The organism is Brevundimonas sp. GW456-12-10-14-LB3, from assembly GCF_059424365.1.
The window spans coordinates 113,648-168,614 of the sequence record NZ_JBWKZJ010000003.1 but is presented as its reverse complement, the minus strand read 5'-3'; the positions used below and the strand labels follow the sequence as shown (position 1 = coordinate 168,614).

Annotated in this window: 54 protein-coding genes and 2 tRNA genes (2 of these 56 cut by a window edge); 25 read left to right on the top strand and 31 right to left on the bottom strand. The window is 66.1% G+C overall.

Features of this window, described 5'->3' with window-relative positions; genetic code table 11:
- Positions 1-2,470, top strand: the 3' portion of a protein-coding gene (gene clpB, locus AC07XS_RS02655) for an ATP-dependent chaperone ClpB (protein WP_182714808.1). It extends 119 nt beyond the left edge of the window; only the last 2,470 of its 2,589 coding nucleotides appear in the window; its start codon lies beyond the left edge, outside the window; it ends in the stop codon at positions 2,468-2,470.
- A gap of 13 nt (positions 2,471-2,483) precedes the next feature.
- On the opposite strand, the gene AC07XS_RS02650 is transcribed toward clpB, so the two are convergent.
- Together AC07XS_RS02650 and AC07XS_RS02645 are read right to left on the bottom strand one after the other, a co-directional pair.
- Entirely contained in the window at positions 2,484-3,944 is a 1,461-nt protein-coding gene (locus tag AC07XS_RS02650; RefSeq protein ID WP_182714807.1) for an SEFIR domain-containing protein, read from the bottom strand.
- Between the two features lie 412 nt (positions 3,945-4,356).
- Complete coding sequence (locus tag AC07XS_RS02645) at positions 4,357-4,968, bottom strand: TIGR02466 family protein (RefSeq protein ID WP_182714806.1); 612 nt, start codon at positions 4,966-4,968, stop codon at positions 4,357-4,359.
- A gap of 99 nt (positions 4,969-5,067) precedes the next feature.
- Here AC07XS_RS02645 and AC07XS_RS02640 point away from each other — a divergent pair, with 99 nt between their 5' ends.
- Positions 5,068-6,948, top strand: coding sequence for an ATP-binding protein (locus AC07XS_RS02640; protein ID WP_182714805.1), 1,881 nt, complete (start codon positions 5,068-5,070; stop codon positions 6,946-6,948).
- 7 nt (positions 6,949-6,955) lie between these two features.
- On the opposite strand, the gene AC07XS_RS02635 is transcribed toward AC07XS_RS02640, so the two are convergent.
- On the bottom strand, positions 6,956-7,246 hold the full coding sequence (locus tag AC07XS_RS02635; RefSeq protein WP_182714804.1) for an antibiotic biosynthesis monooxygenase family protein: 291 nt from the start codon (positions 7,244-7,246) through the stop codon (positions 6,956-6,958).
- Positions 7,247-7,349: 103 nt separating this feature from the next.
- Between AC07XS_RS02635 and AC07XS_RS02630 the strand changes: the two genes are divergently transcribed.
- The 3 genes from AC07XS_RS02630 to metG all read left to right on the top strand — a co-directional run bounded on the left by AC07XS_RS02630 (position 7,350) and on the right by metG (position 10,915).
- Positions 7,350-7,748, top strand: a complete 399-nt coding sequence (locus AC07XS_RS02630; protein WP_182714803.1) for a DUF1489 domain-containing protein — start codon at positions 7,350-7,352, stop codon at positions 7,746-7,748.
- A gap of 62 nt (positions 7,749-7,810) precedes the next feature.
- Entirely contained in the window at positions 7,811-9,157 is a 1,347-nt protein-coding gene (locus AC07XS_RS02625) for an MATE family efflux transporter (RefSeq protein WP_182714802.1), read from the top strand.
- Positions 9,158-9,211: 54 nt separating this feature from the next.
- A complete protein-coding gene (gene metG / locus AC07XS_RS02620) occupies positions 9,212-10,915 on the top strand; it encodes a methionine--tRNA ligase (protein ID WP_182714801.1) in 1,704 nt (567 codons plus the stop codon).
- A 7-nt stretch (positions 10,916-10,922) separates the two neighbouring features.
- Here the strand turns inward: metG and AC07XS_RS02615 are convergent, their stop codons facing one another.
- Both AC07XS_RS02615 and AC07XS_RS02610 read right to left on the bottom strand, forming a co-directional pair.
- On the bottom strand, positions 10,923-11,456 hold the full coding sequence (locus AC07XS_RS02615; RefSeq protein WP_182714800.1) for a rhodanese-like domain-containing protein: 534 nt from the start codon (positions 11,454-11,456) through the stop codon (positions 10,923-10,925).
- A gap of 2 nt (positions 11,457-11,458) precedes the next feature.
- Positions 11,459-11,785: a metalloregulator ArsR/SmtB family transcription factor gene (locus tag AC07XS_RS02610; RefSeq protein WP_182714799.1), complete on the bottom strand. Its 327-nt coding sequence runs from the start codon at positions 11,783-11,785 to the stop codon at positions 11,459-11,461.
- A gap of 44 nt (positions 11,786-11,829) precedes the next feature.
- On the opposite strand from AC07XS_RS02610, the gene AC07XS_RS02605 reads away from it, so the two are divergent.
- Positions 11,830-12,177, top strand: coding sequence for a carboxymuconolactone decarboxylase family protein (locus AC07XS_RS02605; RefSeq protein WP_054766191.1), 348 nt, complete (start codon positions 11,830-11,832; stop codon positions 12,175-12,177).
- Here the strand turns inward: AC07XS_RS02605 and AC07XS_RS02600 are convergent.
- Genes AC07XS_RS02600 through rlmB form a run of 3 tightly spaced genes read right to left on the bottom strand, consistent with a single transcriptional unit; the run spans position 12,174 to position 14,225 of the window.
- On the bottom strand, positions 12,174-12,503 hold the full coding sequence (locus AC07XS_RS02600; RefSeq protein WP_182714798.1) for a rhodanese-like domain-containing protein: 330 nt from the start codon (positions 12,501-12,503) through the stop codon (positions 12,174-12,176). The two genes, AC07XS_RS02605 and AC07XS_RS02600, sit on opposite strands and share 4 nt — an antisense overlap.
- Positions 12,500-13,309: a TerC family protein gene (locus AC07XS_RS02595; RefSeq protein WP_182714797.1), complete on the bottom strand. Its 810-nt coding sequence runs from the start codon at positions 13,307-13,309 to the stop codon at positions 12,500-12,502. The genes AC07XS_RS02600 and AC07XS_RS02595 overlap by 4 nt, the downstream gene beginning before the upstream one ends.
- A 31-nt stretch (positions 13,310-13,340) precedes the next feature.
- Positions 13,341-14,225, bottom strand: a complete 885-nt coding sequence (gene rlmB / locus AC07XS_RS02590; protein ID WP_321208129.1) for a 23S rRNA (guanosine(2251)-2'-O)-methyltransferase RlmB — start codon at positions 14,223-14,225, stop codon at positions 13,341-13,343.
- Between the two features lie 148 nt (positions 14,226-14,373).
- On the opposite strand from rlmB, the gene AC07XS_RS02585 reads away from it, so the two are divergent.
- From AC07XS_RS02585 to tuf, 3 genes are all read left to right on the top strand, one after another.
- Positions 14,374-14,457: transfer RNA gene (locus AC07XS_RS02585), tRNA-Tyr, on the top strand.
- A gap of 78 nt (positions 14,458-14,535) precedes the next feature.
- Positions 14,536-14,609 (top strand) — tRNA-Gly (locus AC07XS_RS02580).
- A gap of 52 nt (positions 14,610-14,661) precedes the next feature.
- Positions 14,662-15,852 carry an elongation factor Tu gene (gene tuf, locus AC07XS_RS02575; protein ID WP_054765980.1) on the top strand — a complete coding sequence of 397 codons (1,191 nt, stop codon included), beginning with the start codon at positions 14,662-14,664 and terminating at the stop codon, positions 15,850-15,852.
- A 78-nt stretch (positions 15,853-15,930) separates the two neighbouring features.
- On the opposite strand, the gene AC07XS_RS02570 is transcribed toward tuf, so the two are convergent.
- The 4 genes from AC07XS_RS02570 to AC07XS_RS02555 are packed head-to-tail and all read right to left on the bottom strand — an operon-like array spanning position 15,931 to position 21,439.
- Positions 15,931-16,488 (bottom strand): CDP-alcohol phosphatidyltransferase family protein, encoded by a 558-nt coding sequence (locus tag AC07XS_RS02570; RefSeq protein WP_182713563.1) that lies wholly within the window; start codon positions 16,486-16,488, stop codon positions 15,931-15,933.
- Between the two features lie 11 nt (positions 16,489-16,499).
- Positions 16,500-17,285: a thioredoxin domain-containing protein gene (locus AC07XS_RS02565; protein WP_182713562.1), complete on the bottom strand. Its 786-nt coding sequence runs from the start codon at positions 17,283-17,285 to the stop codon at positions 16,500-16,502.
- Positions 17,286-17,313: 28 nt separating this feature from the next.
- Positions 17,314-18,714, bottom strand: a complete 1,401-nt coding sequence (locus AC07XS_RS02560) for a M48 family metalloprotease (protein ID WP_182713561.1) — start codon at positions 18,712-18,714, stop codon at positions 17,314-17,316.
- Between the two features lie 58 nt (positions 18,715-18,772).
- Positions 18,773-21,439, bottom strand: coding sequence for an Rne/Rng family ribonuclease (locus AC07XS_RS02555; protein WP_182713560.1), 2,667 nt, complete (start codon positions 21,437-21,439; stop codon positions 18,773-18,775).
- A gap of 510 nt (positions 21,440-21,949) precedes the next feature.
- Between AC07XS_RS02555 and AC07XS_RS02550 the strand changes: the two genes are divergently transcribed.
- Positions 21,950-23,122 carry an N-acetylmuramoyl-L-alanine amidase family protein gene (locus AC07XS_RS02550; RefSeq protein WP_182713559.1) on the top strand — a complete coding sequence of 391 codons (1,173 nt, stop codon included), beginning with the start codon at positions 21,950-21,952 and terminating at the stop codon, positions 23,120-23,122.
- Positions 23,123-23,162: 40 nt separating this feature from the next.
- A complete protein-coding gene (locus AC07XS_RS02545) occupies positions 23,163-23,840 on the top strand; it encodes an SDR family oxidoreductase (RefSeq protein WP_182713558.1) in 678 nt (225 codons plus the stop codon).
- Between the two features lie 12 nt (positions 23,841-23,852).
- Here the strand turns inward: AC07XS_RS02545 and AC07XS_RS02540 are convergent, their stop codons facing one another.
- Positions 23,853-24,521, bottom strand: a complete 669-nt coding sequence (locus tag AC07XS_RS02540; protein WP_054766181.1) for a J domain-containing protein — start codon at positions 24,519-24,521, stop codon at positions 23,853-23,855.
- 45 nt (positions 24,522-24,566) lie between these two features.
- Here AC07XS_RS02540 and AC07XS_RS02535 point away from each other — a divergent pair, with 45 nt between their 5' ends.
- The 3 genes from AC07XS_RS02535 (at position 24,567) to AC07XS_RS02525 (ending at position 28,567) form a co-directional block, all read left to right on the top strand.
- Positions 24,567-24,872, top strand: a complete 306-nt coding sequence (locus AC07XS_RS02535) for a BolA family protein (RefSeq protein WP_054766996.1) — start codon at positions 24,567-24,569, stop codon at positions 24,870-24,872.
- A gap of 83 nt (positions 24,873-24,955) precedes the next feature.
- On the top strand, positions 24,956-26,773 hold the full coding sequence (locus tag AC07XS_RS02530; RefSeq protein WP_182713557.1) for an ATP-binding protein: 1,818 nt from the start codon (positions 24,956-24,958) through the stop codon (positions 26,771-26,773).
- Positions 26,774-26,878: 105 nt separating this feature from the next.
- A complete protein-coding gene (locus AC07XS_RS02525; RefSeq protein WP_054766179.1) occupies positions 26,879-28,567 on the top strand; it encodes a cisplatin damage response ATP-dependent DNA ligase in 1,689 nt (562 codons plus the stop codon).
- Between the two features lie 21 nt (positions 28,568-28,588).
- Here the strand turns inward: AC07XS_RS02525 and AC07XS_RS02520 are convergent, their stop codons facing one another.
- Positions 28,589-30,019, bottom strand: coding sequence for a serine hydrolase (locus tag AC07XS_RS02520; protein WP_182713556.1), 1,431 nt, complete (start codon positions 30,017-30,019; stop codon positions 28,589-28,591).
- 244 nt (positions 30,020-30,263) lie between these two features.
- Between AC07XS_RS02520 and AC07XS_RS02515 the strand changes: the two genes are divergently transcribed.
- On the top strand, positions 30,264-30,743 hold the full coding sequence (locus tag AC07XS_RS02515) for a phasin family protein (RefSeq protein ID WP_182713555.1): 480 nt from the start codon (positions 30,264-30,266) through the stop codon (positions 30,741-30,743).
- 59 nt (positions 30,744-30,802) lie between these two features.
- Here the strand turns inward: AC07XS_RS02515 and AC07XS_RS02510 are convergent, their stop codons facing one another.
- The gene (locus AC07XS_RS02510; protein WP_054766177.1) at positions 30,803-31,291 is read right to left on the bottom strand and encodes a nuclear transport factor 2 family protein; all 489 of its coding nucleotides are present in this window, start codon (positions 31,289-31,291) and stop codon (positions 30,803-30,805) included.
- Positions 31,292-31,458: 167 nt separating this feature from the next.
- Between AC07XS_RS02510 and clpS the strand changes: the two genes are divergently transcribed.
- From clpS to AC07XS_RS02495, 3 genes are all read left to right on the top strand, one after another.
- A complete protein-coding gene (gene clpS, locus AC07XS_RS02505) occupies positions 31,459-31,788 on the top strand; it encodes an ATP-dependent Clp protease adapter ClpS (protein WP_054766176.1) in 330 nt (109 codons plus the stop codon).
- 13 nt (positions 31,789-31,801) lie between these two features.
- On the top strand, positions 31,802-34,105 hold the full coding sequence (gene clpA, locus AC07XS_RS02500; protein ID WP_152950651.1) for an ATP-dependent Clp protease ATP-binding subunit ClpA: 2,304 nt from the start codon (positions 31,802-31,804) through the stop codon (positions 34,103-34,105).
- A gap of 92 nt (positions 34,106-34,197) precedes the next feature.
- Entirely contained in the window at positions 34,198-35,874 is a 1,677-nt protein-coding gene (locus AC07XS_RS02495) for a class I SAM-dependent methyltransferase (RefSeq protein WP_182713554.1), read from the top strand.
- Positions 35,875-36,032: 158 nt separating this feature from the next.
- On the opposite strand, the gene AC07XS_RS02490 is transcribed toward AC07XS_RS02495, so the two are convergent.
- Together AC07XS_RS02490 and AC07XS_RS02485 are read right to left on the bottom strand one after the other, a co-directional pair.
- Positions 36,033-37,181 (bottom strand): GNAT family N-acetyltransferase, encoded by a 1,149-nt coding sequence (locus tag AC07XS_RS02490; RefSeq protein ID WP_182713553.1) that lies wholly within the window; start codon positions 37,179-37,181, stop codon positions 36,033-36,035.
- Positions 37,178-37,636 carry a RidA family protein gene (locus AC07XS_RS02485; protein WP_182713552.1) on the bottom strand — a complete coding sequence of 153 codons (459 nt, stop codon included), beginning with the start codon at positions 37,634-37,636 and terminating at the stop codon, positions 37,178-37,180. Before AC07XS_RS02485 ends, AC07XS_RS02490 begins: the two co-directional genes overlap by 4 nt.
- Before the next feature lie 103 nt (positions 37,637-37,739).
- Here AC07XS_RS02485 and AC07XS_RS02480 point away from each other — a divergent pair, with 103 nt between their 5' ends.
- Positions 37,740-38,645 carry a hypothetical protein gene (locus tag AC07XS_RS02480; RefSeq protein WP_054766994.1) on the top strand — a complete coding sequence of 302 codons (906 nt, stop codon included), beginning with the start codon at positions 37,740-37,742 and terminating at the stop codon, positions 38,643-38,645.
- Between the two features lie 129 nt (positions 38,646-38,774).
- Positions 38,775-39,002, top strand: coding sequence for a hypothetical protein (locus tag AC07XS_RS02475; RefSeq protein WP_494732648.1), 228 nt, complete (start codon positions 38,775-38,777; stop codon positions 39,000-39,002).
- A gap of 6 nt (positions 39,003-39,008) precedes the next feature.
- Here the strand turns inward: AC07XS_RS02475 and AC07XS_RS02470 are convergent, their stop codons facing one another.
- The 3 genes from AC07XS_RS02470 to AC07XS_RS02460 are packed head-to-tail and all read right to left on the bottom strand — an operon-like array spanning position 39,009 to position 42,358.
- The gene (locus tag AC07XS_RS02470; protein ID WP_054766171.1) at positions 39,009-39,749 is read right to left on the bottom strand and encodes a polysaccharide deacetylase family protein; all 741 of its coding nucleotides are present in this window, start codon (positions 39,747-39,749) and stop codon (positions 39,009-39,011) included.
- Between the two features lie 36 nt (positions 39,750-39,785).
- Positions 39,786-41,081, bottom strand: coding sequence for a nicotinate phosphoribosyltransferase (gene pncB, locus AC07XS_RS02465; RefSeq protein WP_054766170.1), 1,296 nt, complete (start codon positions 41,079-41,081; stop codon positions 39,786-39,788).
- 8 nt (positions 41,082-41,089) lie between these two features.
- Positions 41,090-42,358: a DNA polymerase IV gene (locus AC07XS_RS02460; RefSeq protein WP_082382718.1), complete on the bottom strand. Its 1,269-nt coding sequence runs from the start codon at positions 42,356-42,358 to the stop codon at positions 41,090-41,092.
- A gap of 106 nt (positions 42,359-42,464) precedes the next feature.
- On the opposite strand from AC07XS_RS02460, the gene AC07XS_RS02455 reads away from it, so the two are divergent.
- Both AC07XS_RS02455 and AC07XS_RS02450 read left to right on the top strand, forming a co-directional pair.
- A complete protein-coding gene (locus AC07XS_RS02455; protein ID WP_182713570.1) occupies positions 42,465-42,830 on the top strand; it encodes a response regulator in 366 nt (121 codons plus the stop codon).
- The gene (locus AC07XS_RS02450) at positions 42,827-44,188 is read left to right on the top strand and encodes a PleD family two-component system response regulator (RefSeq protein WP_182713551.1); all 1,362 of its coding nucleotides are present in this window, start codon (positions 42,827-42,829) and stop codon (positions 44,186-44,188) included. The genes AC07XS_RS02455 and AC07XS_RS02450 overlap by 4 nt, the downstream gene beginning before the upstream one ends.
- A gap of 79 nt (positions 44,189-44,267) precedes the next feature.
- On the opposite strand, the gene rpmG is transcribed toward AC07XS_RS02450, so the two are convergent.
- The 4 genes from rpmG to rnr all read right to left on the bottom strand — a co-directional run bounded on the left by rpmG (position 44,268) and on the right by rnr (position 47,957).
- Positions 44,268-44,435, bottom strand: coding sequence for a 50S ribosomal protein L33 (gene rpmG / locus AC07XS_RS02445; RefSeq protein WP_003164451.1), 168 nt, complete (start codon positions 44,433-44,435; stop codon positions 44,268-44,270).
- An 86-nt stretch (positions 44,436-44,521) separates the two neighbouring features.
- Positions 44,522-44,929, bottom strand: coding sequence for a DUF5990 family protein (locus AC07XS_RS02440; protein WP_182713550.1), 408 nt, complete (start codon positions 44,927-44,929; stop codon positions 44,522-44,524).
- 2 nt (positions 44,930-44,931) lie between these two features.
- Complete coding sequence (locus AC07XS_RS02435) at positions 44,932-45,645, bottom strand: NUDIX hydrolase (protein ID WP_182713549.1); 714 nt, start codon at positions 45,643-45,645, stop codon at positions 44,932-44,934.
- On the bottom strand, positions 45,642-47,957 hold the full coding sequence (gene rnr, locus AC07XS_RS02430) for a ribonuclease R (RefSeq protein ID WP_182713548.1): 2,316 nt from the start codon (positions 47,955-47,957) through the stop codon (positions 45,642-45,644). Before rnr ends, AC07XS_RS02435 begins: the two co-directional genes overlap by 4 nt.
- A 105-nt stretch (positions 47,958-48,062) precedes the next feature.
- Here rnr and AC07XS_RS02425 point away from each other — a divergent pair, with 105 nt between their 5' ends.
- Genes AC07XS_RS02425 through AC07XS_RS02415 form a run of 3 tightly spaced genes read left to right on the top strand, consistent with a single transcriptional unit; the run spans position 48,063 to position 50,919 of the window.
- Positions 48,063-49,463: a cystathionine beta-synthase gene (locus tag AC07XS_RS02425; RefSeq protein ID WP_182713547.1), complete on the top strand. Its 1,401-nt coding sequence runs from the start codon at positions 48,063-48,065 to the stop codon at positions 49,461-49,463.
- Complete coding sequence (locus AC07XS_RS02420) at positions 49,463-49,756, top strand: hypothetical protein (RefSeq protein WP_182713546.1); 294 nt, start codon at positions 49,463-49,465, stop codon at positions 49,754-49,756. The genes AC07XS_RS02425 and AC07XS_RS02420 overlap by 1 nt, the downstream gene beginning before the upstream one ends.
- Positions 49,753-50,919 (top strand): cystathionine gamma-synthase, encoded by a 1,167-nt coding sequence (locus AC07XS_RS02415; RefSeq protein ID WP_182713545.1) that lies wholly within the window; start codon positions 49,753-49,755, stop codon positions 50,917-50,919. Before AC07XS_RS02420 ends, AC07XS_RS02415 begins: the two co-directional genes overlap by 4 nt.
- Positions 50,920-50,921: 2 nt before the next feature.
- Here AC07XS_RS02415 and AC07XS_RS02410 read toward each other — a convergent pair whose 3' ends face one another.
- The 7 genes from AC07XS_RS02410 to AC07XS_RS02380 all read right to left on the bottom strand — a co-directional run.
- Positions 50,922-51,182 (bottom strand): hypothetical protein, encoded by a 261-nt coding sequence (locus AC07XS_RS02410; protein ID WP_182713544.1) that lies wholly within the window; start codon positions 51,180-51,182, stop codon positions 50,922-50,924.
- Positions 51,183-51,205: 23 nt separating this feature from the next.
- Positions 51,206-51,379 (bottom strand): hypothetical protein, encoded by a 174-nt coding sequence (locus AC07XS_RS02405; protein ID WP_152950636.1) that lies wholly within the window; start codon positions 51,377-51,379, stop codon positions 51,206-51,208.
- Between the two features lie 42 nt (positions 51,380-51,421).
- Positions 51,422-51,634 (bottom strand): cold-shock protein, encoded by a 213-nt coding sequence (locus tag AC07XS_RS02400; protein WP_182713543.1) that lies wholly within the window; start codon positions 51,632-51,634, stop codon positions 51,422-51,424.
- Between the two features lie 195 nt (positions 51,635-51,829).
- Positions 51,830-52,843, bottom strand: coding sequence for a cupin-like domain-containing protein (locus AC07XS_RS02395; protein WP_182713542.1), 1,014 nt, complete (start codon positions 52,841-52,843; stop codon positions 51,830-51,832).
- Between the two features lie 93 nt (positions 52,844-52,936).
- Complete coding sequence (locus AC07XS_RS02390; protein ID WP_182713541.1) at positions 52,937-53,419, bottom strand: hypothetical protein; 483 nt, start codon at positions 53,417-53,419, stop codon at positions 52,937-52,939.
- Between the two features lie 85 nt (positions 53,420-53,504).
- Positions 53,505-54,215 carry a TorF family putative porin gene (locus AC07XS_RS02385; protein ID WP_182713540.1) on the bottom strand — a complete coding sequence of 237 codons (711 nt, stop codon included), beginning with the start codon at positions 54,213-54,215 and terminating at the stop codon, positions 53,505-53,507.
- Positions 54,216-54,250: 35 nt separating this feature from the next.
- On the bottom strand, positions 54,251-54,967 hold the 3' portion of the coding sequence (locus AC07XS_RS02380; protein ID WP_182713539.1) for an NAD(P)H-dependent flavin oxidoreductase. Its footprint extends 216 nt past the window's final position; only the last 717 of its 933 coding nucleotides appear in the window; its start codon lies off the right edge, out of view — the gene reads right to left on this strand; the stop codon is at positions 54,251-54,253.

The following is a 54,967-nucleotide window of genomic DNA, read 5'->3' as shown; positions in this document are numbered from 1 at the left end:
GGAGCGCGACGGTCTGGCCAGAAACCTGATCACCGCCGCCGGCGGCGACGCCCGCCGCGCCGATGCCGATGTCGAAACCGCGCTGAAGAAGCGCGCCCAGGTCACCGGCGGCTCGGGCCAGCTCTATCTGGACGGCGACACCGCCCGCGTCTTCGCCGCCGCCGAAGAGTCCTCAAAATCCGCCGGCGACGCCTTCGTCACTACCGAACGCCTGCTGGCGGCCCTGGCCAAGGAGGGCGGAACCGCCGCCCAAGTGCTGAAATCTGCCGGCGTGACCGCCGACAAGCTGGACGCCGCCATCGCCGAGGTGCGCAAGGGCAAGACCGCCGACAGCGCCGCCGCCGAGGACGGCTACGACGCCCTGAAACGCTATGCCCGCGACCTGACCCTGGCCGCCCGCGACGGCAAGATCGACCCGGTCATCGGCCGCGACGAAGAGATCCGCCGCACCATCCAGGTCCTGGCCCGCCGCACCAAGAACAACCCCGTCCTGATCGGCGAGCCCGGCGTGGGCAAGACCGCCATCGTCGAGGGCCTGGCCCTGCGCATCGTCAACGGCGACGTGCCCGAATCCTTGCGCGACAAGACCGTGATGGCGCTGGACATGGGCTCCCTGATCGCCGGCGCCAAATACCGCGGCGAGTTCGAGGAGCGGCTGAAGGCCGTGCTTTCCGAGGTTTCGGCGGCCGAGGGCGGCATCGTCCTGTTCATCGACGAGATGCACACCCTGGTCGGCGCCGGCAAGGGCGACGGCGCCATGGACGCCTCCAACCTGCTGAAACCCGCCCTGGCGCGCGGCGAACTGCACTGCGTCGGCGCCACCACCCTGGATGAATACAGGAAGCACGTCGAAAAGGACGCCGCCCTGGCCCGCCGCTTCCAGCCGGTCTTCGTCTCCGAACCGACGGTGGAGGACACGGTGTCGATCCTCCGTGGGCTGAAGGAGAAGTACGAGGTCCACCACGGGGTCCGCATTTCCGACAGCGCCATCGTCGCCGCCGCCACCCTGTCGAACCGCTACATCACCGACCGCTTCCTGCCGGACAAGGCCATCGACCTGATCGACGAGGCCGCCAGCCGCGTGCGCATGGCCGTGGACTCCAAGCCCGAGGCCCTGGACGAGATCGACCGCCGCCTGGTCCAGCTGAAGATCGAGCGCGAGGCCCTGAAGAAGGAGACCGACCAGGCCTCTCAACACCGGCTGGAGAAGCTGGAGGACGAAATCGCCGATCTGGAAGGCCAGTCCGACGACCTGACCGCCCAGTGGAAGGCCGAGAAGGAAAAGGTCGGCCAGGGCGCCCAGCTGCGCGAAACCCTGGACCGTCTGCGTCTGGAACTGACCAACGCCCAGCGCGCCGGCGACCTGGGTCGCGCGTCCGAGATCGCCTATGGCCAGATCCCCCAGATCGAGAAACAGCTGGGCGAGGCCGAGGCGAACGAGGCCGACAAAAAGGGCCCCCTGACGCCCGAGGTGGTCGACGCCGAACAGATCGCCGCCGTCGTCAGCCGCTGGACCGGCGTGCCGGTCGACAAGATGCTGGAGGGCGAGCGCGAAAAACTGCTGAAGATGGAGGAGGCCCTGTCCGCCCGCGTGGTGGGCCAGGACGAGGCGCTCGCCGCCGTCTCCGACGCGGTGCGCCGCGCCCGCGCCGGCCTGAACGACCCCAACCGGCCCCTGGGCAGTTTCCTGTTCCTGGGCCCGACCGGCGTGGGCAAGACCGAACTGACCAAGGCCCTGGCCGACTTCCTGTTCGACGACGAGGCGGCCATTACCCGGCTGGACATGTCGGAATATATGGAGAAGCACAGCGTCAGCCGCCTGATCGGGGCCCCTCCCGGCTATGTCGGCTATGACGAGGGCGGCGCCCTGACCGAGGCCGTGCGTCGCCGCCCCTATCAGGTCGTCCTGTTCGACGAGGTCGAAAAGGCCCACCCCGACGTCTTCAACGTGCTGCTTCAGGTGCTGGACGACGGCCGCCTGACCGACGGGCAGGGGCGGACCATCGACTTCCGCAACACCCTGATCATCATGACCTCCAACCTGGGCAGCCAGTATCTGGCCGATCAGGGCGAGGGCGAGGATGTGGAGGCCGTCCGCCCCTTCGTCATGGACGCCGTCCGCGCCCACTTCCGGCCCGAGTTCCTGAACCGGATCGACGAGATCATCCTGTTCCACCGCCTGGGCCGCGACCAGATGGGCGGGATCGTGCGGATCCAGCTGTCACGGTTCGAAAAGCTGCTGGCCGACCGCCGCATGACGCTCGACCTGGACGACGCCGCCCTGGCCTGGCTGGCCGACCGCGGCTACGACCCGGCCTATGGGGCGCGGCCGCTGAAACGGGTGATCCAGAAGGAGCTGGTGGACCCGATTGCGCGCAAGCTGCTGGCCGGCGAGATCGAAGACGGCGGGGTGATTGCCGTCACCGCCGGCGAGGGCGGGTTGGAGATCGGGAAGGCGCGGGTGCATTGATGCAGCTAAAAGTTCAAGGTTGAGTTCCGATGGCCTCTGAATTTGCCAGTCTTTTTAAATCTAGGCGGCTATAATTATACCTTGGAACAAGGTACTTATTTTCTTCGACGGTTGATATTTTTTGTCGTAGATCATCAGGACTATTCACAGAAAGTATATCTTTTATTTTGTTGAAATATGCAAGCGATTCGGATCGCGCATAAATTTCAAATGGATGGTATTGTCTTGCGGCGTATACTAGACTTTGTGGCCACCAAATATCGTAACCGCCTTGGTCAAGAATGGCGGAGCGAATGTATAGTGTGAATTCTGATTGCATGAATACTGTAAAAGATGGTGAGTGAGATGCGTATCGTTCCCGCAAAATGTCGGCATGCAGGCTAGTGCGATTTAATTTTAGCCGCTTTTCTCTTTCCTCGAGTGAGGAAATTGAATGTCCATAGCCTGTATATGAATGAGCGACGGGCCCGCTGTCAGTATCTCCACGGTACAGGTATCGGTAAGTTAGCATTTCCTTGGCGAGATCAAACCGTTCTTCGTTAAGAAGAATTCCGAATGAGCCAACGAACGTCTCATGCGCCAAGAAACGAAAGTTGTCGAACTGATTTGATTGCCAGCTATTCACATCTTCTGGCCGAAAGCAAAACTGATTTACGTTCTCGAGAAGGCGTAGGTACCAAGTAAATGGTGCCGGCGCATGGCTGTATCGTGCAAACGCCGTGAGTGCCGCATAAAGTTGATCAACGACCAAGCGTAATTCTGTAATTGACGATGCAACAAGATCGTCGAAGGGCTCGTCAGCGACAGGGACCAGTCTGAAGGTCTCTAGATTGGCTGCGAACTGTTCAGAAAATTCTCTCAGCGACCCTATTGCTGAACCAGATCCCGTTCGAAGAGCTTCTTCAGCCCGTTTTAGAGCCGACGACCCAGGGAGAGCTGGCTTTGCCTGACCGGTCAGGTAGCCTGGCTTCTTTCCAACAGGCGGCTTCACGTAAAGGGGTTTGTCAAAAATCCATCTTAACAGCTCGTCGTAGCTTCGCTCGTAGATGGTGTCCGCTGAGAAGTCGAAGTAGATTCGTCCTTTGTAAAAAGTTGGTACGTAGGCTTTGTTTTCTGAGTCATTCTCTGTGGTTAGAGCAGCAAATTTGTTCTGAAAGCCTTTCCCGTAAATTTCCGGAGATATTATCTGGCTTTCAGTTCCAACCCCTCCTGATCTCCCATCAGCTTTCTCGCTATAGATGCGGTCGCAGATCAGCAAAACCTTTGTTACGGTTGGGTCGGTTACCATCTGCTCCATGAACTGATTGGAATCGTGCCCGGGTTTCAAATCCCACTTGTCGAGTATCGCATCGACCCCGTCCTCTCGTAGGCGCTGGGCTAGAGCCAAAACCCAAGTTTCATGACTTGGTGAGCTCCACGAATAGGAGATGAAAGCGCGGGGGTAAGGCTTATCTGCCAATTCTGTGTCTTGCATAGGCTGAGATTGAAGTTACTTCCCCTCACGCGCAAGCCCACCCCAATCCATCACCCTCCGTCACGCCGCTTCGCGTCGCGCTGCGTCCCCATTTCATGGGGAGGAGACAGGCAAGGGCCGTCGCACCGTCTCCTCCCCGCCTGCGGGGAGGGGGACCGCCGCGCCGCTTGCGCGGGGGTGGAGGGGCTCTGGACGCCGCACGATGCGGATCGCCCCCACGCTCGGCATAGGCGAAAGACCCTCTCACGCTTGCGGGGGAGACCATCCCCGGCGTCCGCGTAGCGGACCAGGGTCGGAGGGGGAAGTGTCGCCAAAAAGGAAGACTTCCCCCATCGTCAGCCGTCTCGCTGCGCTCGACGAGCTGACACTTCCCCCGCAGGCGGGGGAAGGTCCGTGTCGCCCACGGGGCGCCTCAGGCGTAGTTGAAGCTGATCGAAATCCGGTCGGACTTGGCCTGGTTGGTCGGCACCTCGTGGCGCAGCCAGCTTTCCCACATCAGCACCGTCCCGGCCTGGGGCCGCAGATAGACGAAGGGGCGTTCGGCCTCAGGGGCGTCGTCGGTGACGCCGGGGCGGGCCATCATGAAGGGCAGGCGGGGGTCTTCCAGCTTCAGCGCGGAGGCGCCGTCGGGCACGTCGATATAGACGGTGCCGGACAGATAGGCGTGGGGGTGGATATGGCTGGTGTGGCCGCCGCCGGGCTTCAATATATTGACCCACAGATTGTCCAGACGCGGCTTCCGGGCCAGATCGAAATTCAGCGCCTGGGCATAGGCCAGGGCGTGGCGGTCCAGGTGGCGCTTCAGCTCGGCGAACTCGGGGAAGCGCTGGGGCAGGTCGTTCAGAGAGGCGTAGGAGGTGTAGCCGCGATAGGCGTTGTCGCGGCACCAGCGGCGGCCGGCGGCGTCTTCTTCGGCCATCATCCGGACCACCTCGATCAGCTGGGCGTTGAAGGCGGGCCAGCCGCGTCCCTCGGCGAGGGAGGCTTCATAGACCTGGGTGACGAAGAGGGGGCGCAGGGACATGGGGCCGGGATAGCCGGTCTGGCGCGGGGCGCAAGGCCTCGCCGTCGCAGCCGGGGAGAACCGCTGGGCAGGGGCGCACGATCCGGCTAAGACCGGGGCATGTTCAAGTCCGTCCTTGTCGCCAATCGCGGCGAAATCGCCTGTCGCGTCTTCCGCACCGCCCAGCGGATGGGGATTCGCACCATCGCCGTCTATTCCGAGGCCGACGCCCAGGCCCTGCATGTGCGGGCGGCGGACGAGGCGGTGCTGATCGGGCCGGCGCCGGCGCGCGAGAGCTATCTGGACGGGGCCAAGGTGCTGGCGGCGGCCAAGGCGACGGGGGCCGAGGCCATCCACCCCGGCTATGGCTTCCTGAGCGAAAACGCCGACTTCGCCGAGGCGGTGGCGGCGGCGGGGCTGATCTGGATCGGGCCGGACCCGGCCTCGATCCGGGCCATGGGGCTGAAGGACGCGGCCAAGGAACTGATGATCCAGGCCGGGGTGCCGGTGACGCCCGGCTATCAGGGCGCGGACCAGTCGCAAGAGACCCTGACGGCCGAGGCGGCGCGGATCGGCTATCCGGTGCTGATCAAGGCGGTCGCGGGCGGCGGCGGCAAGGGGATGAAACGGGTCGATGATCCGGCCGATTTCGCCGCCGGCCTGGCCAGCGCCCGGCGCGAGGCGGCGGCCGCCTTCGGCGACGACCGGGTGCTGATCGAACGCTACATCACCCGCCCGCGCCATATCGAGGTGCAGGTGTTCGGAGACCGGCACGGCGAGGTCGTGCATCTGTACGAGCGGGACTGCTCCCTGCAACGCCGCCACCAGAAGGTGATCGAAGAGGCGCCGGCGCCGGGCATGAGCGAGGCCGTGCGCGCCGCTGTAACGGACGCGGCGATCAAGGCGGCCAAGGCGGTCAACTATGTCGGGGCCGGGACGATCGAATTCATCGCCGACGCCTCGGACGGGCTGAAGGCGGACGGCGTCTGGTTCATGGAGATGAACACCCGGCTTCAGGTCGAGCACCCGGTGACCGAGAGCGTGACCGGCGTCGACCTGGTCGAATGGCAGTTCCGGGTGGCGGCGGGCGAGCCCCTGCCGCTGAAGCAGGATCAGATCCGCCTGAACGGCTGGGCCATGGAGGCGCGCCTCTATGCCGAAGATCCGGCGACCGGCTTCCTGCCGTCGATTGGGCGGCTGGACCATTTCGTCATGCCGGACGGGATTCGGGTCGATACGGGCGTGGAGCAGGGCGGCGAAGTCAGCCAGTTCTACGACCCGATGATCGCCAAGCTGATCGTCCATGAGGACACCCGCGAGGCGGCTGCGGCGCGCCTGGCCGAGGCGGCGGGCGAGGTCGAGGTCTGGCCGGTCAAGACCAATGCGGGCTTCCTGAAACGCTGCCTGGACCATTCTCGCTTTGTGGCGGGGGATGTGGATACCGGGTTCATCGCGGCGGAGGAGGGGGCGTTGTCCCACCCGATGGTCTCCAAAGCTGTCATCAATGACGCCAGCGATTTGCTGTGGAGATCCAGATCTGTGAACCCGGCCGATACCTGGGACACTGAGTATGGCGCGGTCGGCTTTCGCCTCAATGCGTTGCCGGTGACGGAGCACGCTTTCTTCATCAACGGGACGGCGCATCAGGGAGGCTATCTGTGTGGCCAGCCTTTAGTCCGTTACGGCCCCGAAATTGATGGCGGCTTCGTCGTCTTCTATCAGGGTGACGCCTATGAGGTGTCGCGTCGCGCGCCGCGAACCGGGTCGGCAGGCGCCGTTTCCGACGGCTCCCTTCGCGCCCCCATGCCCGGCAAGGTCGTCGCCGCCCCGGTCAAGGCGGGCGACGCCGTGACCAAGGGCCAGCCGCTCGTGGTGCTGGAGGCGATGAAGATGGAGCACGCCCTGACCGCGCCGTTCGACGGGGTGGTCGAAAGCGTCGCCGCCGTCGGCGATCAGGTCGTCGAGGCGGCGGTGCTGGCGGTGGTCAAGGCGACGGACTGACTGCGGTTCAAAGCCCGATCCCGCCCAGGGGGCGGGTCAGGATGGGGTCTTCCATCTTGGCCATCAGGCCGTAGATGGCCCGCCAGGCCCCGCTTTCGCGCAGGTCCCGGCTCCAGGACTGGTGTGTGGGCTGATCGACCCAGACCTCCGTCACCCACAGGGTTTCCGCGTCGGCCAGGTCGTGGGCGACGACGTAGGAATGGCATCCGTGTTTCTTCACCGCCGGGTCCGTCAGCAGAAGCGCCAACTCGTCGCGGCGGCCGGGATACGCCGTCAGGCGTGTGATCAATCCGTACATGAGCGTTCCGTTGCGCCGTGAATAATCAGGCGCCAGACGAAGCCTAAAGCTTGAGCGTAAAGAGAAACTGGCCAAGACCTCTAGGGGAGATTACGTGGTCGCCATGCCGCTTCACATCATCAAGCTGGGCGTCGGGGTTTCCGACGTCGAATGGCTGGAACGCCGCGCCGCCAAGGGCGGTCCTCTGGTGGTCCACACCCGGATGACGCCCAAACGCGCTGCGGAGATCGAGGACGGCGGGTCGCTGTACTGGGTGGTGAAGGGCGTGGTCGTCTGTCGCCAGCCGGTTCTGGACATCGCGACCCTGGGCGAGGGCAAGCAGAGCCGGTGCGAGATCAAGCTGGAGCCTCGGGTGATCCGCACGGCGCCCCTGGCGCGGCGGCCCTTCCAGGGCTGGCGCTATTTCGAGCCCAAGGACGTCCCGCCTGATCTGGATACGTTGGACGCCGGCGAGGCGCCGGAGGAGTTGGTCCGTCAACTGCGTGAACTGGGCGCCTGGTAGCCAAGACCCCGGAGGTTTTGGGAGTTGACCCCGACGATCCCGCATGGCCTGTGCCGCCTCCGATGATCGCGCTCAGCCCCCAGACCCGCACCGCCTTCCACGACCTGCTGCACCTGGCCTGGCCGGTCATCCTGGCGCGGATCGGCATCATGACCATGGGGCTGACCGACGCCATTGTCGTGGGCAACTTCTCCAGCCGCGAACTGGCCTTCCACTCTCTGGCCTGGGCGCCCACCTCCATCGTCGTGACGACGGCGGTCGGTCTGATGCTGGGCGTTCAGGTGATGACCGCGCGGATGCTGGGCGAGGGACGGCGGCACGCGGTCGGCTCGGTGCTGCGCCGGGGCATGACCTATTCGTTGCAGATCGGCGTGGTCTCCATGATCGCCCTGATCGCGATCGGTCCGTGGGGGCTCGGCAAGATGGGCCTGGAAGACGGTCTGGCCGAGGGGGCGAGCCCCGCCCTGATCGTCTTCGCCCTGTCCATGCCCTTTTATCTGATCTCGGTGACGGGCCAATTCTTCCTGGAAGCCCTGGGGCGGCCCAAGCCCGGCATGGTCGCCATGTGGGTCGCCAATGGGGTCAATCTGACGCTGAACCTGCTGTTGGTGCCGGATCTTTTGGGGATCGGCTTCAACGGCGCCTTCGCCTCGGCCTGGGCGACCTTCGGGGCGCGGGCGGCCCTGGCGCTCTTTCTGGTGGTTTATATTCTGCGCCTGCCCGAGGCGCGCGCCCTGGGTGTATTCGACAAGCCCGAACGCGATCCCCAGGCCGCGCGGGAACAGGTCAAGGTCGGCCTGGGCGCCGGCGCCTCCTATTTTATCGAGGTCGGAGCCTTTTCCGGTTTCACCTTCTTCGCCGGCCAGATCGGCGCGGCCGAGACGGCGGCCTGGGCCGTGGTGCTGAACGTCTCGGCCATCGTCTTCATGCTGCCCATGGGGCTGTCCTCGGCGACGGCGGTGCTGGTGGGCCGCAGCTATGGCGCCGGCGATGGCCGAGGGGTGTTGCGGGCCGGTCTGGTCGGCCTGGGCGTCGTCACGGCCCTGACCTTCGTCGTCGCCCTGGCGGTCTGGCCCAGCGCCCATCTGATCGTCGGCGCCTATAACCGCGACCCGGCGCTCTTGGCCATCGCCGCCCCGGCACTGGCGCTGGCGACCCTGTTCTTCGTAGCGGACGGCATCCAGGTGGTGGCCGCCCAGGCGAACCGCGCCGCGGGCGACGTCTGGTGGCCGACCATCCTGCATTTCACCGCCTATGGGGCTGTCATGATGCCGCTGGGCTGGGTCCTGGCGCACCAAATGGGCGTGAACGGCTTGGTGTGGGCGGTGGTCATCGCCAGCCTTGCCTCCTCGACCCTGTTGACGGGGCGATTCATCCGTATCGCGCGCCGTCTGCCGCAAGGCGTTTGAGGAAACCGCGCCGCCGATCTATATCCCTGCGCTTCCCCGAACTCCTGGACGATCATGGCCCGCATCCTCATCACCTCGGCGCTGCCCTACATCAACGGCATCAAGCACCTGGGGAATCTGGCGGGCTCGATGTTGCCGGCCGACGTCTGGGCGCGGTTCAAGCGGGCCCAGGGCCATCAGGTCCTCTATATCTGCGCCACCGACGAGCACGGCACCCCGGCTGAACTCGCCGCCGCCGCCGCCGGTCAGGACGTGCGGACCTATTGCGACGAGCAGCACGAGATCCAGAAGGCCGCCGGCCAGGCCTTCGGCCTCAGCTACGACTGGTTCGGCCGGTCCTCGAACCCGCAGAACCATCGGTTGACCCAGCATTTCGCGGAGGCGCTGGAGAAGAACGGCCTGATCGAGGAGCGGGTGGATCGGATGATCTATTCGATCGACGACGCCCGTTTCCTGCCCGACCGCTATGTCGAGGGGACCTGCCCCCACTGCGGCCATGTCGGCGCGCGCGGCGATCAGTGCGACAACTGCGGTCGGCTGCTGGACCCGACCGACTTGATCGACCCCTATTCGTCAGTGTCGGGCTCCCGGAATCTGGAGGTACGTGACACCCGCCACCTGTATCTGCTTCAGACCCGGATCGAGCCCCAGATCCGCGCCTGGGTCGACGGCAAGACCGGCTGGCAGACCCTGGCCAAGTCCATCGCCTACAAGCATCTGGACGAGGGGCTGATCGATCGGGGCATCACCCGCGACCTGGCCTGGGGCGTGCCGGTGACCAAGGACGGCTTCCCCCGCCCGGGCATGGAGGACAAGGTCTTCTACGTCTGGTTCGACGCCCCCATCGAATATATAGCCGCGACCGAGGAGTGGGCCGAGGCTACGGGCCGGACCTGGCGCGACTGGTGGCGTCTGGACGAGGGGGCGGACGACGTCCGCTACGTCCAGTTCATGGGCAAGGACAATGTCGCCTTTCACACGGTCAGTTTCCCCGCGACCATCATCGGCTCGGGCGAGCCGTGGAAGACGGTGGATCAGCTGAAGGCCTTCAACTGGCTGAACTGGTACGGAGGCAAGTTCTCGACCAGCCAGAAGCGCGGCGTCTTCATGGACCAGGCGCTGGAGCTGCTGCCGGCCGACTACTGGCGCTGGCGCCTGACGGCCTATGGGCCGGAGCACGCGGATTCGGCCTTCACCTGGGAGGATTTCCAGGCCTCGACCAACAAGGATCTGGCCGACGTTCTGGGCAATTTCGTCAATCGGATCGTCAAATTCGCCGAGTCCAAGTTCGACGGCGTCGTGCCGGAGGGCGGGGAACCCGGTCCGGTCGAGATCCAGCTGGAGGCCGACATCCGGGCCGCCGTGGCCGAGGCGACCGAACAGTTCGAGGCGATGGAGTTCCGCAAGGCCGCCGTCGCCATCCGCGCCGCCTGGGTGCTGGGCAACGAATATCTGCAGGTCGCCGCCCCCTGGACCGCCCTCAAAACCGACCGCGACCGGGCGGCGGTGGGCGTGCGCACCGGCCTGAACCTGGTGGCCCTGTTCGCCCGTTTGGCGGCGCCGATTCTGCCCTTCTCGGCTGAGAAGATCGCCGCCTCGGTCGGCTCGACCGATCTCAGCTGGCCCGCAGCGGACGAGGACTTGCTGAACCGTCTGCCGGTCGGCGGCAAGGTCGAGGCTCAGGGCGTGCTGTTCGCCAAGATCGAAGACGCCCAGGTGGCGGAATGGTCCGAACGCTTCGGCGGGGCGGAGGCCTGAAATCGCCTCAAGTGCGATTCCACGGCGCCCGGTTCAGCAGCAGGGCCAGTCCGCACCAGCCGGTGACGCCTGCGGTCGCCAAGGCCGCGCCGAACAATCCGGCGACGACAAAGCCGGCGGGGTGGATCAGAAAGCCCGCCGTCACGCCTGCGGTCACCAACAGGCCGATGGCGATCTGCACTTGGCGGAAGATCGACAGCCGTGGCGCACCCGCGGTCGCGCCGACTACGGGCAGGCCCGCCGCCTCCCAGGCTTCGATGCCGCCTTCCAGATTGAAGACCGGCTGGCCGCCCGGCGCCACACGGCCTACCGCAACGCAGGCCTGTCCGCCGCGTCCGCCCTTCTGGCACTGGAAGATGATCTTGCGGTCAGACGGCAGGTCCATCGCGCCCAGCGCCGCCGCCGCCTGAGCCAGCGGCGCCGACATCGCATAGGGAATGTGGACGGTCGAAAACTCCGCCGGTTCGCGAACGTCGATCAGAACGGCTTGGCCAGAGGCCAGCCACTCCTGCGCCTGACGGGGAGAGAGTGTAGCGATCATGGTCAATCCTTGGCGCAGAAGTGGGTGTAGAGCACCGTCATGATCTCCACTGCGGCCGGGTGGACGATGAAGTAGGTCAGGGTGCGGTGGTCCCGGCGGTAATCGACCACCTCCTCGTCCTTCAGCTTGGACAGGTGCTGGGACATGGAGGTGGGGGCGATCCCCGTCTCGGCGATCAGGGTCGAGACGTTGCGCTCGCCTTGGGCTAGGGCGCAAAGGATCAGCAGCCTGTGCGGATTGGCCAAGCCTTTCAAAAAGGCGGCGGCTTCGTCAGCCCTTGGGGGGAGGGCCTCGGATAGATCGCCGGCGAGCGCGTCTTTACATTTCATATTTCGATCATATCATAAAAATCGAAATTGAAAAGGAGGCCGCCATGGCCAAGGACTATACGGCGCTGACGCGCGACATCTCGGCCTATATCGGCGAACTGCGCCGGGCGCAGCCGGGGCCGATGCAGGCCTTTTCGGAGTTGGCCAAGACGGCGACCGCCGACGGCGCCCTGGACAAGAAGACCAAGGAGCTGATCGCCCTGGCGATCGGCGTGTCCCAGCGGTGCGACGGCTGTATCGGCTTTCATGCCAAGGCGCTGAAGGATTTGGGCGCGACGCGCGACGAGATCGCCGAAGTCATGGCCATGACGGTCTATATGGGCGGCGGCCCGGCCCTGATGTACGCCGCCGACGCCCTGCGCGCCTACGACCAGTTCGCCGAGGCCGACTAACCCTCGATGATCGGCAGACCGGCGGCGTACCAGGCCTGGATCCCACCGGTCAGGTTGAACAGCGGCTGACCCTCCGGCCCGGTCGGGCCGATGAAGGCGCAGACCTGATGGCTGCGACCGCCCTTCAGGCACATGACCACGATCTTGCGGTAGGCCGGAAGGTCCAGCGCCTGCCAGGCTGCGGGCATGGCGCTGAGCGGGGCCAGGATCGCGCCCTCGACGTGGGCGGCGGCGAACTCGTCCGCCTCGCGCACGTCGATCAGCACGGCTTCGCCCGCTTGCAGCCAGGCGGCGGCGGTTTCGACATCGACCGTCGCGACCGTCATGCGGCGGACGCAGTCGGGGCGGCGGGCGCAGGGGCGGAACTGTCCTCGGTCCGCTTTTGGCCCATGTGTTTGGCCGCTTCCTCGGGACTTATCTCGATGAAGGCCGGCGCCGAGGCGTTGAACTCATCCATATGGCCGGTGCGGACCACCACCTGACGCGCGCCGTCCCAGATCATATGCAGGGCGACGTACAGAACCACGACCAGACCGAAATAGCCGATCCAGCGGAAGCGGTGCAGCAGGCGGGCGATATAGGTCGCCGCCACACCCATCAGGGCGATGGACAGGATCAGGCCGAAGACCATGATCCAAGGGTGTTCGTGGGCGGCGCCGGCGACGGCCAGCACATTGTCCAGCGACATGGTGATGTCGGCGATCATGATCTGGAGCAGGGCGGCGCCGAAGGACTTGCGCTTGACGCCCAGCTCTTCGGGCGAGGGGCCGGTGCCGTGCTCGATGCTCAGGGCGAGCTCCAGCTCCTTTTCCGCCTCGGCCTGATCGTGGGTGCGCTGCTCCTGCAGTTCGCGCCACATCTTCCAACAGACCCAAAGCAGCAGAAGACCGCCCGCCAGCAGCAGCCCGACCAGGGCCAGCAGCTGCACGGTGATCAACGCAAAGCCGATGCGCATGACCACGGCGGCGGCCAGGCCGATCAGAATGGCCTTCTTGCGCTGCTCCTGGGGCAGGGCGGCGGCGGCCAGGCCCACGGCGACGGCGTTGTCGCCGGCCAGGACCAGATCCATCAGCAGAACCTGGCCCAGCGCGGTCGCTTGGCTGGCGAGTTCGGGAGAAGAGAGGAATTCCATGGCCGCTCCTTAACCTCGCCCGCGCCGTCTGTCAGCCGCGTTGCGCGCGCGCAGCCTCATAAAGCGCCACGGCCGCCGCATTGGAGACGTTCAGGCTCTCGAATCCGCCCGGCATGGGGATCTTGGCCAGGACGTCGCAATGTTCGGCCACCAGCCGGCGGATGCCGTCGCCTTCGGAGCCCATGACCAGGACCGTCGGCTGGGCGTCCAGCGCCTCTTCCAGCGTCTGCTCGGCCGAACCGTCCAGGCCGACCGCGCGCCAGCCCAGATCCGCCAGTCTTTCCAGGGCGCGCGACAGATTGGTCACTCGCGCATGGGGCAGGCGTTCGGTGGCGCCGACCGCCGCCTTGGCCAGGGCGCCGGCCAGGGCGGGCGCATGGCGATCCTGAACGACGATCCCCCGAGCCCCAAAAGCCAAGGCGGAGCGGAAGATGGCGCCGACGTTCTGCGGATCGGTCAACTGGTCCAGCATCACGATGACCCCCTGGGCCGGATCGGCCAGATCGTCCAGCGACACTCCTTCCAGCGGCTGGACCTTGAAGGCCAGGCCCTGATGGACGGCGCCGGGCGGCAGCATGCGGGTCAGGATCTGGCCCTCGACCACTTCGATCTTGTGGCCGTGCGCCAATCGGCCCTCCTCGATTTCGGCGGCGCGCTCGGGCGTGGCCAGCAACCGGCCCATGCCGCGCCGCGCCGGATTCGCTAGGGCGGCGAGGACGGGGTGACGGCCCCACAGAAAATTATCGGCGTCCGCCTTGCCGCGATCGGGCGAACGCGGGGTTCGGCTCGCGTCGTCTCGGCCGGAAAAGCCTTGTGCGACAGGCTTTTGGACCTTTTCCCGCGGGCCGGAAGACCGGTTTGCGGGGATTGGTTTTTTACCGCTTCTACGGTCGTTGCGTTCTGATTTCGACGACACTATAAGACGCCCTCCGATTTGGAGCCCCAAGGGCTTTCGGGTCTGGGCGCCCCCTCTATCGCAGAGGAGGCGACATGCCGAAGGCTTTTGTTTCGTCCCGCTTGATTATGGGCGGAACGAGGGGTCCGGCGGTTCGACAAGGCGCGTTGGGGGAATGTCCCGAGCGGCAAAGGGGGGGGACTGTAAATCCCCTGCGTAAGCTTCGAAGGTTCGAGTCCTTCTTCCCCCACCACGCGCCTTCGAACACGACGGATCAGGACGACGGAGAGGAATCGGCTGCGGCGTTCCCCGGAACTTCCGCAGTCTCCGCGCGGGTATAGCACAATGGTAGTGCAGCAGCCTTCCAAGCTGAGGATGTCGGTTCGATCCCGTCTACCCGCTCCAGGTTTTTAGATCAGCATCGCGCCCCTCAACCCGGGCCATCAGGAGTTTGGCCATGGCCAAGGAAAAGTTCGAACGCACGAAGCCGCACTGCAACATCGGCACGATTGGTCACGTTGACCACGGCAAGACGACGCTGACGGCGGCGATCACGATGACGCTGGCGAAGGCCGGCGGCGCCAAGGCGATGAACTACGCCGACATCGACGCCGCGCCGGAAGAGAAGGCGCGCGGCATCACGATCAACACGGCGCACGTGGAATATGAGACGGCGAACCGTCACTATGCGCACGTCGACTGCCCCGGCCACGCCGACTATGTGAAGAACATGATCACCGGCGCGGCGCAGATGGACGGCGCGATCCTGGTGGTTTCGGCCGCGGACGGCCCGATGCCGCAGACGCGCGAGCACATCCTGCTGGCTCGTCAGGTGGGCGTGCCGGCCCTGGTGGTCTTCATGAACAAGGTCGACCTGGTCGACGACGAAGAGCTGCTGGAGCTGGTCGAGATGGAGGTGCGCGAGCTCTTGAGCTCGTACCAGTTCCCGGGCGACGAGATCCCGATCACCAAGGGTTCGGCCAAGGCCGCGACCGACGGCGTGAACCCGGAGATCGGCGAACAGCGCATCCTGGCGCTGATGGAAACCGTCGACAGCTACATCCCGCAGCCGGAACGTCCGGTGGACCTGCCGTTCCTGATGCCGGTGGAAGACGTCTTCTCGATCTCGGGCCGCGGCACCGTGGTGACCGGTCGCGTCGAGAAGGGCATCATCAAGGTCGGTGAAGAAGTCGAGATCGTCGGCATCCGTCCGGTCCAGAAGACGACCTGCACGGGCGTCGAAATGTTCCGCAAGCTGCTGGACCAGGGTCAAGCCGGTGACAACGTCGGCGTTCTGCTGCGCGGCACCAAGCGTGAAGACGTCGAGCGCGGTCAGGTTCTGTGCAAGCCGGGTTCGATCACCCCGCACACCAAGTTCCTGGCCGAGGCCTACATCCTGACCAAGGAAGAGGGCGGCCGTCACACCCCGTTCTTCACCAACTATCGTCCGCAGTTCTACTTCCGCACGACCGACGTGACCGGCATCGTGAAGCTGAAGGAAGGCGTCGAGATGATCATGCCCGGCGACAACGCCGAGCTGAACGTCGAACTGATCACCCCGATCGCCATGGACCAGGGCCTGCGCTTCGCCATCCGTGAAGGCGGCCGCACCGTCGGCGCCGGCGTCGTGGCCAAGATCGTCGAGTAATCGACGGTCCAAACGACCCGAAGACCTCAGCGGCCCCCGGAGAAATCCGGGGGCCGTTTTGCTGTGCGGGCTTGGGTCTTATCGCGAGCCCAGGCTGAAGACGGACGGCACGTCACAGCGCCAGGTCTTCAGTCGCAGGGTGATGGCGGCGGCCTCCAACTGCGAGACCACGCCCAAGCCCAAGGCGGCCCAGAGCAGCGCGGTGGGCTGGCCCGTTACGAACAGTTGGGCGAACAAGACCCAGAGCGCGAGGCAGAAGAACTTGGACAACCAGTGATGTGGCGCGGCTTCGCGCCGGAACTTCACGATGCTGAGGGCTTGGTTGGCCGCTTCGAGGGCTAAAAGCGTCAGCGCGGGCGGCATCAGCGTCGGTCCCAGAGACGGGTGCATCAAAATCAGGGCGATCGCAGCGCCAAGCCAGAAGACGACATCGGCGCGACTGTCCCAAAGTCTCAGGTTCGGCGTGACGCAATCGAGACGGCGCGCGATCACGCCGTCTAAGATGTCAGACAGGACGGCGAGCGAGAGCAGGATTGCGGCCGTAATGGCTGCCGACGGGCCGATAAGCGCCAGGCCAAGCAGGGCGGGAGCCGCCACCAGCCGAAAGATCACCAGAGCCCAGGGCAGCCGCCGCATTGTGCTTGGCCTTATCGCTTCGCCGCCTCGATCATGCGGGCGATTTCGGCCGGGTCGATGCTGGCGGCGGCCTTGCCGTTGACGAAGAAGGTCGGGGTGCCTTGAAGCTTCAGGGCGGCGGCCGTGGTGTGGATGTCGGCGATGTGGCGGGTGGTGTCAGGCGCCGCCAGGGCCGCCTTGGCGCGGGCCAGATCGACGCCGTGTTCGACCAGGATGCGATCAATGGCCTCTGGCGTCAGGGCCCGCTCGGTCATCAGGGCGTCATAGACCTCGAGATACTTGCCCTGCTGATGGGCGGCCAGGGCGGCGCGGGCGGCGTATTGCGAGGTTATGTCCTCTCCCCGGTCCAGGATCGGCCAATCCTTGAAGACGAACCGGACGTCCGGATGGGCGGCCATCAGGGCGCGGTACTGGGGCGCCACCGCCTTGCAGCCGGGGCAGCGGAAGTCGAAGAATTCGATCACCGTGACCTTGGCGTCGGCCGGACCGAAAGCGGGGTCGCGGCGGTCGGGGGCCAGAAGCGCGGCGTTGGCGGCGGCGGCCTGGTTGGTTTCATCGACCCGGGCCTGCCCCTCCTTGGCCTGCAAGGCGAGGCTGGCTTCCTGCAGGACTTCGGGATGTTCCAGGAGATAGGCGCGGACATCGCTGGACCCGCCGCCGAGATAGGGCGCGGCGGCCAGACCCAGGGCGACCACCGACACGCCCAGGGCGACATAGCCGGCGACGGCCCCGTTCAACCGGCGGGCCGGGGCGGGCGGAGCGGCGGGTGTCTCGGGCGCGGGGGCGTCGTGGGTCATGAAGTCTCGCAGCAGGCGGGGAAGGGGATCAGTTCAGGGTGGCGGGGCGACGGCCGGCTTCGCGGCGATCGAGGTCCAAAAGATCATCGGGCGTCGCGCCGGACGCCAGGACGATATCGACCGCCCGGCGCCATTCGATGGAGTTCGGGTCCAGCATGCTGCGGGCGCGCAGGGCGAACTGGGTGGCCTGCTGTTCCTGGCCGGCGGCGAAATAGTATTCCGCAGTCGCCAGCCGGGCCTCGCCCTCCTTGCCCTGGGCGGCGTAGGCCTGGGCCAGCAGGCGCCAGGCCATGGTGTTGTCGCCCTCGGCCACAGTGGCGTGCTTCAACTGATCGATCGCTTCATCCAGATTGGCGCGGTCTTCCGTGCCGATCAGGGCGTGGGCCAGGTTGATCCGCAGAAGAGGGGCGTCGGGCTTCAGCCGCACCGCCTCGCGGTGGGCGGCCACGGCCTCGGCCGGGCGGCCTTCCTCAAAATAGATCTGGCCCTTCAGTTCGGCGAAATAGGGGTTCTGAGGGTCTTCGGCGATCAGGGCGTCCACGGCCGTCAGCGCCTTGTCGGTCTGGCCGTCCCGATACCAGGCGATGGCGCGAGCGTAGCGGCCGGGCAGGCTGACATCGGAAGACGGATAGGCCCGCAGGGTGGTGTTCGGCGGGTCCATGAAGGCGTGGATCTTGGCCAGGATCAAGGCGTGCTGCGCCATCCGTTCGGGGCTGTCGCGATGCGCGTAATGGGGCTGGTCCTGGACGAAACGGCGCACCGATTCGATCCGCTGCGACGACAGGGGGTGGCTGCGGAAATAGGGATAGCGGCGGGCGTCGGAGAAGACCTCCTGGGCGCGGAAATTTTCGAAGAAGGACACCAGGCCGGCGCCGGATTCGCCGGCGCCTTCCAGGGCGCGCGCGCCGGTCAGATCGGCCTCGCCCTCCTGGCTCTGCATATACTGGAGTGCGCTGATCGTGCCGAAATACTGGCTGGAGCCCAGCAGGGCGACGCCGGCGTCCGGCGCGCCTGCGGCGATGGCCAGGGCGCCCAGGGCCATGGTCATAAACATCGGCTGTTTGGCCGCGTTTTGGGCCCCGTCGCGCTGGGTGTGGCGGTTCTTGATATGGCCCGCCTCGTGCGCCATCACGCCCAACAGCTCATTGGGGTTCTTGGTCCGCAGGATCAGGCCGGTGTTCACGCCCATGATCCGCCCGCGCGTGGCGAAGGCGTTCAGCTCATTGTCATTGACCAGAAGAACCTCGACGTCGGACGGGTTCAGACCCATGGAGACGAAGACCGGATCGACCCATTCGCGGATGATCCCCTCGATCTCGGTGTCGCGGATCAGGCTCTGGGCCGAGGCCTGACCGGCGGCGACGAGGGCTGCAAAGCCCACCGCCGCCGCGGTCAGAAGGCGGGATGCGGATCGGGGAAGCCACGTCATGGCGTACTCCAAAAACGACCGGCCCCCGCCTGCATCCTGACAGCTTAATCGTGACCGATCAGCGGCGCCACCACCCGCGCTTGGGCTTTTCAGGCGGGGCGACGATTTGATTGGGGTCTTCGGCGATGATGGCTTCGATATCGACCTCGGGCTTGGGCGCCTCGAAGGTTTCCAACTCCGCCGTCGCGGCCGTCAGCACCGGCTGGTCGGCCTCGACCGCCGTCGGCGTCGCTTCCGGCTGGACCGGTTCAGGCTCAGGCGTGACGGCGGCGGCTGGCGTTTCGCTTTCGACTTCGACCTCGACCTCCGCCTCGGCCGGCGTCGCGACGGCTGGGGCGGCGGCGGTCTTGCGGCGCACGCGACGGCGCTGCGGCTCGGGCTGTACGGCGGATTGCGGTTCGGCTTGCGCCTCCGGCTGAGCCTCGGCGGCGACGGTCTCGGTCAGGACCGCCGCCTCCGGGGTCTCGTCGGCGGTTTCGGCGACGGCGGCGTCCGCCTTGAGGTCCTGGGCGTCGCCGCCTCGGCCCCGACCGCGTCTGCGACGGCGCCGCGAACGTCCGCCCTCTTCGCCGCCGCTTGCCGCAGCGACGACGTTCAGACCTTCAACCTCGGCCTCGGCCGCCGCGGGGCGATCGCCGCGCTCAGCACGGTCGGAGCGGGGCTCTGGCCGTCCCGGATTCAGCGGATCGAACCAGACATAGGGATTGTCCAGCGACGGCGTGCGGCCGCGCACCCAGCTGTAGACGTCGCGCTCGCCGTCCTCGCGCACCCGGCGCCCGCCGCGGCGTCCCCGGCGGCGGCGGCGGCCGTTTTCGTCGTCCTCGTCATCCGAGGCGTCGGCGATGTCCAGCGCATCAATGGTTTCCGTCTCGGCGCCCTCGTCGTCGCGACGCCCGCCGCGACGACGGCGACGGTTCCGTCCGCGACCGCCACCGTCGTGACGTTCGGCCCGCTCGCGCGGCTCGTCATCGTCGCTGTCCTCGCGGTCCAGGGCGTCCAGATCGTCGTCCTCGTCGTCGGTGATGATCTCTTCGTCGTCCTCCTCATCCTCGTCTTCATAGAGGGAGGCGTCGAAATCGTCGTCGAGGTTGGGCATCTCGATCTCGGGCGCGACGAAGTCCTCGTTGGTCTCGGTACGCTCGATATTGTGTTCGCCCTGGCCCAGGCTGTCGTCGATCTGGACGATGACGTTCAGACCGCGACGCTCCAGCAGCGACTGCAGATAGGCGCGCTTGTGGTTCAGGATGTAAAGGCCGACGGCGGTGCAGACCTTCAGCACCACGACGCCCGCGCCGTTCTTGCCGGCCTCGATATCGACAGCGCGCAGGGTCATCAAGGCGGCGGATTCGGCTGAGCGGATGCGGCCGGTGCCCTGGCAGTGCGGGCACGCCTCGGTTGCGCCCTCGATCACGCCCAGGCGACGACGCTGGCGGCTGATCTCCATCAGGCCGAAGGGCGAGATGCGGCCCATCTGGATACGGGCGCGGTCGGTCGACAGGGCCTCCTTCAGCACCCGCTCGACCGTGCGGTTGTTCTTGCCTTCATCCATGTCGATGAAGTCGATGACGACCAGGCCGGCGAGGTCGCGCAGGCGCAGCTGGCGGGCGGCTTCTTCCGCCGCTTCCAGGTTGGTCTTGAACGCCGTCTGTTCGACGTTGCGTTCCTTGGTGGCGCGGCCCGAGTTGACGTCGATAGCCACCAGGGCTTCGGTCTGGTTGATGACCAGATAGCCGCCCGACTTCAGCGGCACGACCGGCTGGTGGATCTGGGTCAGCAGCTCCTCGATGCCGTTGGCGGCGAACAGGGGGCGCGAGCCGCGATACAGGTGAACCTTCTTGGCCTGGGCGGGCATCAGGACGCGCATGAAGTCGCGCGCTTCCTTGAAGCCCTCGACACCCTCGACCTGAATGCCGTCGAAGTCCTTGTCGAACATGTCGCGCACGGCGCGGCGGACAAGGTTTTCTTCTTCGTAGATCAGCGAAGGGGCGTGGGAGGCGAGGGTAGTCTCGCGGATCGTCTCCCACAGACGCAGCAGATATTGATAGTCGCGCTTGATCTCGGCCTTGGTGCGCTTGGCGCCGGCCGTGCGAATGATCAGGCCCATGCCCTTGGGCACGTCCAGGGCGGCGACGGCGCTCTTCAGCCGGCGACGGTCGGAGGTGTTGGTGATCTTGCGGCTGATGCCCCCGCCCTTGCCGGTGTTGGGCATCAGCACGCAGTAGCGGCCGGCCAGCGACAGCCAGGTGGTCAGGGCCGCGCCCTTGGCGCCGCGCTCGTCCTTGACGACCTGCACCAGCAGGATCTGGCGACGCTTGATGACGTCCTGGATCTTGTAGCGGCGCATCAGGCGGCGCTTCAGCCGCTCTTCGTCGGCCAGGGCGGCCTCCGGATCGACGTCGTCGCCGGTGGATTCCCGATCCAGATCGTCCTCGTCCTCGTCGTCATGCGCCTCGGCCATGATGGCTTCGCGGTCCGCGACGGGGATCTGGTAGTAGTCCGGGTGGATTTCGTTGAAGGCCAGAAAGCCGTGACGGTTGCCGCCGTATTCGACGAAGGCGGCCTGTAGGCTGGGCTCTACGCGAGTGACCTTGGCAAGATAGATGTTGCCGCGAAGCTGGCGCTTCGCGCGGGATTCGAAGTCGAATTCCTCAATCTGGCGTCCGTCTACGATGGCGACCCGGGTTTCTTCCGGGTGGGCCGCATCGATCAGCATGGTCTTTGACATGGAAAGTCTCTCTCTGGCGCGCACAGGCCGACCGTCCCGAAACACGGGGCAGGGTCATGGCGGCTCGCCGAATGGGGGTAGGGGCCGGCGCGTGCGACTTCCCTTCGCCGAGGAGGGCGAAAGAGGCTTGGTCAAGCCGTAGGGGAAGGCAGGCGGAAAGGCCCATGGAGGTCGTCGGTCCTGAACCGGGCGCGCCAAACCTGGGGGGAAGGCCGCGACCCTGGTCCGCTCTTCGAACCATCGGCGACGCCGGGGCGGTTCTCGGATTGGTGAAAGTCAGCGCCGCGAGGAGGGCGCGCCCCCATTCGCAAGGGCGAAAGGGCGCGATCGTTTCGCGGACGGACCACAGCATAGTCACGCTGCATGCGAATTAAAAGGTGTTCGGCCTTAACCCCCTGAATACGAGCCTCTGGCATGATGGATCCGAAGTCGCAGTAGGAGTGGTTTGCAGGCGTCATGGGTGGTCGCGCTGTCACAGGGATGAGCCGTTGGGGCGCGAAGGAATGGGCGATGACCGCCCTGGCCTTCGTGGTCATCTGCGCCTGCGTCCTGTTTGCGACGCGCGGTTTCGCCTGGGGCGCCCAGGGCGACGTGCTGGCCGTGCGGTTCGGCGCCGACCGGGATCGGACCCGTGTAGTCATTGATCTGGACAAGTCCACACAGGGGCGCGTGATCAATGCGGGAGACGGCGGACGGATCACCCTGGCTCTGGCCGGAGTGGCGCCGGGACGCGGCCTGAACGGCGGCGGATCGGGCCTTGTCCGCGCCTATCAGGTGACGGCGGTCGGCGGCGCCTCTCGCGTTGAGTTGGAGCTGGCGCGCGACAGCCAGATCGAGCGACGCTTTCTTCTGCCGCCTGGCGACGGGGTGGCCCACTATCGCTATGTGGTCGATCTAAAGGCGAACGGAGGCGCCGTCGGCCCCGCTGCGCCGCGTGTCTCGCCGACCCCGGCTCCCCGACGTGCCGAAAAACCGCTGGTCGTCATCGACGCGGGCCACGGCGGCCGCGATCCGGGGGCAAGCGGCGCGAAGGTGAGTGAGAGTGAGGTGACTCTTGCCGCAGCCCTGGCCCTGAAGGCCGAGCTGGAGCGCACGGGCCGGTATCGCGTCCTGCTGACACGCGAAACCAACACCTATGTCGATCTGTATCGCCGTGTCGCCATTGCGCGTCGCGCTGACGCGGACCTGTTCATCTCGCTGCACGCGGATGCTGGGACGGACCCGGCCGTGCGGGGCGCCAGCGTCTACACCCTGTCCGAACAGGGCGCCGGGCGGGCGGTGCGCGAGTTCACGCGGAGCGACAACTGGCATCGCGAGCTGCATCTGCCCGGCCGTGACCCTTCGGTGGACCGCATCCTGCTGGACATGACCCAGCGTGCGACCCAGAACCGGTCGGCCCAGTTCGCCCGTGTGCTGCTGACGCATCTGGAGGCCTCGGACCATCCGCTGCTGCGCCGCAGCCATCGCGATGCGGGCCTGGCCGTGCTTCTGGCGCCGGATGTGCCGGCGGTTCTGCTGGAGATGGGCTTCATCACCAATCCCGAGGACGAACGGCTGTTGACCGATGAACGGGCGCGTCGCCGCCTGATGAGGTCGGTCGCCGACGGCATCGACCGCTATTTTCGCGAGCCCGCCGCGGCCCTGATGACCGCCTCCAACGACGGACCCGCCGGTCAGCCCTGACCGGTCGGCAACCAAGCCGGGGCTTGGCGGTTGTCGGATCATGAAGAGAGCAATCGTCACAGGAGGCGCCGGCCTGATCGGCGCCGGCATATGTCAGGCCCTGGCCAGCGAAGGCTGGCAGGTCGTCTCGTTCGACAAGAAGGCCGCCGCGCCGGGCACGCGGCAGATCCTGTGTGACGTCAGCGACGAAGCCTCGGTCGCCGCCGCCTTCGAGGATCTGGGGTGGTCCGAGCTCGATCTTCTGGTCAACAACGCCGGCATCGCTGATCCCGCGAATGGTCCGTTGGCGGAATTGTCGCTGGAGGCATGGCGCCGCACCCTGGACAGTCACCTGACCGGCGCCTTTCTGATGAGCCGTGCGGTCATTCCCCGCCTGAAGGAAGGGGCAAGCGTCGTCAACATGGCTTCGACCCGCGCCTTCATGTCCGAGCCGGAGACGGAAGCCTACGCCGCGGCCAAGGGGGCCCTTGTCGCCCTGACCCACGCCATGGCGATCAGCCTGGGGCCAAAGGTGCGGGTCAATGCGATCGCGCCGGGGTGGATCGCTGATCCTGACGATGTGACCGCTGCCGACCATGAGCAGCATCCGGTCGGTCGGGTGGGGCGGGCGAAGGACGTCGCCCAGGCCGTGCTCTATCTAGCGGCGGCCGAGTTCGTCACAGGACAGGTGCTGACCCTGGACGGCGGGATGACGCGAAAGATGATCTACGCCGACTAGGGGCGAGCTGTCCTAGGCCAGGCCCGCTTTCTTCAGCGTCTTCCAGGCCTTGATCACCCGCTGTAGCTTGGCCTCGGCGCCGCGGTCCCCGCCGTTGGTGTCGGGATGAAAGCGCTTCAGCATCTCGTGGTAGCGGGCCTTGACCGCCGCCTTGTCCGCGCCGGGCTCCAGGTCCAGATCGGCCAAGGCGCCGCGCTCCAGCTTGCCGACGCGCCGATCCTCGGTCGGCGACTGGGGCGCCTGATCGCCGCGACGGCCGAAAAGGCCGAAACTGTCGCGCCATGAGCCGGCGCCTGTGGTGTTCGACGTACCCATCTTCGCCGAGAAGGCGGCGGCTTCGCGCGTGAATCGACCCGCCTTCATCTCCCAGGTCGGGCGTCCGCCCGTCATGGCCTCGTTTTCCTGAGCCGCGCGAATCTCGCCTTCGGTCATGCCGGCGTAGAAGTTCCAGCCCTTGTTGTACTCACCCGCATGGGCCTGGCAGAACTCATAAAAGTCGTTCAATCGTTCGCGCGACTTGGGCGCCTTGGCGGTTGCGGCGCGGCGGCAGTCCGGCCACTGGCACGGCTTTTCGCCGGGCTTGAGATGCAAAACATCCGCCTGGGCCGCTTCCTCCTCGGCCTTTGGCGGCTTCACGCGAATGTCGGTGAATCGCGGCTTGTATTGAAAGGAGGCGGACATCACACGAAGTGTAGTTCGGATTTGGACCTCTTCAAGGAAACGATCATGTCAGACGGGCCCGTGGCGACGATTATCCGTGAAAAACTGACCGCTGCGTTGTCGCCGCAACGTCTTGAGATCGAGGACGACAGCTGGCGGCACGCCGGCCACCATCACGAGGGCGGCATGGACGCCCAGCCGGGTGGGGAGAGTCATTTCAACCTTGTGATCGTGTCGTCCGCCTTCGAGGGCGTTTCGCGAGTGCTGCGCCAGCGCCGGATCAACGACCTGCTGCGCGCCGAACTGGCCGGGCCTGTACACGCCCTGTCCATAAAGGCCCTGACGCCGGCGGAGGCCGTTCACAGCGTCTGATTGCGGCGGAGACCAGCGTTCACTCCGTCTTAGAACCTTCGTACTAGCGTCGCGCCTTACAAAGAACGTGGGGGCGGGTTCATATGGTTGAATCGGACGGTGTTGCTAAGACATTTCCCGGTGATCGGCGCGCGGGCGACCCGGCCCAGGCCCTGACGGCCATCCTGCAAACCCAGTATCTGCGCTATGTCATCATCGCCTCCTGGGCCCTGGCGCTGTTGGGCACCGCCCCTTGGTGGCAAGCTCTGATCTGGTTCGTGATGACCCTGGGGGCCGGCACGATCCGGGGCGTGGTTGAGCACAAGCTGCGTGATCGGGTGGAGGCAGGCTGGGGCATGGTCTTCCCAGCGGTCGCGACCGTCACCACCGCCGCCTGGGCCGTCGCCCCCCTGATGGCCTGGTACTCCGGCGCGGTTTTCGGCCAGGCTTTGGCGGTCGGCTTCATCATTTGCGGCTATGTGCTGGTCTTCGCCCAGCTTCGTAATTCGCCGCTGCACGCGATCATCGTCTCGTCGCCCTATGGGGCGGCGGCGGCGATCATGTTGCTGAGCTGCTGGGGCGAGCCTCAGTTCTGGTCGATGATTGCGGTGCTGCCGTGCGTGGTCGCCGTGCTGTTCGTGCTGGTGACCATGACCATGTTGCGCGAGAGCCGGATCGAGGCCTTCCAAGCCCACCAGGCCCATCTCATCGAAGAGCTGGAGGCCGCCCGTGACAAGGCGGATGCGGCGAACCAAGCCAAGTCCAACTTCCTCGGCGTCATTTCGCACGAGCTGCGAACGCCGATGAACGGCGTCCTCGGCGCGGCGCAGCTGCTCAGCGCAACCCGGCTGGAGGCCGCCCAGCGCGAATATCTGTCGATCATCCGCAACTCCGGCGACAACCTTCTGTCGCTGCTGAACGACATTCTCGACATGACCAAGATCGAGGCCGGCAAGATGACCTTCGAGGTCGTCGATGTTGTGGTGGAGGACCTTCACCGTCGGATCACCGGACCCTTCGAGGCCCAGGCCGAGGCCAAGGGTCTGACGTTCGCGTCTGAACTGGAAGGCGAGATTCCGGCGGTCGTGCGCGGCGATCCGCTGCGCGTCTGCCAAGTCGTGCAGAACCTGTTGTCCAACGCCGTGAAATTCACCGACGGCGGCGAAATTCTCTATCGCGTGCGCGGCACGCGCATCTCCGATCGGCGCGTCGGCTTTGAATTCTCGGTGACGGACAGCGGATCGGGCATATCCGAAGCGGATCTGGCCCGGCTGTTCCAGCCCTTCACCCAGGTGGACGCCTCATCCACGCGGCGCTTCGGCGGAACGGGCCTGGGTCTGACCATCGCACGCCGGATGGCCAACATCATGGGCGGCGACATCACGGTGGACTCCGAGGTGGGGCGCGGATCGTGCTTCACCCTGACCGTAGAGGCCGAGGTCGTGGAATGGCTTCGCCCTGTCGCGACCGGCGCCGTAGAGGCCGAGGTCGAGGAAGGGGTTGCGCTGAGGGTGCTGGTGGTCGAGGACCACCCCGTCAACCGCATGATCCTGGAAGCCTGGATGAGCACGGCCTCCCACGCCGCCGTCACGGCGGAGAATGGACAGTTGGCCGTAGAGGCGGCGTCCGAACAGCCGTTCGATCTGATCATAATGGACGTCAACATGCCGGTCATGGATGGGCTGACGGCGACTCGGCGCATTCGGGACGGAGACGGGCCGAACGCCGACACGCCGATCGTTGTGCTGTCGGCCTCAGCCCGCAGCGAGGATCACGAAGCCGGGCTGGAGGCCGGCGCGGACGCCTATCTGACCAAGCCGATCGACTTCGCCGCCTTGGCGGAGATGATGGGCCGTGCCGCCGGCGGGCGCGCAGCCCTGAGCGCTGCTGAGGATTCGCCGAGCCAGTCGGCCGCAGCCTGACGCGACTGATTTAAGGGGGCGCGCAAGGCGCGGCGGCGGGAAACCTCCGTCGCCTTCTTCGTTCTGGGCTGACGGCGCCGCTCGCCGCGGCCAGACTGGATCATCATGCGCGCCTTCGCCGAACTTCTGGATCGCCTGTCTTTGACGGCGTCGCGCAACGCCAAACTGGTGCTGGTCCGGGACTATCTGAAGGCGACCCCCGATCCGGATCGGGGCTGGGCCTTGGCGGCCCTGACGGGGGATCTGACCTTCGACGCCGCCAAGCCGGCCATGATCCGAAAGGCGGTCGAAGGGCGGGTCGATGCGACCCTGTTCGGCTGGTCCTACGACTATGTCGGCGACCTGGCCGAGACCGTCGCCCTGATCTGGCCCGGTCAATCGGATCATCGCCCCAACCGCGAACCCGAACTGGGCGAGGTGGTGGACGCGCTGCGCGCTGCGGGCCGCACCGAGGTTCGAGCCTTGCTGGAAACCTGGTTGGACGCTCTGGAGCCGAAGGGGCGATGGGCCTTGCTGAAGCTGATGACGGGCGGACTGCGGGTCGGTCTGTCGGCGCGCCTGGCCAAGACGGCGGCGGCCATGATGCGCCCCGCCGAAGCGGTTGCGCCTCCTAAGGCGGAAGGCGGGGAGGCGCGTGCGGTCCTGGAGCCGGTGGACGTATCGGCGGTGGAGGAGGTCTGGCATGCTGTGGACCCGCCTTACGCTGATCTGTTCGCCTGGCTGGAAGGTCGCGCCGAACGGCCGAGCCCCGATGCGCCTGGACGGTTCAGGCCGGTCATGCTGGCCGTGGCCGTCGATGAGACGGCCGATCTGCCGCGGCTCGATCCAGCCGACTACGCCGCCGAATGGAAGTGGGACGGCATCCGCGTTCAGGCGGTGGTCGAGGGCGGTGTGCGCAAACTGTGGTCGCGCACCGGCGACGAGATTTCAGCCGCTTTTCCTGACGTGATGGAGACCCTAGCCTTCGCGGGCGCCTTGGACGGCGAACTGGTGGTCTGGCGGGACGGGGCCGTGGCGCCCTTCGGCGATCTGCAGCAAAGGCTGAACCGCAAGACGGTCGACGCCAAGGCCATGGCCGCCTTTCCCGCCGCCGTCATCGCCTATGATCTGCTGGCCGATGAGACCGGCGATTTACGGGCGCTGCCCCTCAGAGACCGCCGCGCCCGGCTGGAGGCGCTGGTCGGCGCCCATCCCGAGGCGCGCCTGCATCTCTCGCCTCTGGTCGATTACGCAGACTGGACGGAGTTGGCGCGGCTGCGGGCCGATCCGCCGGTCGGGGCGGCGGCCGAGGGCTTGATGCTGAAACGGTGGGACAGTCCCTATGTGGCCGGCCGACCAAAGGGGCCGTGGTTCAAGTGGAAACGTGATCCCCACGTCATCGACGCCGTTCTGATGTACGCCCAGCGCGGTCACGGCAAACGGTCGAGCTTCTACTCAGACTACACCTTCGGCGTCTGGACCGAGGCGGGCGCGCTGACCCCCGTCGGCAAGGCCTATTTCGGCTTTACCGACGAAGAGCTGAAGCAGTTGGACAAGTTCGTGCGGGACCATACCGTCGAGCGGTTCGGACCGGTGCGGTCGGTTCGGGCAGAACGGGATTTCGGCCTGGTGCTGGAGATCGCATTCGAGGGCCTTCAACGATCGTCGCGGCACAAGTCCGGCGTCGCCATGCGCTTTCCCCGCATCAGCCGAATCCGCTGGGACAAGCCGGCGCGCGAAGCCGACACCCTGGACGGGGTGATGGATCTTCTGGACGCCCTGGAAAGCGGCGGCGGACGGGTGGCTCGGAGTTGACGACCCGCGCCGGTTGCGGCGTCAGTCCGGGCGCACGACCATGCAGGTGACGCGACGTTCCGACAGAGCCTCGCACGCCGCCTTGGCGGCGTCCTCGGTCAGTCCGGTGAAGCGCGACCGGTACCATTCGCCCGCCGTCTGAACATTGCGTTCGGCGTTGGCGAATTGGGTGCGGAAGCGGCGATTGACCTCCGTCAGCCAGTCGGAAGCGACCTTTTCATCCTTGAAGGCGCCGACCTGAACAGCCCACCGGCCTGAGGCGCGTGATGGGGCGGCCCTTGCGGCTTCGCGGGCGGGCGGCGGCGTGGTTCGGCGCGCAGGCGCCGCAGCGCCGGATCCACCGTTCAGAGAGGCGGTGAGGTTGGCGGGCGCCCGACCGGCGGCGTCGGCGGCGGCGCGCCGTTCCGAAGGGGCGGGCGTGACGCGAGTCGGCAAAACCGCCGGGGCCGGCGCCGCCGTATAGGCCACGGCCGAGGTTTCGCCCCCGATGCCGTCTTCGTCGTCCGACAAGGCGGCGTAGGCCACCGGAGCGCTGGGCGACAGGGCTTCGGAGCCGACGCCGAAGCCGCGCTGTTCGAAGAAGGACTGGGCGATCTGGATCGACTCGCCCTGCGCCCGCCGCCGTTCGACCTCAAAGCCCGTGTCCATCAGTTCGGCGACATGGGCGTTGCGGCTGGCGCTGGAGCGACCGCCCAGCACGACGGTGATCAGCCGACGTCCGTCGCGCACCGCAGAGGCGGCGAGATTGTAGCCCGAGGCGTTGGTATAGCCGGTCTTCATCCCGTCATAGCCGTTTCCAGTGGGCAGGAGACCGTTGGTGTTGCGATAGCTGCGGCCGTTGTAGGCCCAGTCATGCAGGCCGAAATAGCTGTAGTACTGGGGAAAGTCCCGCATGATGGCGCGGGCCAGGATGGCCTGGTCGCGGGCTGAGGTCACCTGGCGCGCGTCGGGCAGGCCGTTGGCGGTGAAATAGCGCGTCTGGGTCATGCCCAACTGTTGGGCCTTCTGCGTCATCAGGCTGGTGAACCGGCTTTCGGAACCGCCCACATGTTCGGCGATGGCGACGGCCATGTCGTTGGCCGACCGCACGGCGGTGGCGCGCATGGCGTCGTCCAGGGTGATGGTCTGACCCGCCGCCAGGCCAAGTTTCGACGGCGGCTGGGAGGCGGCGTGGGGCGAAACCGTCAGGACGTCGTCAGCCTTGACCCGGCCCTGAGACAGGGCCTCGAAGGTCAAATAGAGCGTCATCATCTTGGTCAGGGAGGCCGGATAACGACGGGCGTCGGCATGGCGCGAAAACAGAACCTCGCCCGAGGCGGCGTCTATGACGATGGCGGCGTAGCGGCTGTTTTCCTGGCTTTGAGCCTGGGCTTCGATCGGCCGGACGTTCGCGCTGAACACCAGCGACAGGGCGAGAACGGCGAAGAGACCACGGCGGAACAGTGAAAGCATGGGCGGATACGACCCTCGGTGAGCAGGGTGCGACAGGCCCCCCGGCCGACGCGATTGGAGGTCTAGCATAGGAGAGGCGGGTTTCAGGGTGGTTAACCGATCATCAACGCGAATTTGAAGAGCGAGTCACGAAATGGTGCAATGCACAATGATCCTTGATTTTTGTTCGCTTGTGCAGCATAAAGGTGATGACCCTGGGTCAACTAGATTGCGCCGTCCCTCCAAACCAATCGGAAACATGACCATGGCCGACACCGCCGAAACCATTAAGAAGACCGCCGATTCCGCCGCCAAGGCCCAAAACCAGGCTCAGGCCCATGCCGCCGATTTCCAAGCCGCCGGCGCCAAGGCGCTGCGTGAAGGCATCGACAAGTCGGTCGCGTCGCTGACTGAACTGAACGCCCACGGCAAGAAGAACCTGGACGCCGTGGTCGAGTCGGCCACCGTCGCCCAGAAGGGCGCCGAAGCCCTGTCGCAACAGGCTCTGGGCTTCGCCAAGACCAGCTGGGAAGACGGCGTCGCCGCCGCCAAGGAACTGTCGACCGCCCGCTCGGTCCAGGAGTTCTTCGAACTTCAGACGACCTGGGCCAAGAAGTCCATGGAACGCTATATGTCCGAACTGGCCAAGACCAACGAGATCGTCACCACGACGGTCAAGGACAGCCTGAAGCCCATCAATGAGCGCGTCACCGCCTCGGTCGAGACCTTCCAGGCCGCCCGCTAAGTCTGGCGATCGAAGCATTCGAAGGCCCCGAGGTTCGCCTCGGGGCCTTTTCTTTGTCTTCAGGGCAGGGGCGTGTGGTCGTAGCTGAAGACGCGCGCCAGCTTCCAGGTCTCGCCCTCGCGCTTCCACATCTGGGTGAAGCGGGCGCGGCCGACGCGGGTTTCGGGGCCGTCCCCGCGCCTCTCATAAAAGACGTGTTCGCCGGTTTCGACGGCGCCGTAGTTTTCGATCGGATAGACCGCCACCGCGTCCGCAAGCGCTTCGCGTCGAGACCGCCAGGCGTCCGGCGCAAGGCGGTCCTGACACCGATCGGCGTACTGGGCCACGAAACCGTCCGCATCCGTCGCCACCCGACCGCCCCTGTCGTCGAAGAATTCGAAATCGTCCGTAACGAGCGTCCGCAGGGTCGCAGGGTCGCACGCTTCGAAGAAGACGGAAAAGAGCCGGGCGTCCGCCGCCATGACCGACTCGCGCAGGGTCTGGCCCGGCGAGGGGGCGGCGAGCAGCGCCAATGCGGCCAATGGCGCGGCGGCGAGGGCGACGGACATGGGGGCGACCTTTGATTGGGGATGTCCCAACCTGTGGCGAAAGGGTTGCGGGATCACGTGAATCTTTCGTCAGCCTCCGCTCACGAAAGCCGTGACTGGACGCCGCTTCAAATCAGGCCATCATTCCCTATCTGATAGACAAGACGACTCCCCGATACGGAACACGAATGCCCATACAAAGGCCCGGTGAAACAGGCGGCGGACAAGGAACCGCCGTCGTCACCGAAACAAAGCCCAAGCTTCAGAAGCCCTCGCTTTACCGAGTGCTCATACTGAACGACGATTATTCGCCGATGGAATTCGTCGTCTATGTCCTGGAACGATTCTTCCAGAAGAGCCGGGAAGAAGCCACCCGCATCATGCTGCATGTGCATCAGCATGGCGTGGGGGTCTGCGGCGTCTACACCTATGAAGTCGCCGAGACCAAGGTCGCGCAGGTCATCGAAACCGCGCGCCGCCACCAGCACCCGCTGCAATGCACGATGGAAAAGGACTGAGAGGAGCCTCCCTATGCCTTCATTTTCCCGTCCTCTCGAAGAAACCCTGCACCGCGCCGTCGGCTACGCCAATGCGCGCCGGCACGAATACGCCACGCTCGAACACCTGTTGCTGGCCCTGATCGACGACCCGGACGCCGCCAATGTCATGCGGGCGTGCAATGTCGATCTGTCGGCCTTGAAGGCGGCGCTGAACCTCTATGTCGACAATGATCTAGCCGCCCTCGCCACGGCGGACGGCGAGGACGCCAAGCCGACGGCGGGCTTCCAGCGCGTGATCCAGCGCGCGGTCATCCACGTCCAGTCCTCGGGTCGCGAAGAGGTGTCCGGCGCAAACGTGCTGGTCGCCATCTTCTCGGAGCGCGAGAGCCACGCCGCCTACTTCCTGCAAGAGCAGGACATGACCCGCTATGACGCGGTCAACTTCATCGCCCACGGCATCGCCAAGAAGGCCGGCGCCGGCGAGACCCGTCCCGCCAAGGGCGCCTCGCCTGAGGAGGCCGAAGACCAGTCAGCGGTCAAACAGGGCGGCGAGGCGCTGGAAGCCTATTGCGTCGACCTCAATGAGAAGTCGCGCCAGGGCAAGGTCGATCCACTGATCGGCCGTCAGGCCGAGGTCGAACGCTCGATCCAGATCCTGTGCCGCCGGACCAAGAACAATCCGCTGCTGGTCGGCGACCCCGGGGTCGGCAAGACCGCCATCGCCGAAGGCCTGGCGCGCAAGATCGTCAACGGCGAGGTGCCCGACGTCCTGAAGGACGCCACCATCTATTCGCTGGACATGGGCGCTCTTCTGGCCGGCACCCGCTATCGCGGCGATTTCGAAGAGCGGCTGAAACAGGTGGTCAAGGAGCTGGAGAACCACGACAACGCCGTGCTCTTCATCGACGAGATCCACACGGTGATCGGCGCCGGCGCGACCTCGGGCGGGGCCATGGATGCGTCGAACCTGCTGAAGCCGGCCCTCGCTTCGGGTTCGCTGCGCTGCATGGGATCGACGACCTATAAGGAGTATCGCCAACACTTCGAGAAGGACCGCGCCCTGGTGCGCCGCTTCCAGAAGATCGACGTCAACGAGCCGACGGTCGAGGATACGGTGAAGATCCTGAAAGGTCTGAAAACCTATTACGAACAGCACCATAAGGTTCGTTACACTGACAGCGCCGTGCGGACGGCGGTCGAGCTGTCGGCGCGCTACATGACCGACCGGAAACTGCCGGACAAGGCGATCGACGTGATCGACGAGGCCGGGGCGTCGCAGATGCTGCTGACCGAGTCCAAGCGCAAGAAGGTCATCGGTCAGAAGGAGGTCGAGGCCGTCATCGCCAAGATGGCCCGCATTCCGGCCAAGTCAGTGTCCAAGTCGGACACCGAGAGCCTGCGCGAGCTGGAGGTCGATCTGAAGCGCGTGGTCTTCGGGCAGGAGCAGGCGATCGAACAGGTGTCGGCGGCGATGAAGCTGGCGCGGGCGGGTCTGCGTGATCCGAACAAGCCGATCGGCAGCTTCCTGTTCAGCGGTCCGACCGGCGTCGGCAAGACCGAGGTGGCGCGTCAGCTGGCCTCCACCCTCGGCATCGAGATGCAGCGTTTCGACATGTCCGAGTACATGGAGCGGCACACCGTCAGCCGCCTGATCGGGGCGCCTCCCGGCTATGTCGGCCATGACCAGGGCGGTCTGCTGACCGACGCCGTCGATCAGCATCCCCATTCGGTGGTGCTGCTGGACGAGATCGAGAAGGCGCACCCGGACGTCTACAACATCCTGCTGCAGGTGATGGACAACGGCTTGTTGACCGACGCGGTCGGCAAGAAGGTGGACTTCAGGAACGTCATCCTGATCATGACCACCAACGCCGGCGCCGCCGACAACGCCCGCGCCTCCATCGGCTTCGGCCGCGGCAAGGTCGAGGGCGAGGACGAAAAGGCCATCCAGCGTCTGTTCGCGCCGGAGTTCAGGAACCGCCTGGACGCCATCGTGGCCTTCAAGCCGCTGCAGGCCGACACGATCCGCTCGGTGGTGACCAAGTTCATCCTTCAGCTGGAAGCCCAGTTGGCGGACCGCAACATCACCATCGAACTGACCGACGAGGCGGCCGACTGGCTGGCCAAGAACGGCTTCGACGAACTGTACGGCGCGCGTCCGCTGGCGCGGGTCATCCAGGATTCGATCAAGAAGCCGCTGGCCGACGACATCCTGTTCGGGCGTCTGACGCGCGGCGGACACGTCAAGGTCCAGCTGAAGGACGGCAAGATCGACTTCGACATCAAGAGCGCCGGCGGCGTTCCGGCGAAGTCGGAGGAAGAAGAGACGGCCTGATCGGGCCTGACCCACGACGAGTAGAAGGCCCGGGCGTCTCCGCCCGGGCCTTTTTTCATGCGCGGCGCGCACGGCGGCGGCATACTGGGTCGATGGGGCAGGTTGAACAGATCGAAGAGGCGGCGGCCTTGCTCGCCCAGGCCGAGCGGCGGCTGGCGGACGGGGACCTGCACGGCGCCTTCGCGGCCTACAAGGCCTGTCTGAAAACGGCGCCGGATTTCGCTCCCGGACTGGCGGGTCTGGGTCTGTTCCTGGCCGAGCACGGCGATCCCGGAACGGCGACCCAACTGCTCAGCCGCGCTACGACTGTCGGGGATGACGTGCTGCGGCGGCGGATCGCGCCGGATTTCGCGCGTCTGCTGGCGGGCCTGACGCCCAATGCGTGGAACGCCGTACTGGATCGCGACCTGCAGACGTGCCTGGCCTCTCCCACCGTCGATCCCCAGACGCTGGCGCGGGTGACCGCCGAGACCCTGTTGCTGAAGCAGGCGCAGTTCGATGGATCGGCGTCGATGCTGTCGGACATGGGCCGCGATCCGCTGTGGCTGGCCTTCCTGACACGGTGCGTGAACGTCAGCCCGGCCATGGAGACCCGACTGGAGACCGTGCGCGACGCCCTGGTGGAGATGCTGACGGAGGGGGACAGGCCGGACCCCGCGATAGGCGTTCTGATCGCCGCCTTGGGCGTCAGCGGGTTCGCGTCCGAATATGTCGCGTCGGCGCGGCAGGCCGAGGGGGCGGCGGCTATCTTGTACAGGCCGCCGGCCCCGGCAGACCTGTCCGCCCTGGGCGAGGGCGAGATCCAGGCTCAACTGATCCGCCGCGCCGTTGACGAACCGGCGCGCGAGCGGGATCTGGCCCGGACGGTTCCCGCTTTCACGCCCCACGGTGGAGACGCCGTCTCCGAAGCGGTCAAGGATCAGTACGAAGCCAATCCTTATCCGCGCTGGTCGGCGCCGCCTTCGCCTCGACCTCGACCGCTTCGTGAAGTCGTTTCAGTCTTGCCGGGGTTGGATCGTAAAGCCTTCGGCGATCGTGTGGAGACGATGCTGATCGCCGGATGCGGCACGGGCTTCGAGCCCATCGACCTGGCGCGGATGGACCCTTCGCTGGCGATCACCGCCATGGACCTGAGCCGCGCCAGCCTGGCCCACGGCATGAGGGTGGCCGAGGACCTGGGTCTGACGCAGATCCGGTTTGTTCAGGGCGACATCCTGAAGCTGGACCAGGTTCAGGCGCGGTTCGACGTCATAACCAGCACCGGGGTGATCCACCATATGGCGCGACCGGAGGACGGGCTGGCGCGGCTGGCGGGCGTTCTGCGGCCCGGAGGCGCGGTGCGGCTGGGGCTCTACAGCGAGCGGGCGCGGGCGGTGGTGCGGGCGGCGCATGATCTGATCCGGGAGCGGGCCTGGACGCCGGTTGAGACGGACATCCGGGCGTTCCGCGCCCATGTTCTGGCCTTGCCGGAGGGCGAGCCTCTGGCGGCGCTGAGGGAGAGCGCGGACTTCTACAGCCTCAGCGGCTGCCGCGATCTGGTGTTCCATGTGCAGGAGCATCGCTACACGCCGCCCCTGCTCGGCGAACTGATCGCCGGGGCGGGTTTGAGGCTGGTCGGGTTCGAGGCGTCGGCGGAGGCGAAAGCGGCCTTTGCGACGGCCTTCGGGCGCGCCGACCCGCTGGATTTGCAGCTATGGGATCAGTTGGAGACGCGCCAACCCCGGCTGTTCGCCGGCATGTACCATCTGTGGGCGCAGAGGCCGGCCTAGGTGGACCTTCCCCCGCTTGCGGGGGAAGTGTCAGCTCGTCGAGCGTAGCGAGACGGCTGACGATGGGGGAAGTCTTCTTCCAGCCAAACAAGACTCCCCTCTCCGACCCTGGTTCGCTTCGCGAACGACGGGCCACCTCTCCCGCAAGCGGGAGAGGGTCAGTTTTCTTTTTTGAAGGGCGACAGTTCCTCAGTCATCTCCAGCCGTTGGGCCTCGACGGCTGGGCCTTCGCGGCGAAGATAGTCGGCCACTGGATCGCAAAGCGCCGGATCGGCGATGAAATGGGCGGAATAGACGGGAGAGGGCAGATAGCCCCGCGCGATCTTGTGCTCGCCCTGGGCGCCCGCCTCGACGCGGGACAGGCCGTGCGCGATGGCGAACTCGATCGCCTGATAATAGCAGAGCTCGAAATGGAGGAAGGGCACGTCTTCCAGCGCACCCCATTGGCGGCCGTACAGGGCGTCGCGGCCGATGAAGTTGAGAGCGCCGGCGATGGGCTTTTCGTCTCGGAAGGCCATGACGAGGGCGATCCGGTCCGCCATGGTCGCGCCCACGCGGCTAAAGAAGTCCCGGGTCAGATAGGGTCGCCCCCATTTCCGGTCGCCCGTGTCCATGTAGAAGGCGAAGAAGGCGTCCCAGTGGGCCTCGGCGATGTCGGCGCCCGTCAGGATGCGGATGTCCAGACCGGCCTGGGCGTCGCGGCGTTCGCGGCGGATGGTCTTGCGACGGTTGGCCGACAGGGCGGCCAGGAAGTCGTCGAAGGTCTGATAGCCGTCATTGCGCCAGATGAACTGGATGTCCTGGCGGAGCAGCAGGCCAGCCTGGGCCATATCCGTCCATTCCGTCTCGGTTGGGAAGTTGACGTGCAGGGACGAGACGCCCAGCCGCTCGACCAGGGTCAGGGCGCCCTGAAGCAGGGCCTGCCGCACCGTCGCGGCGTCCGTATCCGGGTGGTTCAGGAAGCGTGGGCCGGTCGCCGGGGTGAAGGGCACGGCGCCCAGCAGCTTGGGGTAATAGCGACCGCCGGCGCGCTCATAGGCGTCGGCCCAGCTGTGGTCGAAGACATATTCGCCCTGGCTGTGGCCCTTCAGATAGAGGGGCATGACGCCCAGGACGGCGTCATCCTCGTCACGCAGGGCCAGGTGGCGCGGCGCCCAGCCCTGGTGCGGGGCGGCGCTGCCGGACGCCTCGCAGGCGTGCAGAAAATCGTAGGAGACGAAGGGATCGCCGGTCGGACGCGCGCAGGCGTCCCAGGCCTCGCGGCCGATGTCGGCGATCCCGTCATGAACCGTCAGTGTGAAGGTCAACGGATCTCCACGACGGCGTCCACCTCGACGGCGAAGCCCAGCGGCAGCTTGTAGACGCCGACGGCGGAACGGGCGTGGCGGCCGGCGTCGCCGAACACCTCGACCATCAGGTCCGAGCAGCCGTTGATGACGGCGGGAATGGCCTCGAATTCCGGTCCCGCCTGGACGAACCCACCCAGCTTCACGATCCGCACGACCCTGGACAGGTCGCCGTCGCAGGCGGCCTTGATCTGGGCCAGCAGATTGATCCCGCACAGGCGGGCGGCGGCGGCAGCCTGTTCCGGCGTCACGTCCACGCCGACCGTGCCCTTGATCCCGCCCGAAGCGTCGTTCGACAGCTGGCCCGAGATATGGACGACCGCGCCCGACTGGACGAAGGGCACATAGTTGGCCACCGCCTTGGCGGGTTCCGGCAGGGTGATGCCGAGTTCGGCGATACGGGATTCGATGGTCATGGGGGCTCCTTGATCTGGTCGGCGGTTTAGCGCGGCGCAAGGGCGGCGTCACCCGTCCGGCGTCTTAAGCCTTCGCCAATCGCCATATGCCAGAATGGCGCTCATGGATCTGCACCTGACCTCTGACGTCGCCGCCTTTCAGGCCGTGTTGGCGCGCCTTTCGCCGTCGGACTGGGCGCACGTTGATGCAGCCATGGAGCCCGCCGGCGCCAAGGCCGCAGAGGCCGCGCCCCACTGGGATTTCGAAATGCCAGCCAGGGCGGTGGACGCCGTTCTGGGCGCATCCGCCTCTGACGCGGTTCGACGCGGCCTCATCGCCAGTTGGGCCCTGCGCTTGCCGGATCGGGTCGCGACCCTGGCTCTGCCGCCCGAAGTGCTGTCCCTCTATCCCTATTGGATCGAACAGCTGGCGGCCTTCCTGACCCAGGCGGAGGGCGATTACGACTTCGACCACTGGGCCAAGGATGTTCGCTTCAGCCTGGCGCTCAGCGTGCCGGCGGCCAAGAGCCAGGTCATCGACCTGAGTTCGCCGGTGGGGCCGGGACAGATCATCAAACATGTGCGCGACGGCTGGGGCTTCGGCCCGCTGTTCCGCTATCTGAAGGCGGGCGCCAAACGCGAGCCCTGGCTGGAGGTCCATACCGAGAGCCGCTGGCTGCGCGGCTTCAACGAGGAGGGTTGGAACGACGCCTGGGCCACGGCGGCGGAAATCTGTCGGACGCGACCGGAGCTGGCGGGGATGATCGGCTCCAGCTGGTTCTACGACCCGCCCCTGACCGAGATCAGCCCCCGCCTGGCGCACCTGCGGCTGAACCCGCTGAAGGGCGGGGCCTTTATGGTGCATCAAGGGCCGGGCGAGATCCACACGCAGCGGGCGGCAACAGCCTCTGCGTCGCGAAAGGCGTTGATCGACAGCGGTGAATACACCGCGCGGTCATGGCTGATGGTCTGGCCGAGGAAGGAACTGATCGCCTGGGCGGACCGGCGCAAGGCCGTCGCCCTCGTCTGAGAGCCGGCGATGTTCGATAGCCCGATTATCGATTAGTGTGCTGACATTTTCGGATTGGAGCGACGGCATGTCGATGGCGGCGAAGCGTGCGGGCGGGACGCATCCTCTGCGTTTGGTCGGTTGGGCCTTGTGGCCTTGGCCCTATCGGCGCCGCTGGTGGCCATGCAGTTCACTCGCGAGGTCGCCTGGACGGCGTCGGACTTCCTGTTCGCGGGCGTCTTGCTGGTCGGAGCGGGCGTCTTGATCAAACTGACGCTGGCTTTGATCAAACGTCGTTCTTTGGCTCTGGCCGTCTGCGCCGCGGTGGTCCTGGCGGTTCTGCTGATTTGGGCCGAGGGCGCCGTGGGCGTTTTCTAAGCTGTTTCAGCCGGTGACGCGGCCCCAGGCTGAGGCCACGGGTTGAATGTCCAGCCCGGCGGCCTTGGCTAGTCCGATCAGCCGGTCGATGTCTTCCGGGCGGCAGCCATAGGGGGTGGGCGCGTCGCTGACGTCGTGGCCGTAGGCGATCAGCCAGCCTCTAGAGCCCGCCGTGTCTGCGACAAGCTGTTCCAGATCATAGCCGGGCAGGCGACGACTCTCCAGGCCGATGGCCTGCACCAGATTGCGATCCACGCGGCCGGTGTTGATCCCGTCGCGCACGCCTCGGCCGCACAGGAAGCGCCGCTCAATCACCGCCTTGGACCCCAGGGCGCAGTCGCCGAACGGATAGGCGAAGGTCTGCATCCGATAGCCGTCCAGCCGTTCCGACACCCAGGCGGCGTTGCGGGCCAGGCTGGCGTCCAGTTCGGCTGGCGACAGGCGCAGGGTCGAGACGTGTTCATAGGTGTGGCAGCCGACCTCGTGCCCCGCCGCGTGCAGGGCCTGAAGGTGTGCGGTCTCGAACTGCGGCAGATCCAGATTGCGCCCGCCCGCCAAACCGCCGCAGACATAATAGGTGGCCTTCACCCCGTGCTGGGCCAGCACCGGCCCGGCCTCCAGCCAGGCGGAGGCGGGGATGTCGTCGAACGACAGGCTCAGCACGCCTCGCGGGGACCGGATGGTCACGGGGCGGACATCCAGATAACGGCCGGCGCGGCGGCGCATCTTATCGACGAAGGCGTTCATGTCGCCCTTATCGCGGATCGGGCTTAAGGCCGGGTTTCAGACCGCAACGGGTCGAGCGGTCAGGCCGCGCTCGCCGAAGACGCGGCGATAGCGTTGGATTTCGGCCGGATCGCCCACGGCCTTTTCCGGATTGTCCGACAGTTTGACGGCGGGGCGCCCCCCGGCCTCGACCACCTTGCAGACCAGGGAGATAGGCTCAAGCTCGGGGGCGAAGGCGGGCGAACACTCGCGGAAGTCATTGGTCAGATTAGTGCCCCAGCCGAAGCTGAGCCGGGTGCGGCCATGGAAATGGGCGTGGGCCGCTTCGATACCGTCGATGTCCATGCCGTCGGAGAAGATCAGCAGCTTCTCGCGCGGATCGCGGCCCCGTTCGCGCCACCAGTCGATCAGCCGTTCGCCCGCCGGGATCGGCGGGGCCGAGTCGGGGCGGAAGCCGGTCCAGTCGGCGACCCAGTCGGGAGCCTTGTCCAGAAAGGCCTCGGTGCCGAAGGCGTCGGGCAGGACGACCAGCAGATTGCCGCCGTAGTGCCGCCGCCACTCGTCCAGCACCGCATAGGGCGTCTGGGCCAGGCTGGCGTCGTCGGGGGCCAGGGCGGCCAGGACCATCGGCAGTTCGTGGCCATTGGTGCCGATGGCCTCAAGATCGTTCTCCATGGCGTGGAGCACATTGGAGGTGCCGATGAAGGACCCGCCCAGGCCTTCCTTCAGGGCCTGAATGCACCAGCGCTGCCACAAAAAGCCGTGACGACGACGGGTGCCGAAGTCGGAGAGAGCCAGGCCGGGCAGGGCGCGCAGCCGCTCGACCTTGGACCACAGCCGGGTCTTGGCCCGGGAATAGAGGACGTCCAGTTCGAACCGTCCCAGCCGACGCAGCCCTGTGCGGCAGCGCAGTTCATTGAGGATGGCCAGGGCGGGGATTTCCCACAGGGTGACCTCGGCCCAGGCGCCGGAGAAGGTCAGGACATATTGGCCGTCCTGAACCGACAGGTCGTAGTCGGGCAGGCGGTAGTCGGTCAGCCAGGCGATGAAGTCCGGCGAGAAGATCTGCTTCACGCCATAGAAGCTGTTGCCCGCCAGCCAGACCAACTCCTTGTTGGTGAAGCGCAATGTGCGGGCGTGGTCCAGCTGGTCGCGCAGTGCAGCGACGTCGATCTCGTCCGCTATACGGACCGACCGGGTGCGGTTGATGACCTGGAAGACCACGGGCGTGTCGCGATGTTCACGCCAGATCATCTGCAACATCAGCAACTTGTAGAAATCGGTGTCCAGCAGGCTGCGGACGATCGGGTCCAGGCGGAACCCGTGGTCGAAGGCGCGTTTGGCGAGGTCCATGCGCCCTCTTAGGTCTTAAGCGCCCGACCCGCCACCACGGCGTCCTTGCCGAACTTTTCCCGCAGCCGGTCGATGGCCCGTTCGGTCTTCAGGAGGCGGGTCTCGGCGCTTTGGAACAGACCGACAGGCGCGTCTTCCGCATCCTGAATATCCGCCATGCCGATACCGATCAGCCGATAGGGCGGCCCCAGTTCCGGTCGCAGCAGATCGCGACCGGCGGCGAACAGGGCGCGGGCGGTCTGGACCGGTTCGGCCAGGCTGATCCGCCGGGTGACGATCTTGAAGTCGGTGCGGCGCAGTTTCAGCACCAGGACGCGGCTGGCGACGCCGTCGCGCCGCGCCTTTGACGCCAGTTTCTCGCACAGGGGCCAGAGCTCTGCCTCCAGGGCCTCGGCCGTGCTGAGGTCCTCGCTGAAGGTGGTTTCGGCGCTCATGCCCTTGCGGTCCCGCTCCGGGTTCACGGCCCGAGCGTCCCGCGCGTGGGCCAGGTCGTAAAGACGTAGGCCGGACTCGCCATAGCGTTTGACCAGATCGCGGACGTCGGCGCGCGCCAGATCGCCGATGGTGGCGTAGCCGTCGCTGCGCAGCGCCTTGCCGAACACCGGGCCCACGCCGGGCAGGGCGGTGACGGAGCGGGGCGCCAGCAGGGCCTGGGCATCCCCTGCGCCGATCACGGAAAAGCCGCGCGGCTTGTCCATCTCCGAGGCCATTTTCGCAAGGAAGCGATTGGGCGCCAGGCCGATCGAGACGGTCAGGCCGGTCTCTTGCTCGATCTGCTTCTGGAACCGGATCAACTGAAAGGCCGCAGGCCCGCCGTTCAGTCGCTCCGTGCCCGACAGATCGACCCAGGCCTCGTCCAGCGACAGCGGCTGGATCAGGGGCGTCAGCCGGCCCAGGGCGCCCAGGATGCGATCTGACTCAAAGACGTATTTGGCGAAGTCCGGCTTGATCACCACGGCCTCGGGACAGGCCTTCAGGGCCTTGAACATCGGCATGGCGCTGCCGACGCCATATTGGCGGGCGACATAGCAGGCGGTCGAAACCACGCCGCGCTTTCCCCCGCCGACGATCACCGGCCGGTCGCGAAGCTCGGGCCGATCGCGCTTTTCGACCGAGGCGTAGAAGGCGTCGCAGTCCATGTGCGCGATCGTCAACCGATCCAGTTCCGTGTGGGCGACGATGCGGCGCGATCCGCACGACGGGCAGCGCCGATCCGGCGGCCCGGCGGGGTCGGTTCCGGTCCACAGACAGTCGCGGCAGACGGCCTTTATGGCCACGCTTAAGGTCTCCGTAACCTTGGCTTCACCCCAACTTAAGACTGGGCAGGCAGTATGACGTTCAACGCGGCGTCGCCAATTCGCCGGCGACCCAGGTCAGGTGATGATGTCCAAGAAAGTCCTCATCGTCGAGGATAACGAGCTGAACATGAAGCTTTTTCATGATCTGCTCGATTCCCAGGGCTACGAGACCTTGCAGACCCGAGAGGGGCTGCAGGCCTTGGCCCTGGCGCGCGCGCACCATCCGGACCTGATCCTGATGGATATTCAACTGCCTGAAATTTCGGGTCTCGAAGTCACCAAATGGCTGAAGGACGACGAGGAGCTGAACCATATTCCCGTCATCGCCGTGACCGCCTTCGCCATGAAGGGCGATGAGGAGCGGATTCGTCAGGGCGGTTGCGAGGCCTATATCTCCAAGCCGATCTCGGTCATGCACTTCCTCCAGACCATTCGGCAGCATCTGGGATGAGCGCGCGAATTCTGGTCGTCGACGACGTAGACGTGAATGTGCGTCTGCTCGAGGCCAAGCTGACCATCGAATATTATGACGTGCTGACCTGCCACGACGGTCAGACGGCCTTGACCCTGGCGGCGAAAGAGCAGCCGGACCTGATCCTGCTGGACGTCATGATGCCTGGCATGGACGGTTTCGAGACTTGTCGGCGGTTGAAGGCGCGAGCTGAGACGCGGCACATTCCGGTGGTGCTGGTGACGGCTCTGGACGGACGAGCCGACCGTATTCGCGGCCTGGAGGCCGAGGCCGACGACTTTCTGACCAAGCCGATCGACGATGTGGTGCTGCTGGCGCGGGTCAAGTCGCTGACGCGGCTGAAGCAGGTGATGGACGAACTGCGCGAGCGCGAGGAAAGCAGCCGCCGCATGGGCGTGGGCGACGGCGCCGCAGCGCGTCTCAGAACCGAAGGCGGCCGGGTTCTGATCGTCGATGACGACGAAAGCCAGGCCGCAGCGGTCGCTGCCGAACTGGGCCGCGAACACCGCGTGGTGGTGGAGACCGATCCCCAGGCGGCGCTTGCGGCGGCCAAGGGGCCGCTGGATCTGATCATCGTCAATGTGGCGGCCCAGAGTTTCGACGGATTAAGGGTCGTGGCCATGCTGAAATCCGGCGACGCGCGGCGCGCGCCGGTCCTCGCGATCGTGGAGCCCAGCGAGCGACCGCGGATGGTCAAGGCGCTGGAGTTGGGGGCTACCGACATTCTGCCGCGTCCGATCGACACCGAGGAGCTTTCCGCCCGTGTCCGCACCCAGATCCGGCGCAAACGCTATACGGACTTCCTGCGCCAGAAGCTGGACAGCAGTCTGGAAATGGCCGTCACCGACTCTCTGACGGGCCTGCACAATCGGCGCTACATGGCCGGCCAGCTGCAGGCCCTGGTGGGGCGCGCCACACACGGCGGCTCGCCGGTGGCTGTGCTGGTCTTGGATATCGACCACTTCAAGGCGGTCAACGACGGTTTCGGCCACGACGCCGGCGATGAGGTTCTGGCCGAGTTTGCGGTCCGGCTCGCCACCAATGTGCGCGCCGTGGACCTGCCCTGCCGTATGGGCGGGGAGGAATTCGTGGTGGTCATGCCGGGCGCGGGTCTGGAGGACGCCCGCATGGTGGCCGAGCGTATTCGCCGCGACATCGCCGCAGCGCCGTTCCGCGTGATGGGCGGCGAGGAGTTTTTGACCATCACCCTGTCGATCGGCGTCGCCGCGACCACCGGCGCCGGGGACACGCCTGAGGCCCTGCTGAAGCGGGCCGATGAAGGCGTTTATGAAGCCAAGGCCGGCGGCCGCAACAAGGTCGTCGCGCGCGCGGTCTGACGTCGCACCGGCGTAGCCGCAACGAAAAACGCCCGGCTGCGACCAGCCGGGCGTTTTCCTTTGTCAGCGGATCAAGGCGTTACTTGATCTTGCCTTCCTTGAACTCGACGTGCTTGCGCACGACCGGGTCGTACTTCTTGACGACCATCTTTTCGGTCATGGTGCGAGCGTTCTTCTTGGTGACGTAGAAGAAGCCGGTGTCGGCCGTGGAGTTCAGGCGGATCTTGATGGAAGCCGGTTTGGCCATCGGAATTACCTCTGCGACGGCGAAAGCCGCTTAAAATAAGAGGCGCGGAACATACTCAGACTCGATCCAAAGTCAACGGCCCAATCTCAGACGGCCGTCCACGGCTGAAGAGGCCGCACAGTCGCGCAGGCGGGGCCGCCGTCGCGGGCACGGCCGGGCAGAATCACCTCAAGCGTCTGACCGGCGCGGGCCTGGGCCAGAAGGGCGGCGGGAATGTCGTGGACATCGATCTTGGCGCGACGGCTCCATTCGCCGTGCTGTCCAGCCGATGTGCCGATGGCGATATAGATGAAGCGGCGCAACGGTCCCTCGCGTCGAACGAAGGGGCCGGTCAGCCGCCCGTCGTCAGACAGGGTCACGGGGACGTCGAAACTGATCGGACCATCGCCGGCGATGCGAGGATCGACCGGCGCATTGGCCTTGTCCTGCAGGCTGTAAGCGACGCCTGGGACCGGGTCTGCTGTGGTCAGGCGCAGGGTGATGGCGCTGGGCATTGTCAATCCCTGTGATCGACGATGTGGCGGCCGCGCACCATGCGGACGAAGGGGAGGGGGCGGTCGGGGCTGGTTCGATCCTGGCCAAGCCGCTCGGCCAGTTCGCCCAGCACGAAGCGGGTGATGGCGGGCAGATCAAGGGCGCGAGCGTCTTGCAGGGGAAGCCAGGCGATTTCGTCCAACTCGCCCGACCCTGCGGTCGGCTCGGGCGTCAGCAGGGCCTCGGCTGGGGCCATGAAAAAACGAGCGTCGAACCGGCGCGTGCGGCCGGGCGGCGTAACGGCGCGGGCGATGTAGGACAGGACCGAAAGATCGGGCAGGGCGCCCGCTTGGCGGTATTCGCGCCACGGTCCAGCGACGCTGGCGGAGGGCGCGGCGCGCCCCAGGATCAACCCGGTCTCCTCGAAGGTCTCGCGGATCGCCGTCAGGGCCAGGGCGCGGGCGCGGCGGGCGGGAACCTCGGCCTCCAGCCGACGCGCGACGTCTGACGCCAAGGCGCCGGTCGAGGCGGCGGTGAAATCCGCCCGGTCGATCCGCCCACCGGGAAACACCCACTTCGACGCCATGAAGACATGGCCCGGCGCCCGCCGCCCCATCAGCACCTCAGGCCGCGACCCGCCCCGTGTCACGATCAATGTCGCCGCGTCCTTGGGGCGTTGGGCGCCGCCGACGCGAGGCGCGTCGGTCAGGTCCTGCGCGGCGTCGAAGGGGGTCACCTGCGCTTGCCTTTGCGCACGCCCTTCAGCCCGCCCGAAGGTTTGGAGCCGTTGCGGGGCTTGGGGCCGCCAGGCCGGTTCTTGCCGCGCATCGGCGGGCCGTCGCCGCCTCGTCCCCGGACGCCGTAGCGAGGGGGCGGGGCGTTGGGATCGCGCGGCTCCGGTTCGCTGAGCATTTCGAACACCAGTCCGCCGGTGACGGGGGTGGCCTCCACCAGCCTGACCTCGACCATCCGGCCCAGGGTGAAGCGCTTGCCGGTGCGTTCGCCGACCAGGGCGTGGGCGCGGTCGTCATGTGCGAAATACTCGCCGCCCAGGGTGGAGACGGGAACCAGGCCGTCGGCGCCGGTCTCGTCGAGGCGGATGAACAGGCCGAAGCGGGTCACGCCGGTGATCCGTCCGGTGAAGGTCGCGCCGACGCGGTCCTCCAGGAAGGCGGCGATATAGCGGTCCATGGCGTCCCGCTCGGCCGCCATGGACCGGCGCTCGGTCATGGTCACGCCCTCGGCGATGGCCGGCAGTTCGGCGATCTCGCGGTCGCTCAGCCCGTCCTTGCCGAGGTTAAGCGCCCGGATCAGGCCGCGGTGGACGATCAGGTCGGAGTAACGCCGGATCGGCGAGGTGAAGTGGGCGTAGCGGTCCAGGTTCAGGCCGAAGTGGCCGACATTGTCCGGCGAATAGATGGCCTGCATCTGGGTGCGCAGAACCATTTCGTTGACCACATCGGCGTATTCGCCGTCGCGGGTCTCGTCCAGCAACTTGTTGAACCGCTTGGTGGTGCCCGGCTCGCCCTTGTTCCACGGCTTGCCGATGGTCGAGAGGAAGTCGGCCAGGTTGAAGATCTTCTCCTGACTGGGGGCGTCGTGGACGCGATAGATCAGGGGCGTATTCTTCTGCTCCAGGGTCTCGGCGGCGCAGACGTTGGCCTGGATCATCATCTCCTCGATCAGCCGGTGCGCCTCCAGAGAGGCGCGCTTCTCAATCGAGGCGATGCCGCCATCGGGCGCCATGCGGATGCGGCGTTCGGCGGACTCGATCTGCAGCGGACTGCGTTTCAGCCGGCCTTTCAGCATGGCGTGATAAGCGTTCCACAGCGGATAGAGGATGGTCTCCATGATCGGGCCGGTGACGTCGTCGGTCTGGCCGTCGATGGCGGACTGGGCCTGTTCGTAGCTGAGTTTGGCGTGCGACCGCATCAAGCCGCGCACGAACTTGTGGCCGGTCTTGCGGCCGTCCTTGTCGAAGACCATCCGCACCGCCAGACAGGCGCGGTTCTCGCCTTCCTTCAGGCTGCACAGGCCGTTCGACAGCACCTCGGGCAGCATGGGTTCGACCCGGTCGGGGAAGTAGGTGGAGTTGCCCTTGTCGCGCGCCTCTCGGTCCAGCTGGCTGCCCGGCCGGACATAGGCGGCGACGTCGGCGATGGCGACCCAAACGATCCAGCCGCCGGGGTTCTTCGGATCTTCGTCGCGGGCCGCATAGACGGCGTCGTCGTGGTCGCGCGCATCGGCGGGGTCGATGGTGATGAAGGGAACCTCGCGCAGGTCTTCGCGCCCCTTCAGCGTCGGCAGTTCCTGATCCTCGGCCTCGCGCTCCACCGCCTCGGAGAAGCCGGTCGGCACGCCATGGGCGTGGATGGCGATCAGGGAGGCGGCGCGGGGGTCGTCCTCCTTGCCGATATGTTCCAGGATCTTGCCGCGCTTGGGCCCATAGCGCTGGTCGCCCTTTTCGATAGCGGCCAGGACCAGGTCGCCGTCGCGCAGATCGCCGGACTGGGCCTGGGGCACCAGCAGCACGTCCTTGGAGCGGCGGTCGACGGGCTCGACGCGGGTCTCGCGCGCCGACTTGCGGATGACGCCCAGGACACGGTTCGTCCCCGCGTCCAGCCGTTTGATCAACCGCGCCTCCCAGCCGTCGTCGCCGCGCTGGAACTTGACCAGCAGCCGGTCGCCCAGGCCGGGCGCGGGACCGGGCTTTGCCTTGTCAGGCATCAACAGGGCGCGGGGCGCATCGGCGCCGGCCTCGACCAGGCGGACGTAAAGTTCGCCGTCGCCGTCGCGTTCGATCACGTCGGCGACGCCGACGGGGGGCAGGGCGCCGGCTTCTGAGAAACCCTTGCGGCCGCGTTTGCCCAGCCGGCCCTCAGCCTCCAGCTCGCGGATCATTTCGCGCAGGGCCCGGCGATCGCCGCCCTTCAGGCCGAAGTGGCGGGCGATATCGGTCTTCTCGGCCGATCCGGCCTCGCGCAGAAAGGCGAGGAGGGTGTCTTTGTCGGGGAGACCGGCGGGCGGCCTCTTGGGTGATTTGGTCATTGCGTCTTTCGTAGCGCGGAACCGCGCCCTTGGGTCAAATCTTGCGTGAGTTGACCATGTGAATGTGAGGCCTCAGCCTCGCTGCGTCCCGAACCGGAGCCTACGATGTCCCTGACCGCCCCCGCCCTGAGCGCGACCGTGAAGTCGCCGCTGGATCTGATCGGCAAGACGCCGATGGTGGAGGTGACGAAGATCGACACCGGCAAGAGCCGGCTGCTGCTGAAATTGGAGTCCCAGAACCCCGGCGGCTCGATCAAGGACCGGATCGCCGTTGAGATGCTGGATGCGGCCGAACGCGAGGGATGGCTGAAGGAAGGAGGCACGATCGTCGAGGCGACGGCCGGCAACACCGGCCTGGCCCTGACCCTGGTCGGCCGCGCTCGGGGATATAAGGTGCTGCTGGTCATTCCGGACAAGATGTCGAAGGAAAAAATCCAGCATCTGCGGGCTATGGGCGCCGATGTTCGCCTGACGCGATCCGATGTGCCGCATGGCCACCCCGATTACTATACCGACATGGCCGAGCGTTTGGCCCAGGCCATTCCCGGCGCCTATTACGTCAACCAGTTCGCCAACCAGTCGAACGCCGAGGCCCATGTGAAGACGACGGGGCCGGAGATCTGGGAACAGACGGGCGGCGACATCGACGCCTTCGTCGCCGGCATCGGCTCGGGCGGGACCATCACCGGCGTCGCGCGCTATCTGAAGAGCGTCGGCTCCAAGGCCCAGATCATCCTGGCCGACCCGGTGGGATCGACCCTGGCCGGCATCGTCAACGACGGCGTGCCGGGGCCGGACGGCAGCTATACGGTCGAGGGCATCGGTCAGAACTTCGTGCCCGATACGGCGGACATGAGCCTGATCGACAAGGCCTATTCGATCCCGGACGCGGAAGCCATCGCCACGGCGCGCGAACTGCTGCTGAAGGAAGGCATTCTGGCGGGATCTTCGTCGGGCACTCTGATCGCCACGGCCCTGCGTTGGTGCCGCGAGCAGACGGAGCCCAAGACCTGCGTCACCTTCGTCTGCGACACCGGGGCCAAATATCTGTCCAAGGTCTATAACGACGCCTGGCTGGCGGATCAGGGCCTGGGCGAGCGCGAGCTGCACGGCGACCTGTCGGACCTGATCAACCGCAAGTACGAGCGGGGCGACGTGGTCGTGGCCGGGCCGGGCGACACCCTGGACACGGCCTTCAAGCGGATGAAGGGCGCCGATGTCTCCCAGCTGCCGATCATCGAGGACGGGCGTCTGGTCGGCATCCTGGACGAGAGCGACCTGGTCCAGGTGATGAACACCGACGAAATCACCCGCAAGGAGCGGTTCGCCAAGCCGGTCGCCGACGCCATGACGCGCGATCTGGACACGGTCCAGGTCAATGAGCCGTTGGACGCCCTGATCCCCCTGTTCGACCGCGACCGGGTGGCCATCGTGCTGGACGGCGAGCGGTTCGTGGGCCTGATCACCCGCACCGACCTGATCAACCACCTCAGCCTGAACCGCTGATGCTGAAGCTGATGGGCCATGAGTTTGCGGACGACCAGCCGGCTATCGTGTGCAGGCATGTGACCGATGGTCAGCCGGTGGTCGAGGTGGCACATGACGTTGACGGTGTCGTGCAGGTGTTGTGCGCCCGGTTTGATCATGGGGCCGAAGACGCCCAGGTCGTACACCTGCACCACCTGATGCCCGTGCTTGAGCCGCTCGGTTTACCCGCCATAGATCCTGGCCATCTGGCCCAGCTTTCGGAAGGGGGGTGGATCGTCAAGGCGATGCCTCCCGAAGAGGAAGACGAATGAATTCCGACAAGAAGAACAGCCAGGGTTTCTCGACCCGCGCCATCCACGCCGGACAGCGGCCGGACCCGACGACGGGGGCGGTGATGACGCCGATCTACGCCACCTCGACCTACGCCCAGGAAAGTCCGGGGGTGAACAAGGGCTATGAATACGCGCGGGGCAAGAACCCGACGCGCGAGGCGTTCGAGGCCTGTATCGCGGACCTGGAGGGCGGCGCCCACGGGTTCGGCTTCGGCTCGGGCATGGCGGCGACCTCGACGGCGCTCGAACTGCTGGATGCGGGCGATCATATCGTCACGGGCGACGACCTGTACGGCGGCTCGTGGCGCCTGTTCGAGCGGGTACGGCGGCGGACCATGGGACTGGACTTCGCCTATGTGGACCTGAGCGACATCGCGGCGGTCGAGGCGGCGATCACGCCCAAGACGAAGATGCTGTGGGTCGAGACCCCGACCAATCCGCTGATGAAGCTGGCCGACATCGCCGCCCTGTCGACGGTGGCCAAGGCGCATGGCCTGCTGCTGATCGTGGACAACACCTTCGCCACGCCCTTCTGCCAGCAGCCGCTGAGCCTGGGGGCGGATGTGGTGATGCACTCGGCGACCAAATATCTGAACGGCCATTCGGACATCATAGGCGGCGTGCTGGTGACGGCCGATCCCGAGCTGGCGACGCGGATCAAGTTCCTGCAGAACTCGGTCGGCGGCGTCATGGGGCCGTTCGACGCCTTCCTGGCCAACCGGGGCCTGAAGACCCTGGCGCTGCGGATGAGGGCGCACTGCGAGAACGCCCTGACGGTGGCGCGCTGGCTGGACACCCGGTCGGGAGTGGCCAAGGTCATCTACCCCGGCCTGATCGCCCATCCGCAGCACGAACTGGCGGCGCGCCAGATGCGCGGCGGCTACGGCGGCATGGTGACGGTGATCCTGGACGGCGACCTGGACCGGACCCGGCGGGTGCTGGAACGGGTCGAGGTCTTCACCCTGGCGGAGTCGCTGGGCGGGGTTGAAAGCCTGGTGAACCACCCGGCCATCATGACCCACGCCAGCGTGCCCAAGGAGGTCCGCGAGAAGGGCGGGATCACCGACAGCCTGATCCGCCTGTCGGTCGGGGTCGAGGATGTCGAGGACCTGATCGCCGACCTGGATCAGGCGCTGGGCTGATCTCAGCCGGACGGCAGAGCCGTCTGGTGGCCGGTGACGGGGGGCAGCTTCTTCTTGGGGGCGGCGCGCTTCGCCGGCGGTGCCTTGACGGGCTTGGGCAGGGCGGCGCGGCGGGCCAGTTCGTCGTCGATGACCGGCAGGATGTCGCTGGCGGCCATCACCTGAGTGGAGGCGCCGTGTTCGACCAGACGGGCGGCGTTGGCGCGCAGTGTGGTCAGGTCGGCGTCGGTCATGGTGGGGATCATGTCGGCGAGCGGGGTCATGTCGTCATCCGTGCAGAAAGGCTTCAGGGCCGGCGCGCGAGGCGCCAGCCCTTCAGCTGATTGAAGGCGATCTCGACCACGACACGGTCGCCGAGCAAGGAAACGCCGTTCGGCGCACCCAGGGTCGGCAGGACCGTGACGATGTGGCCGTTGTCCAGGCGGACCTTCCGGCCGCCCAGAGGCAGGAGCTTCGTCACCTCGCCGTCGAAAGCGATGGCGGGCGAGCCAAGAAGCTTGTCCTACTCCGCCGCCGAAAGGCGGCCGGCGGATTCCTTGCCGGAGCGCTGGTCGCGCTCGATCTCGTAGCCGATCTTCTGGCCTTCGTTCAGCGAGCCGAGGCTCGAGGTTTCGACCGCCGAGGCGTGGACGAAGACGTCCTTGCCGCCGTCATCAGGGGCGATGAAGCCGTAACCCTTTGTGGGATTGTACCATTTTACAGTGCCGGTAGCCATTTGGAGACCTCCGTCTGGCGTTGACCGAAGGGAGGGCCCCAAGCGGTCTGTCGGGTCTGAATGGGATCGGCGTTTGGACCTCGGTGCGTGATGCAAAGGGAGCAGCGGCGTTACGCAGAGAGATCGACCATCCACATATGGGTGTTGATCGCCGAGGAGCAAGAGGTCGAGACGCTCTTTCCTAAGCGAGGCCGGCTAGCGCGACAGATGAGATATAAGCGTCGCTTTTAGGCGTCGCATTATTTCGGGCGTCATGGCGGCGAACAGCCCCCGGGCGTCTTGAGGTATGTGCCCCATTGGATCTTGCTCATCGGGTCGGAAGAGGTAGTGGTCGAAGACTGTACGCCAAGCTTGTCTTTCGCGTGGAGGCAAGTCTCGAAGCGTCAGCAGGCCATGTAGGAGGCTGAAGATGGGCGCTTCCGTGTAGGCGGGCGCGTCACGCCACCAAAAGTTGATCATGGCGCTGAACGGATCCAGCGATTCTACATGATGTATCCAGAGGCTGGGCATGTACAAGCCGTCTCCAGGCTCGAGTTCAGCCACCTGTGAGTGCTTCATCGCCTCGGCGAATTGGGGGTGGGCATCCAGGTCAGGCTCTATGAAATCAACTAGGCTGATGGGCTGGCCCGAGAGCGTGAAATCGACAGGTCCGAAGTACAGGTTCCGGATTTGCTCGATCGGAAAGAGGGTGAAACGGCGACGACCAGCGATTACGCACGCTAGGTTCTGGGGCAAATCCCAGTGGGCTGCCGTCCGAACACGGTTTCCAATCCAAAGCGAAACCCGCCGCTCGCCTTTCTTTTCCAACAAAGGCATCGGAGTCTCGAGCAGGAGACGGGGGAGGTGGCTCGCGAGAGGCACGCCGCCAGCGTAGAAGCCGGGAGGCTCAGAGTCGCTATGGTGGCGCATCAGCCTGTCCAACAGAACGCTTAAAGGCGCTTTTTCTTGGGCGTGATTGAAGGCCTTCAAGTCGTGACTGTAGAAAAAGCGCCCTTTGATTTCAGGCGAGCCGCTCCAGATCACGGTCGGATCGTTTGTGGCGGCCGCCCGAATGTGATTTGAAAGCTCACTATGAGATCTCAAACCAAGTGAGACCATAGGCCAGTTCGAAACCAAGCCACGGATTACCGCCGGACGCCCTTCCGGAACGATCTGGGTCTCGAACAGGTCACGGCTGACGCTCCTATATACGGGGATAGCGTCGGTCATCTAGAGTCGGGAGTCAAAATGGGCGCGCTTCCGTAAACCGTAGGACCAAGCGAACAGCCTTAGCGGTGTGGTGTGATCGGCTGAAGAAGAGGTTCAGCCGCCGTTCTCAGGCAGGGTGCATTGAGTGCCTACGTCCGCATTAGCGTTGGACGTCCTCACAATGCGCGCAGCCTCCGCCAGTTGCTGACAGTCGTAGGTCGTCACTCGAGCGCCGCTGACGACTACATAGCCCATGCCGCTCGCGCAGGCGACTTCAAACAGGTCGCGGCGATCGTCAGTACGTCCGACCTTTACCGCGGTGGTGACGTCGCATGACTTGTCCGTCTGGCTCATCAGGCGCTGGGCTTGACGGCGAACTCTGTCACGCTCGGCCGGCGAATAGATTTGCAATCGTCGACTGGCTTCGAACTGTTGAGCTGCGGCTTGAGCCGCCCGACGCCCTTCACTTTCCCGGGCGCGGACCGATCCTGGGTCAGTAAACTGTGGGAAGCCGGACTGGGCTCCGGACTGGGCTGATGCAGATGCGAGGCCGCCGAGCGCAGTGAAGATCAGGGCGTAAGTAAATGCGATTTTCATAGCTACCCTCCGCTCGAAAGGTCTCAGATATGCAGTTGCTCGTCAAGAATGTCGCAGGTTGGCGGCGGCCCGCGCCCGTCCCGCATCAGAAGGCGTAGGCCACTTCCGCCACCAGGGCGTCCTCGTACTGGTCGCCGAAGGCGTGGGCGTCGGTGTCGTGGTAGCGCAGATCCAGCGCCAGGGCGTCCGTCAGGTCGTAGGTCACGCCGGCGTTCCAGCCGGTATAGTCGGGGGCGCCGTCCTGTTCGCGGCGGCCGACGGCGGCGGAGCCCTCCAGGCGGGGACTGAAGGCCCAGGCGAGTTGGGCTTCGACCCAGGTGAAGGACCGTGTGGAGCCGGCCGCGTCGGGCGAATACTGGACCTGCAGCCGGGCCTCAGCGGGACCGACGGCGCGGCTGATGTCGCCGGTCAGCTCCCAACCGTCGGCGTCATACCCGGGATCAACGTCCCATCGGTTCTTGTAGGCCAGGCTGAGGTCGAAGGCGTAGCCCCAGGCTTCGGGCCGGTAGCCGGCGACCAGTTCGGTCTCGAACCGGGAACCCCCGGCCTGGATCGTCTCGAAGCCGGGGCCGGCGTAGAAGCGGCCGTCGGCGGACTCCCAGGTCGCGGCGCCGAAGGCATAGCCGTCGTTGCCGGACTTGGACGCCGCCTTGGACCGGTTGTCGGTTCCCGCGCCAAGCTCGAATCCCCAGTCCGAGGAGGGATTGGAGGTCTGGGCCAGGGCGGGGGCGGCGAGGGCAGCAAGGGCGACGGCGAGGGGAACGGAGAGGCGGGCGGCGCGTGTGTTTCGGATCATGGGGGCTCCAACGCGCGAACCGCGCGAAAGAGCCCTTAGCCTGCGGGGAACCGCGCTGAAAACTGTTCCGTGGCCTGAGCGAACTCTTGTCGCAGGCGGGCGACCAGTTCAGCGGTGGGCAGGACGTCGTGGATGGCCCCGGCGCCCTGGCCGGCGGACCACACGGTCTTCCAGGCCTTGGCCTCGGCGCCCATGTCCAGCTTGTGCTCGGGCAGGTGTTTGGGATCAATGCCGTTTTGGACCAGGGATTTGGTCATGAAGTTGGCGGGAACGCCGGAGACCGCCGGGGTATGGACGATGTCGGTCGAGCCGCTGTCGATGACCATCTGCTTGTAGGCCTCGGGCGCCAGGGCTTCGGCCGTGTTGATGAAGCGGGTGCCCATATAGGCGAAATCGGCGCCCATCATCAGCGCCGCCGCCACGTCTCGGCCCGTCGAAATGGCCCCGGCCAGGATGATGGTCCCGTCGTAGAAGGACCGGACCTCGTTGATCAGGGCGAAGGGATTGATGATCCCGGCGTGGCCGCCCGCGCCGTTGGCGACCAGGATCAGGCCGTCGACGCCCGCCTCGGCCGCCTTCCTGGCGTGACGGATGTTGGCGATGTCGTGGAAGACCATGCCGCCGTAGCCGTGAACCGCATCCACCACGTCGCGCACCGCGCCGAGCGAGGTGATGATCAGCGGCACCTTCTCCTCGACCGAGACCATCATATCGGCCATCAGCCGGGGATTGGTCGGGTGGACGATGTGGTT

Excerpts from the sequence above, each read along its gene's own strand:
- AC07XS_RS02450 (WP_182713551.1), top strand. The coding sequence starts at position 42,827 with ATGAGCGCGCGAATTCTGGTCGTCGACGACGTAGACGTGAATGTGCGT.
- AC07XS_RS02635 (WP_182714804.1), bottom strand. The coding sequence starts at position 7,246 with ATGTACGGATTGATCACACGCCTGACGGCGTATCCCGGCCGCCGCGAC.
- AC07XS_RS02555 (WP_182713560.1), bottom strand. The coding sequence starts at position 21,439 with ATGTCAAAGACCATGCTGATCGATGCGGCCCACCCGGAAGAAACCCGG.
- AC07XS_RS02615 (WP_182714800.1), bottom strand. The coding sequence starts at position 11,456 with ATGATCGCTACACTCTCTCCCCGTCAGGCGCAGGAGTGGCTGGCCTCT.
- AC07XS_RS02570 (WP_182713563.1), bottom strand. The coding sequence starts at position 16,488 with ATGCGGCGGCTGCCCTGGGCTCTGGTGATCTTTCGGCTGGTGGCGGCT.
- AC07XS_RS02400 (WP_182713543.1), bottom strand. The coding sequence starts at position 51,634 with ATGGCTACCGGCACTGTAAAATGGTACAATCCCACAAAGGGTTACGGC.
- AC07XS_RS02420 (WP_182713546.1), top strand. The coding sequence starts at position 49,463 with ATGCTGAAGCTGATGGGCCATGAGTTTGCGGACGACCAGCCGGCTATC.
- AC07XS_RS02485 (WP_182713552.1), bottom strand. The coding sequence starts at position 37,636 with ATGACCATCGAATCCCGTATCGCCGAACTCGGCATCACCCTGCCGGAA.
- rpmG (WP_003164451.1), bottom strand. The coding sequence starts at position 44,435 with ATGGCCAAACCGGCTTCCATCAAGATCCGCCTGAACTCCACGGCCGAC.
- AC07XS_RS02470 (WP_054766171.1), bottom strand. The coding sequence starts at position 39,749 with ATGAACGCCTTCGTCGATAAGATGCGCCGCCGCGCCGGCCGTTATCTG.
- AC07XS_RS02390 (WP_182713541.1), bottom strand. The coding sequence starts at position 53,419 with ATGAAAATCGCATTTACTTACGCCCTGATCTTCACTGCGCTCGGCGGC.
- metG (WP_182714801.1), top strand. The coding sequence starts at position 9,212 with ATGGCCCGCATCCTCATCACCTCGGCGCTGCCCTACATCAACGGCATC.
- AC07XS_RS02510 (WP_054766177.1), bottom strand. The coding sequence starts at position 31,291 with ATGTCCGTCGCCCTCGCCGCCGCGCCATTGGCCGCATTGGCGCTGCTC.
- AC07XS_RS02605 (WP_054766191.1), top strand. The coding sequence starts at position 11,830 with ATGGCCAAGGACTATACGGCGCTGACGCGCGACATCTCGGCCTATATC.
- AC07XS_RS02455 (WP_182713570.1), top strand. The coding sequence starts at position 42,465 with ATGTCCAAGAAAGTCCTCATCGTCGAGGATAACGAGCTGAACATGAAG.
- AC07XS_RS02520 (WP_182713556.1), bottom strand. The coding sequence starts at position 30,019 with ATGCTTTCACTGTTCCGCCGTGGTCTCTTCGCCGTTCTCGCCCTGTCG.
- AC07XS_RS02540 (WP_054766181.1), bottom strand. The coding sequence starts at position 24,521 with ATGTCCGCCTCCTTTCAATACAAGCCGCGATTCACCGACATTCGCGTG.
- AC07XS_RS02515 (WP_182713555.1), top strand. The coding sequence starts at position 30,264 with ATGGCCGACACCGCCGAAACCATTAAGAAGACCGCCGATTCCGCCGCC.
- AC07XS_RS02525 (WP_054766179.1), top strand. The coding sequence starts at position 26,879 with ATGCGCGCCTTCGCCGAACTTCTGGATCGCCTGTCTTTGACGGCGTCG.
- AC07XS_RS02545 (WP_182713558.1), top strand. The coding sequence starts at position 23,163 with ATGAAGAGAGCAATCGTCACAGGAGGCGCCGGCCTGATCGGCGCCGGC.
- AC07XS_RS02640 (WP_182714805.1), top strand. The coding sequence starts at position 5,068 with ATGTTCAAGTCCGTCCTTGTCGCCAATCGCGGCGAAATCGCCTGTCGC.
- AC07XS_RS02415 (WP_182713545.1), top strand. The coding sequence starts at position 49,753 with ATGAATTCCGACAAGAAGAACAGCCAGGGTTTCTCGACCCGCGCCATC.
- AC07XS_RS02440 (WP_182713550.1), bottom strand. The coding sequence starts at position 44,929 with ATGCCCAGCGCCATCACCCTGCGCCTGACCACAGCAGACCCGGTCCCA.
- clpA (WP_152950651.1), top strand. The coding sequence starts at position 31,802 with ATGCCTTCATTTTCCCGTCCTCTCGAAGAAACCCTGCACCGCGCCGTC.
- AC07XS_RS02565 (WP_182713562.1), bottom strand. The coding sequence starts at position 17,285 with ATGACCCACGACGCCCCCGCGCCCGAGACACCCGCCGCTCCGCCCGCC.
- AC07XS_RS02645 (WP_182714806.1), bottom strand. The coding sequence starts at position 4,968 with ATGTCCCTGCGCCCCCTCTTCGTCACCCAGGTCTATGAAGCCTCCCTC.
- AC07XS_RS02610 (WP_182714799.1), bottom strand. The coding sequence starts at position 11,785 with ATGAAATGTAAAGACGCGCTCGCCGGCGATCTATCCGAGGCCCTCCCC.
- tuf (WP_054765980.1), top strand. The coding sequence starts at position 14,662 with ATGGCCAAGGAAAAGTTCGAACGCACGAAGCCGCACTGCAACATCGGC.
- AC07XS_RS02530 (WP_182713557.1), top strand. The coding sequence starts at position 24,956 with ATGGTTGAATCGGACGGTGTTGCTAAGACATTTCCCGGTGATCGGCGC.
- AC07XS_RS02410 (WP_182713544.1), bottom strand. The coding sequence starts at position 51,182 with ATGACCCCGCTCGCCGACATGATCCCCACCATGACCGACGCCGACCTG.
- AC07XS_RS02625 (WP_182714802.1), top strand. The coding sequence starts at position 7,811 with ATGATCGCGCTCAGCCCCCAGACCCGCACCGCCTTCCACGACCTGCTG.
- AC07XS_RS02395 (WP_182713542.1), bottom strand. The coding sequence starts at position 52,843 with ATGACCGACGCTATCCCCGTATATAGGAGCGTCAGCCGTGACCTGTTC.
- AC07XS_RS02385 (WP_182713540.1), bottom strand. The coding sequence starts at position 54,215 with ATGATCCGAAACACACGCGCCGCCCGCCTCTCCGTTCCCCTCGCCGTC.
- rnr (WP_182713548.1), bottom strand. The coding sequence starts at position 47,957 with ATGACCAAATCACCCAAGAGGCCGCCCGCCGGTCTCCCCGACAAAGAC.
- AC07XS_RS02560 (WP_182713561.1), bottom strand. The coding sequence starts at position 18,714 with ATGACGTGGCTTCCCCGATCCGCATCCCGCCTTCTGACCGCGGCGGCG.
- AC07XS_RS02425 (WP_182713547.1), top strand. The coding sequence starts at position 48,063 with ATGTCCCTGACCGCCCCCGCCCTGAGCGCGACCGTGAAGTCGCCGCTG.
- AC07XS_RS02495 (WP_182713554.1), top strand. The coding sequence starts at position 34,198 with ATGGGGCAGGTTGAACAGATCGAAGAGGCGGCGGCCTTGCTCGCCCAG.
- AC07XS_RS02550 (WP_182713559.1), top strand. The coding sequence starts at position 21,950 with ATGACCGCCCTGGCCTTCGTGGTCATCTGCGCCTGCGTCCTGTTTGCG.
- clpS (WP_054766176.1), top strand. The coding sequence starts at position 31,459 with ATGCCCATACAAAGGCCCGGTGAAACAGGCGGCGGACAAGGAACCGCC.
- AC07XS_RS02650 (WP_182714807.1), bottom strand. The coding sequence starts at position 3,944 with ATGCAAGACACAGAATTGGCAGATAAGCCTTACCCCCGCGCTTTCATC.
- AC07XS_RS02595 (WP_182714797.1), bottom strand. The coding sequence starts at position 13,309 with ATGGAATTCCTCTCTTCTCCCGAACTCGCCAGCCAAGCGACCGCGCTG.
- AC07XS_RS02600 (WP_182714798.1), bottom strand. The coding sequence starts at position 12,503 with ATGACGGTCGCGACGGTCGATGTCGAAACCGCCGCCGCCTGGCTGCAA.
- AC07XS_RS02535 (WP_054766996.1), top strand. The coding sequence starts at position 24,567 with ATGTCAGACGGGCCCGTGGCGACGATTATCCGTGAAAAACTGACCGCT.
- pncB (WP_054766170.1), bottom strand. The coding sequence starts at position 41,081 with ATGGACCTCGCCAAACGCGCCTTCGACCACGGGTTCCGCCTGGACCCG.
- AC07XS_RS02480 (WP_054766994.1), top strand. The coding sequence starts at position 37,740 with ATGGATCTGCACCTGACCTCTGACGTCGCCGCCTTTCAGGCCGTGTTG.
- AC07XS_RS02630 (WP_182714803.1), top strand. The coding sequence starts at position 7,350 with ATGCCGCTTCACATCATCAAGCTGGGCGTCGGGGTTTCCGACGTCGAA.